This is a genomic window from Aeromonas sp. S12(2024), assembly GCF_041402305.1.
Taxonomy (GTDB): domain Bacteria; phylum Pseudomonadota; class Gammaproteobacteria; order Enterobacterales; family Aeromonadaceae; genus Aeromonas; species Aeromonas veronii.
The window spans coordinates 1-56,189 of sequence record NZ_JBGLRB010000007.1 but is presented as its reverse complement, the minus strand read 5'-3'; the positions used below and the strand labels follow the sequence as shown (position 1 = coordinate 56,189).

General features: G+C 61.2%; 51 protein-coding genes, 1 tRNA gene, 2 rRNA genes and 1 pseudogene (1 of these 55 running past the window's edge). 30 read left to right on the top strand and 25 right to left on the bottom strand.

Features of this window, described 5'->3' with window-relative positions:
• The 3 genes from ACB035_RS08855 to ACB035_RS08845 all read left to right on the top strand — a co-directional run.
• Positions 1-1,182, top strand: the 3' portion of a protein-coding gene (locus ACB035_RS08855) for a cation:proton antiporter (RefSeq protein ID WP_371167101.1). It extends 606 nt beyond the left edge of the window; only the last 1,182 of its 1,788 coding nucleotides appear in the window; its start codon lies beyond the left edge, outside the window; it ends in the stop codon at positions 1,180-1,182.
• Positions 1,179-1,751 carry a DNA-J related domain-containing protein gene (locus ACB035_RS08850; RefSeq protein WP_236272702.1) on the top strand — a complete coding sequence of 191 codons (573 nt, stop codon included), beginning with the start codon at positions 1,179-1,181 and terminating at the stop codon, positions 1,749-1,751. The genes ACB035_RS08855 and ACB035_RS08850 overlap by 4 nt, the downstream gene beginning before the upstream one ends.
• A gap of 78 nt (positions 1,752-1,829) precedes the next feature.
• Positions 1,830-2,078: a hypothetical protein gene (locus ACB035_RS08845; RefSeq protein ID WP_069526933.1), complete on the top strand. Its 249-nt coding sequence runs from the start codon at positions 1,830-1,832 to the stop codon at positions 2,076-2,078.
• Positions 2,079-2,139: 61 nt separating this feature from the next.
• On the opposite strand, the gene ACB035_RS08840 is transcribed toward ACB035_RS08845, so the two are convergent.
• Together ACB035_RS08840 and zntB are read right to left on the bottom strand one after the other, a co-directional pair.
• Complete coding sequence (locus tag ACB035_RS08840) at positions 2,140-2,652, bottom strand: mechanosensitive ion channel domain-containing protein (RefSeq protein ID WP_005354921.1); 513 nt, start codon at positions 2,650-2,652, stop codon at positions 2,140-2,142.
• Between the two features lie 13 nt (positions 2,653-2,665).
• Positions 2,666-3,631 (bottom strand): annotated as a pseudogene (gene zntB, locus ACB035_RS08835) (zinc transporter ZntB).
• Positions 3,632-3,770: 139 nt separating this feature from the next.
• On the opposite strand from zntB, the gene ACB035_RS08830 reads away from it, so the two are divergent.
• Together ACB035_RS08830 and ACB035_RS08825 are read left to right on the top strand one after the other, a co-directional pair.
• Positions 3,771-4,220 carry a YaiI/YqxD family protein gene (locus tag ACB035_RS08830; protein WP_005335916.1) on the top strand — a complete coding sequence of 150 codons (450 nt, stop codon included), beginning with the start codon at positions 3,771-3,773 and terminating at the stop codon, positions 4,218-4,220.
• 125 nt (positions 4,221-4,345) lie between these two features.
• Positions 4,346-4,846 carry a metal-dependent hydrolase gene (locus ACB035_RS08825; RefSeq protein WP_128815290.1) on the top strand — a complete coding sequence of 167 codons (501 nt, stop codon included), beginning with the start codon at positions 4,346-4,348 and terminating at the stop codon, positions 4,844-4,846.
• A gap of 64 nt (positions 4,847-4,910) precedes the next feature.
• On the opposite strand, the gene ACB035_RS08820 is transcribed toward ACB035_RS08825, so the two are convergent.
• Positions 4,911-6,116, bottom strand: coding sequence for a NupC/NupG family nucleoside CNT transporter (locus ACB035_RS08820; protein WP_005363118.1), 1,206 nt, complete (start codon positions 6,114-6,116; stop codon positions 4,911-4,913).
• Between the two features lie 543 nt (positions 6,117-6,659).
• On the opposite strand from ACB035_RS08820, the gene dbpA reads away from it, so the two are divergent.
• Positions 6,660-8,039 (top strand): ATP-dependent RNA helicase DbpA, encoded by a 1,380-nt coding sequence (gene dbpA / locus ACB035_RS08815; protein ID WP_005335919.1) that lies wholly within the window; start codon positions 6,660-6,662, stop codon positions 8,037-8,039.
• An 89-nt stretch (positions 8,040-8,128) separates the two neighbouring features.
• The gene (locus ACB035_RS08810) at positions 8,129-8,419 is read left to right on the top strand and encodes a YkgJ family cysteine cluster protein (RefSeq protein ID WP_021231680.1); all 291 of its coding nucleotides are present in this window, start codon (positions 8,129-8,131) and stop codon (positions 8,417-8,419) included.
• Positions 8,420-8,446: 27 nt separating this feature from the next.
• Here ACB035_RS08810 and ACB035_RS08805 read toward each other — a convergent pair whose 3' ends face one another.
• Positions 8,447-8,854 (bottom strand): hypothetical protein, encoded by a 408-nt coding sequence (locus ACB035_RS08805; RefSeq protein ID WP_088868409.1) that lies wholly within the window; start codon positions 8,852-8,854, stop codon positions 8,447-8,449.
• A gap of 268 nt (positions 8,855-9,122) precedes the next feature.
• Here ACB035_RS08805 and ACB035_RS08800 point away from each other — a divergent pair, with 268 nt between their 5' ends.
• Positions 9,123-10,517 carry a PepSY-associated TM helix domain-containing protein gene (locus ACB035_RS08800; RefSeq protein WP_371167100.1) on the top strand — a complete coding sequence of 465 codons (1,395 nt, stop codon included), beginning with the start codon at positions 9,123-9,125 and terminating at the stop codon, positions 10,515-10,517.
• A gap of 75 nt (positions 10,518-10,592) precedes the next feature.
• Here ACB035_RS08800 and ACB035_RS08795 read toward each other — a convergent pair whose 3' ends face one another.
• Entirely contained in the window at positions 10,593-11,498 is a 906-nt protein-coding gene (locus tag ACB035_RS08795) for a 1,4-dihydroxy-2-naphthoate polyprenyltransferase (protein ID WP_371167099.1), read from the bottom strand.
• A 208-nt stretch (positions 11,499-11,706) separates the two neighbouring features.
• Between ACB035_RS08795 and ACB035_RS08790 the strand changes: the two genes are divergently transcribed.
• From ACB035_RS08790 to ACB035_RS08750, 9 genes are all read left to right on the top strand, one after another.
• Positions 11,707-13,029, top strand: coding sequence for an isochorismate synthase MenF (locus ACB035_RS08790; protein WP_371167098.1), 1,323 nt, complete (start codon positions 11,707-11,709; stop codon positions 13,027-13,029).
• Positions 13,030-13,061: 32 nt separating this feature from the next.
• Entirely contained in the window at positions 13,062-14,819 is a 1,758-nt protein-coding gene (gene menD / locus ACB035_RS08785; RefSeq protein WP_265062042.1) for a 2-succinyl-5-enolpyruvyl-6-hydroxy-3-cyclohexene-1-carboxylic-acid synthase, read from the top strand.
• The gene (gene menH, locus ACB035_RS08780) at positions 14,779-15,576 is read left to right on the top strand and encodes a 2-succinyl-6-hydroxy-2,4-cyclohexadiene-1-carboxylate synthase (RefSeq protein ID WP_371167097.1); all 798 of its coding nucleotides are present in this window, start codon (positions 14,779-14,781) and stop codon (positions 15,574-15,576) included. The genes menD and menH overlap by 41 nt, the downstream gene beginning before the upstream one ends.
• Complete coding sequence (locus tag ACB035_RS08775; protein ID WP_265062041.1) at positions 15,569-15,694, top strand: hypothetical protein; 126 nt, start codon at positions 15,569-15,571, stop codon at positions 15,692-15,694. The genes menH and ACB035_RS08775 overlap by 8 nt, the downstream gene beginning before the upstream one ends.
• A complete protein-coding gene (gene menB, locus ACB035_RS08770) occupies positions 15,687-16,547 on the top strand; it encodes a 1,4-dihydroxy-2-naphthoyl-CoA synthase (RefSeq protein WP_042081860.1) in 861 nt (286 codons plus the stop codon). The genes ACB035_RS08775 and menB overlap by 8 nt, the downstream gene beginning before the upstream one ends.
• Entirely contained in the window at positions 16,547-17,476 is a 930-nt protein-coding gene (gene menC / locus ACB035_RS08765) for an o-succinylbenzoate synthase (protein WP_371167096.1), read from the top strand. Before menB ends, menC begins: the two co-directional genes overlap by 1 nt.
• Positions 17,469-18,896, top strand: coding sequence for an o-succinylbenzoate--CoA ligase (gene menE, locus ACB035_RS08760; protein ID WP_371167095.1), 1,428 nt, complete (start codon positions 17,469-17,471; stop codon positions 18,894-18,896). Before menC ends, menE begins: the two co-directional genes overlap by 8 nt.
• Positions 18,897-19,114: 218 nt before the next feature.
• Positions 19,115-21,874, top strand: a complete 2,760-nt coding sequence (locus ACB035_RS08755) for a collagenase (RefSeq protein WP_371167094.1) — start codon at positions 19,115-19,117, stop codon at positions 21,872-21,874.
• 187 nt (positions 21,875-22,061) lie between these two features.
• The gene (locus ACB035_RS08750; protein ID WP_371167093.1) at positions 22,062-23,003 is read left to right on the top strand and encodes an ElyC/SanA/YdcF family protein; all 942 of its coding nucleotides are present in this window, start codon (positions 22,062-22,064) and stop codon (positions 23,001-23,003) included.
• Positions 23,004-23,087: 84 nt separating this feature from the next.
• Here the strand turns inward: ACB035_RS08750 and ACB035_RS08745 are convergent, their stop codons facing one another.
• The 3 genes from ACB035_RS08745 to ACB035_RS08735 form a co-directional block, all read right to left on the bottom strand.
• Positions 23,088-23,702: a superoxide dismutase gene (locus ACB035_RS08745; protein WP_371167092.1), complete on the bottom strand. Its 615-nt coding sequence runs from the start codon at positions 23,700-23,702 to the stop codon at positions 23,088-23,090.
• 17 nt (positions 23,703-23,719) lie between these two features.
• On the bottom strand, positions 23,720-24,199 hold the full coding sequence (locus ACB035_RS08740) for a hypothetical protein (RefSeq protein WP_182963184.1): 480 nt from the start codon (positions 24,197-24,199) through the stop codon (positions 23,720-23,722).
• Between the two features lie 175 nt (positions 24,200-24,374).
• The gene (locus ACB035_RS08735) at positions 24,375-25,391 is read right to left on the bottom strand and encodes a chemotaxis protein (RefSeq protein WP_005335957.1); all 1,017 of its coding nucleotides are present in this window, start codon (positions 25,389-25,391) and stop codon (positions 24,375-24,377) included.
• 201 nt (positions 25,392-25,592) lie between these two features.
• Here ACB035_RS08735 and ACB035_RS08730 point away from each other — a divergent pair, with 201 nt between their 5' ends.
• Complete coding sequence (locus ACB035_RS08730; RefSeq protein ID WP_371167091.1) at positions 25,593-26,312, top strand: SDR family NAD(P)-dependent oxidoreductase; 720 nt, start codon at positions 25,593-25,595, stop codon at positions 26,310-26,312.
• On the opposite strand, the gene ACB035_RS08725 is transcribed toward ACB035_RS08730, so the two are convergent.
• Both ACB035_RS08725 and ACB035_RS08720 read right to left on the bottom strand, forming a co-directional pair.
• On the bottom strand, positions 26,299-28,365 hold the full coding sequence (locus ACB035_RS08725; RefSeq protein WP_371167090.1) for a tRNA(Met) cytidine acetyltransferase TmcA: 2,067 nt from the start codon (positions 28,363-28,365) through the stop codon (positions 26,299-26,301). The genes ACB035_RS08730 and ACB035_RS08725 overlap by 14 nt on opposite strands.
• Positions 28,362-28,673 (bottom strand): HlyU family transcriptional regulator, encoded by a 312-nt coding sequence (locus ACB035_RS08720; RefSeq protein WP_371167089.1) that lies wholly within the window; start codon positions 28,671-28,673, stop codon positions 28,362-28,364. The genes ACB035_RS08725 and ACB035_RS08720 overlap by 4 nt, the downstream gene beginning before the upstream one ends.
• A gap of 136 nt (positions 28,674-28,809) precedes the next feature.
• On the opposite strand from ACB035_RS08720, the gene ACB035_RS08715 reads away from it, so the two are divergent.
• From ACB035_RS08715 to ACB035_RS08705, 3 genes are all read left to right on the top strand, one after another.
• Entirely contained in the window at positions 28,810-29,016 is a 207-nt protein-coding gene (locus tag ACB035_RS08715; protein ID WP_005335965.1) for a bacterioferritin-associated ferredoxin, read from the top strand.
• Positions 29,017-29,160: 144 nt separating this feature from the next.
• Entirely contained in the window at positions 29,161-29,637 is a 477-nt protein-coding gene (gene bfr / locus ACB035_RS08710; protein ID WP_005354959.1) for a bacterioferritin, read from the top strand.
• A 171-nt stretch (positions 29,638-29,808) separates the two neighbouring features.
• The gene (locus ACB035_RS08705; RefSeq protein WP_005363178.1) at positions 29,809-30,267 is read left to right on the top strand and encodes a methylglyoxal synthase; all 459 of its coding nucleotides are present in this window, start codon (positions 29,809-29,811) and stop codon (positions 30,265-30,267) included.
• An 89-nt stretch (positions 30,268-30,356) separates the two neighbouring features.
• Here the strand turns inward: ACB035_RS08705 and ACB035_RS08700 are convergent, their stop codons facing one another.
• Positions 30,357-31,508: an iron-containing alcohol dehydrogenase gene (locus ACB035_RS08700; protein WP_371167088.1), complete on the bottom strand. Its 1,152-nt coding sequence runs from the start codon at positions 31,506-31,508 to the stop codon at positions 30,357-30,359.
• Positions 31,509-31,651: 143 nt separating this feature from the next.
• A complete protein-coding gene (locus ACB035_RS08695; protein WP_371167087.1) occupies positions 31,652-32,107 on the bottom strand; it encodes a hypothetical protein in 456 nt (151 codons plus the stop codon).
• A gap of 474 nt (positions 32,108-32,581) precedes the next feature.
• On the opposite strand from ACB035_RS08695, the gene ACB035_RS08690 reads away from it, so the two are divergent.
• Positions 32,582-34,054 (top strand): C69 family dipeptidase, encoded by a 1,473-nt coding sequence (locus ACB035_RS08690; RefSeq protein ID WP_371167086.1) that lies wholly within the window; start codon positions 32,582-32,584, stop codon positions 34,052-34,054.
• A gap of 61 nt (positions 34,055-34,115) precedes the next feature.
• Here ACB035_RS08690 and ACB035_RS08685 read toward each other — a convergent pair whose 3' ends face one another.
• The 3 genes from ACB035_RS08685 to ACB035_RS08675 are packed head-to-tail and all read right to left on the bottom strand — an operon-like array spanning position 34,116 to position 35,717.
• Positions 34,116-34,862, bottom strand: coding sequence for an SDR family oxidoreductase (locus ACB035_RS08685; protein ID WP_064335364.1), 747 nt, complete (start codon positions 34,860-34,862; stop codon positions 34,116-34,118).
• A 56-nt stretch (positions 34,863-34,918) separates the two neighbouring features.
• Positions 34,919-35,164 (bottom strand): DUF3624 family protein, encoded by a 246-nt coding sequence (locus ACB035_RS08680; protein WP_042053656.1) that lies wholly within the window; start codon positions 35,162-35,164, stop codon positions 34,919-34,921.
• Positions 35,165-35,195: 31 nt separating this feature from the next.
• Positions 35,196-35,717, bottom strand: a complete 522-nt coding sequence (locus ACB035_RS08675; RefSeq protein ID WP_005363198.1) for a GNAT family N-acetyltransferase — start codon at positions 35,715-35,717, stop codon at positions 35,196-35,198.
• 186 nt (positions 35,718-35,903) lie between these two features.
• On the opposite strand from ACB035_RS08675, the gene ACB035_RS08670 reads away from it, so the two are divergent.
• On the top strand, positions 35,904-37,343 hold the full coding sequence (locus tag ACB035_RS08670; protein WP_005335988.1) for a RimK family alpha-L-glutamate ligase: 1,440 nt from the start codon (positions 35,904-35,906) through the stop codon (positions 37,341-37,343).
• A gap of 83 nt (positions 37,344-37,426) precedes the next feature.
• Here the strand turns inward: ACB035_RS08670 and ACB035_RS08665 are convergent, their stop codons facing one another.
• A complete protein-coding gene (locus tag ACB035_RS08665) occupies positions 37,427-39,055 on the bottom strand; it encodes an alpha-amylase family glycosyl hydrolase (protein WP_371167085.1) in 1,629 nt (542 codons plus the stop codon).
• A gap of 109 nt (positions 39,056-39,164) precedes the next feature.
• Positions 39,165-41,132, bottom strand: a complete 1,968-nt coding sequence (locus ACB035_RS08660; protein ID WP_371167084.1) for a TonB-dependent copper receptor — start codon at positions 41,130-41,132, stop codon at positions 39,165-39,167.
• On the opposite strand from ACB035_RS08660, the gene ACB035_RS08655 reads away from it, so the two are divergent.
• Complete coding sequence (locus ACB035_RS08655; protein ID WP_139123754.1) at positions 41,121-41,381, top strand: hypothetical protein; 261 nt, start codon at positions 41,121-41,123, stop codon at positions 41,379-41,381. The two genes, ACB035_RS08660 and ACB035_RS08655, sit on opposite strands and share 12 nt — an antisense overlap.
• Here ACB035_RS08655 and ACB035_RS08650 read toward each other — a convergent pair.
• Complete coding sequence (locus tag ACB035_RS08650) at positions 41,378-41,635, bottom strand: DUF2442 domain-containing protein (RefSeq protein ID WP_005335997.1); 258 nt, start codon at positions 41,633-41,635, stop codon at positions 41,378-41,380. The two genes, ACB035_RS08655 and ACB035_RS08650, sit on opposite strands and share 4 nt — an antisense overlap.
• A 259-nt stretch (positions 41,636-41,894) precedes the next feature.
• Between ACB035_RS08650 and ACB035_RS08645 the strand changes: the two genes are divergently transcribed.
• On the top strand, positions 41,895-43,859 hold the full coding sequence (locus tag ACB035_RS08645; RefSeq protein WP_371167083.1) for an LTA synthase family protein: 1,965 nt from the start codon (positions 41,895-41,897) through the stop codon (positions 43,857-43,859).
• Positions 43,860-43,950: 91 nt separating this feature from the next.
• Here the strand turns inward: ACB035_RS08645 and ACB035_RS08640 are convergent, their stop codons facing one another.
• Positions 43,951-44,421, bottom strand: a complete 471-nt coding sequence (locus ACB035_RS08640) for an Lrp/AsnC family transcriptional regulator (RefSeq protein ID WP_005336001.1) — start codon at positions 44,419-44,421, stop codon at positions 43,951-43,953.
• A gap of 143 nt (positions 44,422-44,564) precedes the next feature.
• Here ACB035_RS08640 and ACB035_RS08635 point away from each other — a divergent pair, with 143 nt between their 5' ends.
• On the top strand, positions 44,565-45,083 hold the full coding sequence (locus ACB035_RS08635) for a cyclin-dependent kinase inhibitor 3 family protein (protein WP_323906650.1): 519 nt from the start codon (positions 44,565-44,567) through the stop codon (positions 45,081-45,083).
• Here the strand turns inward: ACB035_RS08635 and metA are convergent, their stop codons facing one another.
• On the bottom strand, positions 45,084-46,031 hold the full coding sequence (metA, locus tag ACB035_RS08630) for a homoserine O-succinyltransferase (protein WP_005336005.1): 948 nt from the start codon (positions 46,029-46,031) through the stop codon (positions 45,084-45,086).
• 144 nt (positions 46,032-46,175) lie between these two features.
• Between metA and ACB035_RS08625 the strand changes: the two genes are divergently transcribed.
• The 4 genes from ACB035_RS08625 (at position 46,176) to yidA (ending at position 51,460) form a co-directional block, all read left to right on the top strand.
• Positions 46,176-47,414: a DUF3391 domain-containing protein gene (locus tag ACB035_RS08625; RefSeq protein ID WP_042081904.1), complete on the top strand. Its 1,239-nt coding sequence runs from the start codon at positions 46,176-46,178 to the stop codon at positions 47,412-47,414.
• A 53-nt stretch (positions 47,415-47,467) separates the two neighbouring features.
• Positions 47,468-48,616 carry a CinA family nicotinamide mononucleotide deamidase-related protein gene (locus ACB035_RS08620; protein WP_371167082.1) on the top strand — a complete coding sequence of 383 codons (1,149 nt, stop codon included), beginning with the start codon at positions 47,468-47,470 and terminating at the stop codon, positions 48,614-48,616.
• Positions 48,617-48,868: 252 nt separating this feature from the next.
• Positions 48,869-50,536: a FapA family protein gene (locus ACB035_RS08615; protein WP_371167081.1), complete on the top strand. Its 1,668-nt coding sequence runs from the start codon at positions 48,869-48,871 to the stop codon at positions 50,534-50,536.
• Positions 50,537-50,650: 114 nt separating this feature from the next.
• Positions 50,651-51,460, top strand: coding sequence for a sugar-phosphatase (gene yidA / locus ACB035_RS08610; protein WP_371167080.1), 810 nt, complete (start codon positions 50,651-50,653; stop codon positions 51,458-51,460).
• Positions 51,461-51,569: 109 nt separating this feature from the next.
• On the opposite strand, the gene ACB035_RS08605 is transcribed toward yidA, so the two are convergent.
• From ACB035_RS08605 to ACB035_RS08585, 5 genes are all read right to left on the bottom strand, one after another.
• On the bottom strand, positions 51,570-54,653 hold the full coding sequence (locus tag ACB035_RS08605) for a transglycosylase domain-containing protein (protein ID WP_371167079.1): 3,084 nt from the start codon (positions 54,651-54,653) through the stop codon (positions 51,570-51,572).
• A gap of 208 nt (positions 54,654-54,861) precedes the next feature.
• A complete protein-coding gene (tmaR, locus tag ACB035_RS08600) occupies positions 54,862-55,179 on the bottom strand; it encodes a PTS system regulator TmaR (protein ID WP_005336024.1) in 318 nt (105 codons plus the stop codon).
• Between the two features lie 421 nt (positions 55,180-55,600).
• Positions 55,601-55,677 (bottom strand) — tRNA-Asp (locus ACB035_RS08595).
• Positions 55,678-55,774: 97 nt separating this feature from the next.
• A 5S ribosomal RNA gene (gene rrf / locus ACB035_RS08590) occupies positions 55,775-55,889 on the bottom strand.
• Between the two features lie 124 nt (positions 55,890-56,013).
• Positions 56,014-56,189: ribosomal RNA gene (locus ACB035_RS08585) — 23S ribosomal RNA — on the bottom strand; the annotation flags it as partial.

The window sequence follows — 56,189 nt, the reverse complement described above, 5'->3', positions numbered from 1 at the left end:
CTCACCACCCTGCTCATTCGCAAGGACTGGCTGCCGGTCAGCCTGCACAAGTTCGGCGTGCTGGCGCTGGTGCTGGTCACCTTCAGCCTCTCCAACTGGCTCAGCCACGAATCGGGCCTGCTGGCGGTGACCGTGTTCGGCATCTGGCTCGCCAATCAGGAAGGACTGGATCTGGAGGAGGTGCTGGCGTTCAAGGAGGATCTCGCGGTCATCCTTATCTCCAGCCTGTTTATCCTGCTGGCGGCACGCCTCGATCTGGCCCAGCTCTGGCAGCTCGGCCCCATGGTGCTGGCACTGCTGTGCGTGGTTCAGTTCGTGGCGCGCCCGCTCTGTATTCTGGTCTCGACCTGGGGCTCGGATCTCTCCTGGCGGGCTCGCGCTCTGCTGAGCTGGATCGCCCCGCGCGGCATAGTCGCGGCGGCGGTCAGTGCCTCGTTCGCCATCAGCCTGCATCAGGCCGAGATCCCCGATGCCGACAAGCTGGTACCGCTGGTATTTGCAGTGATCATCTCCACCGTGGTGTTGCAGAGCCTCACCTCGGCACCGCTGGCCAGCCTACTCAAGATGCGCCAGAGCGCCCCCAACACCTGGCTCATCATAGGGGCCAACTCGGTGGCGCGGGCCATAGGCCGGGCGCTGGCGGATCAGGGGGTGTCAGTGCAGCTCTGCGATCCCGCCTGGGAGTTCTGCAAACAGGCGCGGATGAGCAACCTGCCCTGCTATTTCGGCAACCCCCAGTCGGAACATGCCGAGCTGCACCTGCCGCTTACCAGCATCAGTACCGTGCTGGCACTCTCCCCCAACCGCCACAACAACGCCCTCGGGGTGCTGTACTTCGCCCACCTCTACGGCGAGGAGCAGGTCTACTCCCTGCGCTCCAGCGAGCAGCACGGCAAGGCCAACCGGGAGAGCGCCACCTTTCGCGCTCGCCAGAACCTGTTCGGCCCCGACATCAACTATGCCAAGCTGAGCGGCCTGCTGAGCCGGGATGGCCAGATCAAGGCGACCCGCCTGAGCGAGGCGTTCGACTGGGCCCAGTATCAGACCGCCAATCCCGGCGCCATCCCGCTCTTCATCATGGATGGCAAGGGCAAGCCCCAGATCGTCACCGGCCCCGTCACCCCGCAGGCGGGTGAGCTGCTGATCGCCCTGCAACCGCCCAGAGAGCAGGGTGCCGAATGAGCGAAGCCAGCCACAATCCGCTGGTCGCCCCTCTGCTGGTGCTGCTGCAACAGGCGGCGGGCAGTTACAAGGTGCATGAGCTGATGGCCGCTCTGCGCCAGCAGGGAGCAATCCCCCGACTGGCTGACGATGAGCAGCTGCAGCTGTTTCGGGTCAACTTCCTGATCATGAACGCCCTCTACCAGTTGCAGGCCGAGCTTTATGAAGAGGGTTGGTGGCTGGTGATCAGCACCCTGGATATCCGGCTCGAACCGCTGGCCGGGAACCAGGAGGCCAACCACGGCTTTGCCCTTGGCGAAAATCTGCGTAGCTACTATCTCGACTGGCAGGTGTTCTGGCAGACCGACCGTGCCGAAGTGGAGGCCCTGCTCAACCGCTTCTGGCGCGCTTATGACGGTGAGGGACACAAAGCTGAGGCGCTGGCCCTGTTCGAGTTGAATGAAGGGGCGAGTCAGGAGGCGATCCGCCGCCGCTGGCGGGAGCTGGCACTGCAGCACCATCCGGATCGGGGCGGCAACGCCGAGACCTTTATCCGCATCCGCTGGGCATGGGAGGTTCTGCGGGGATGATCCCGTTGCCGCACCACTGTTGCCGCACATAAAGGGCAGGCATAGACTGAAGCTGGATATTCCCCACAGGAGAGCATCATGACAGTCAGTGAACTTCGTAAGCTCTATCAGCAACAGATCCTGCACGAGGCCGAAATCCTCCACGACGTGGCCATTCCCGGCTGGCTCATCGAATTCAGAGGCAAGGATGGCGCCCTCTACGAGCTGACCGACACCCTCGGCTGCCCGGTCAGTTTCGGCACCGTCGAGCAGGCCCGCGAACATCTGCATCAGGTGGCCGACTGCCCGGTTCAGGTGGAGCACCTCTACCGCTTCTTCGAACGCTAGCGCCAACCACCGCAGAGTAAAAAGGCTCCCGAGGGAGCCTTTTTGTTATTCCGGTTGCTTTCTATTCCGGTTGCAGCGGTTCCGCCACCTTGCCCTCCAGCTTTCTGACCGGCTTTTGCAGGATCAGGTTGGCCGGATAGGTGACCAGATCGCCGTTGTCATCACGCACCCGCACGTAGAAGAGGCCAATCTCGGTGATGACGCCGGTGACCGAATCATCCTTGTCGAGGATACGGATCCGGTCGCCAATCTTGTAGGGAAAGGCGAAGAAGATGGTGATGCTGGCGGTGATGTTGGAGAGGATCGACCACTGGGCCACCATGGCGACCCCCAATACCGCAAAGAAGGAGGACGCGAGCACCACCAGTCGGGAGAAGTCGAGCCCCCATACCCCGGCCAGCACCAGCAAGGTGGCGCAACCGAGCAGGAAGTGGAACACATGGGCCACGTAGAGCACCCGGTTCTCGCTCACCTGCCTGCTCTGACCGAGCGCCAGCAGGCTCTTGTGAATCAGCCGCCGGATCAGGGTATGACCCAGCAACAGCAGCAGGGTCAGGCCAATTGATTGCCACATGGGTTATGCCTCCTTACCACCAGCGCCGATGCTTGAGCCAGATAGCCAGCCCGCTTGCCAGCGCCACCAAGGATCCGCAGAAGACCCAGAAGGCGGTCGGATTCTCGGCCCCGGGGATACCGCCGAGGTTGATGCCAAACAGGCCGGTCAGGAAGCTGGCAGGCAAAAAGAGCAGTGCCATCACCGACATCTGGTAGGCGCGGCGGTTGGTCGCCTCCGCCATCAGATTGTTGATCTCGTCTGCCAGCACAGCGGTGCGCGCCACCCCGGCATCGAGGTCATCGAGTCAGCGCCGCAGCCGATCGGCGATATCGAGCAGGCGACGGCGGTCATCCTCATCCAGCCAGCTGATCTTCTCGTTGGCAAGGCGCGCCACCAGATCCCGCTGCGGCGAGAGGTAGCGGCGGATCATGATGAGCTGCTTGCGGATCAGCGCCAGTCGGCCATTGGCGGGCATGTCGCGCATCAGCACCATCTCCTCCAGATCGAGGATCTTGTCGTGCAGCTCCTCGACAAACTCCCCCGCCCGATCGGTCAGGGCATCACAGATCTCCACCAGCCAGTCGGCCGGGGTATCGGCGCCGCCCCCCAGCTTGAGCTGGTTGAAAACATCCTGTTCTGAGAGCAGCGGACGACGACGGCTGCTGATGATGAGATCCGGGGTGATGAAGATGCGCAGCGCCACCATCTCTTCGGGCCTGTGATCCTTGTTGTGGTTGATGCCGCGCAGGATCAGCAGCACCGTCTCCCCCATCCGCACCAGCTTGGGACGATTGCTCTGGCCGAGCAGCGACTCCCTGGCCGCCTCGCTGAGCAAGGGGGTCTGCAACAGCCAGCGCGCCGAATCGGGATTGCCGTAATCCAGATGCAGCCAGCCGGGATGCGCCGCCGGAACTTCGCTTCCCGCCGTCAGCGGCGCCATGCCACCCTTGCCATCCAGGGTCAGGGCATAAATTACTTCACCGGGCACCCGATCCATCTCGTCTCCTTCTCGTTTCATGTGCAGGCCCCAGCTTACACCAAAGGTTGGGCCGACTCAGCCCCGCGCCGGGAAGGGAGGCCTGTGTTAACATGGCCGCTCTCGTTTTTTATCCGCTTTCACTACAGGAAACCATGCCATGCCCATCTGGGTTGATGCCGATGCCTGCCCCATTCCGGTCAAGGAGATCCTCTACCGCGCCGCCCACCGCGCCCAGGTCGTCACCACCCTGGTGGCCAATCAGGGATTGCGGGTGCCCCCCTCGCCCTTCATCAAAACCCAGCAGGTGGAGAAGGGATTCGATGTGGCAGATCATGTCATCGCCCAGCAGGTTCAGCCCGGCGATCTGGTGATCACCGGCGACATCCCTCTCGCCTCCTGGGTGATCGATGCCGGTGGCGAAGCGCTCAATCCCCGCGGCGAGATCTACACCCGCGAAACCATCAAGGCGCGGCTCGGCATGCGCAACTTTATGGAAGAGCTGCGCTCGGCCGGCGTGCAGACCGGCGGCCCGGCCCCCTTCAATGCCGCCGACAAGCAGCGCTTCGCCAACGCCCTCGACAAGTGGCTGGTCAAAGGCAAGCTGTAAAGAGACCCTAAAGGCGCCCAATTTGGGCGCTTTTTCGCCGTAACATCCTGATTTTTAAAATAAGAGCTGACCACAACCGTCAGGCTGGTAAGATGCGCCGCCATCTTGTCCACGCCGTAATCATCATGACCGCCCAAGGGCACCTGCTCTTCTCCGTTACCTGCACCCTGATCGCCCACAAACTGCAGCTCACTCCGGCGCTGGCCGATGCCAGCCTGTGGCAGACCATCCCTGCCGCGCTGGCCAGCGCCCTGTTGCCCGACCTCGACCACCCCAAATCGGTGCTGGGGCAGCGCCTGCCGTGGATCTCGAAACCTCTGTCGCGGCTGTTCGGCCATCGCGGTTTCACCCACAGTCTGCTGGCGGTCGCCGCCGCTATCTGGGGGCTGAACCAGAGCCTGCCGCCGGGCACCCTGCCCATGGGGGTCAAGGATGCGCTTATCGTCGGCTACCTCAGCCATCTGCTGGGGGACTGGCTCACCCCGGCGGGCATTCCGCTCTTCTGGCCCATCAAACGCCGTTACCGCCTGCCGGGCTGGCCGCTGCGCAGCGGCGGTGCCATCGAAACCGGCTTTTGCACTCTCACCCTGCTGGTCGCCGGCTGGTGGTGCGGCTGGCGCCTGTAAGCCAGAAACAAAAAAGCCCCTGACGAGGTCAGGGGCTCAAACCGTGGCGGGTACCGCCAGAGGATCAGATCATGATGCCAGCGATAACAGCAGAGAGCAGGCTGACCAGGGTAGAACCGTAGACCAGCTTCAGACCGAAGCGGGAAACCATGTTGCCCTTCTCTTCGTTCAGCGCTTTTACCGCACCGGCGATGATGCCGATGGAGCTGAAGTTGGCGAAAGAGACCATAAAGATGGAGAGGATGCCGACGGTACGCGGAGAGAGCTCGGCAGCCACCTTGCCCAGATCCATCATCGCCACGAACTCGTTGGTCACCAGCTTGGTCGCCATGATGGAGCCGGCTTGCAGCGCTTCACCACTCGGGATACCCAGGATCCAGGCGATCGGGTAGAAAAGGTAGCCCATGACGAACTGGAAGTTCACGCCAAATGCCATCTCGAACAGGTAGTTGATGAGGGCGATCAGGGCGATGAAGCCCACCAGCATGGCACCCACGATCACGGCAACGGTGAAACCGGCCATGATGTACTCACCCAGCATCTCGAAGAAGTTCTCTTTCTTCGGCGTGTGGTGCTCGTCACCTTCGGCAATGGCCTTGATGTCGGTCACGGAGTTATCCGGCTCGTAGGGGTTGATCAGAGAGAGCACGACGAAGGTACTGAACATGTTGAGCACCAGCGCAGCAACCACGTAGCGCGGCTCGATCAGCTGCATGTAGGCCCCGACGATGGACATGGAGACGGTAGACATGGCCGTCGCAGCCAGGGTGTACATCTGCTTCTCGTTCAGGTGCGGCAGGATGTTCTTGAGGGCGATGAAGTTCTCGGACTGACCAACGATCATCGAGCTGATGGCGTTGAAAGACTCCAGCTTGCCCATGCCATTGATCTTGGCCAGCACGGTACCGATACCGCGGATCACCAGCGGCAGCAGACGGATGTACTGCAGAATACCGATCAGTACGGAGATGAAGACGATGGGCATCAGCACCATCAGGAAGAAGGAGAAGGCCCCTTCGTTGACCAGACCACCGAACACGAAGTCGGTACCCTGTTTGGCAAACTCCATCAACTTGGTGAAGCCAGCCGCGAAGCCACCCACCACCGCCAGACCCACTTCGGAGTTCAGCATGAACCAGGCCAGCGCCAGTTCGACCACCAGCAGTTGACCGATATAACGCAGTTTGATCTGTTTCCAGTTGTGGCGGTTAGCCAGCAGAGAGAGAGCGAGGACCATCACCAGTCCGAGCACAAAGTGAACGTATTCCATACCTGTAGCACCTGAGTAAATTGTAATTTTTGACCGGCGCCATCATAGACATTTGCACATTTAAAAATCAGATAGCCATCACAATCCCGCGCAATATTATGGAGGCAGGATAATACAAACGTTTTTAAATTAATTGCGCAATGAACTGATATTAATCGCGCAACATGGGAAATATAAATCCCTTTAAAAACATCATTTTGGGCAAGATCCACACCATTTTTATGTTCTTTGAAAATATTTAATCATCATTTTCGCAACATTCCTTGTGGCGCAGTAACTGCTCGCAGAATATTTTCCAGTCATTATATTAAAACACTGAAAATAGAAAACGTTTATCCGCGATAAATAATTAGATGAGTGTTTGAAAAATAGTCTTTATTGCTATGTCGGTGATCGTCCGCGATCTGTTTGGCAACAAATGAACCTTTAATGGCCCCTCGTGACCAGCCGTTCAAAAATCCGCCACATCCGGTGCCACATTCTGGTATGATGCGCGGCCTTAGCGCTCGCGCATCCCCGTTTTCTCCGAAATAGAGTCCTTTTGTGAACAACAGCGAATTTAGCAGCCTCAATCTCTCCCCCGCCCTGCAAGAGAACCTCACCAGCCTGGGTTACCTGCAGATGACCCCGATCCAGGCCCAGAGCCTGCCCCTGGTGCTCGATGGCAAAGACCTGATCGCCAAGGCAAAAACCGGCAGCGGCAAGACCGCCGCCTTCGGCCTCGGCCTGCTGGCCAAGCTCAACGTCAACCGCCTCGAAGTGCAGGCGCTGGTGCTCTGCCCGACCCGCGAACTGGCGGATCAGGTGGCTCAGGAGATCCGTCGTCTGGCGCGCGCCCTGCCCAACGTCAAGCTGGTCACCCTGTGCGGCGGCACCCCGACCGCACCGCAGTCCGCCACCCTGAGCTTTGGTGCCCACATCGCCGTCGGCACCCCGGGTCGCATTCTCAAGCATCTGGAGCAGGGCACGCTGGAGCTATCCGGCCTCAAGACGCTGGTGCTGGATGAAGCGGATCGCATGCTGGACATGGGCTTTGGCGAAGATATCAACCGGGTCATCAGCTATGCCCCCCAGCAGCGCCAGACCCTGCTCTTCTCCGCCACCTATCCGGAAGGGATCGCCCAGATGAGCCGCGGCGTGCAGCGCAATCCGGTCGAGGTGAGCGTGGAGTCCCTGCACGAGGGGAGCGCCATCGAACAGAAGCTCTATGAAGTGCCTGCCGGTCAGCGCCTCGACGCCCTCACCTGGCTGCTGAGTCACTACCAGCCAAGCTCCTGCGTGGTGTTCTGCAACACCAAGCGCGCCTGTAACGACGTGGCCGACCATCTGGCCGCCAAGGGCTTCTCGGCGCTGGCGCTGAATGGCGATCTGGAACAGCGCGAGCGGGATCAGGTGCTGGTGCGCTTTGCCAACGGCAGCGCCACCATTCTAGTGGCCACCGATGTGGCGGCCCGTGGCCTCGACATCAAGGAGCTGGGCGCCGTCATCAACTACGAGCTGACCTATGATCCGGAAGTGCACGTGCACCGCATCGGCCGTACCGGTCGTGCCGGCCAGCAGGGTCTGGCCCTGAGTCTCTATCAGCCGAACGAGGCCCAGCGCGTCAACTTTATCGAAGAGTACCAGCAGGCTCCGATGCCGCTGGGTGATCTCGACAGCATCGGCCGCGACATCAAGCCGATCGCCCCGCAGATGGTGACCCTCTCCATCGATGCAGGCCGCAAGACCAAGGTGCGGGCCGGTGACATTCTCGGCGCCCTGACCGGTGAAGGCGGCATTGCCGGTGCCGATGTCGGCAAGATCCAGATCTCCGAGCAGTACTCCTACGTCGCGGTGAAGCGCAGCGTGGCGAGCGCCGCCCTCAAGCGGTTGCAGGAAGGCAAGATCAAGGGTCGCAGCTACCGCGCCCGCAAACTGGGCTAAGGTTCTTTGCAAGCCGTTAGCCAGACCACAGGCGCCTGACAGGCGCCTGTTTCATATCTCCGATGCCGCCATGCGGCAAGACAGGCACCATGACCCAAGCAATCCAAACCGAAGTGAGCTGCCAGAACTGCGAAGCCTGCTGCTGCCGCCTCGAAGTGATGCTCTTTACCGATACCGGCGTGCCGGACCGTTATGTACTGGAACGGGAAGGCGAGATACCGGTCATGCGCCGGCTGGACGATGGCTGGTGCGCCGCCCTCGACCGCAACACCATGATGTGCCGTATCTACGAGGTGCGACCGCTGATCTGCCGCGAATTCGAAATGGGTGAACCCGACTGCGTTGACGAACGGGACAAGTGGTTTATCAAGCTGGAGTAAAACCCACCCAAGCGGTGAGCGGGGTGGTCAAGCGCTCGCAGGTTCACAGGGAGTGATGTTGAGCTGCTCCCCCAGCCACTGGATGGCCGCTGCCTCCTGCTCGAAGTAACGTACCGCCCGAAAGGGTAATCCCTTGAAGATGTTATCCGCCAGATAGCGCTTGAAGCCCCCCACGAAGACCACCGCCAGAAACTGACAGCCACTCTCGGCACACCAGCCAAACTGGCGACGAAAACGGGCCAGCACCTCGGGCCCGGCCGCTTCAAACTCGGTCGCGACCTCGACAATCCCCCAGGGGCCATCCATCAATCCGGCTAGTTCGTGACGAAAGTGCGCCTCATAGGCCATGGCACCAGCCAGATTGAAGGGGCCACTCGGGCGGCAGATCAGCATCTGGCCCCTGCGCTCCATGTCAAATTGCCCATGTGGCTGCATGACTGCTCCCATTCCGTTACCACCACCATCGCCTGCAAATTGTTACCACAAGGTAATAATTTATAAGGAAAAGTCCAGCAGCAAACAGGCTTTTCCCAAAGCGTGCTCATCCTATCCAGCAAACCGTCGGCACCTCATGTTACCCACATCCCGCACGGAATCGATATCAAGATGTGCGATTGCAGTTAACGAAACGTTACTGCTATTATCCGCGCCGCCACAAACATTCCACCTGCCGAAAGGTTTGGCACCTCAACAAGGATGTGCAATGAAAAACAGGGACTCGAGTCATTACCAACGGATCTGGCGCTGGCACTTCTACGCCGGTCTCTTTGTCGCCCCTTTCCTGATCCTGCTGTCGCTGACCGGGATCGTCTATCTGTTCAAACCCCAGCTCGACAACCTGATGTACCCCGAGCTGATGAAGGTCGCCCCCGCCAGCCAGACCCTGAGTGCCGACCAGCTGCTGGCCAAGGCGATGATGACCATGCCCGATGCCAGCCTGCGTAAATATCTGCCGCCTGCCGCTCCCGACCAGAGCGCCCAGTTCATCGTCAATCAGGGGGATCGCGAGCTGACCCTGTTTATGGACCCCACCAGCGGCGCCCTGCTCGGCACCATGGATAACAAGTGGAATCTACAGGCGGTCGCTCGCGCCCTGCACGCCGACCTGCTGCTCGGCACCACGGGGGATCGGCTGATCGAACTGGCCGCAGGCTGGGGGCTGGTACTGCTGCTGAGCGGTCTCTATCTCTGGTGGCCGCGCAAGGGGCACGGGGTGGGCGGTATTCTCTGGCCCAGAGTCAATCAGCGTGGCCGCCTCTGGTGGCGCGATCTGCACGCCGTGGTCGGCTTCTGGGGCGCAGGTTTCCTGTTGCTGCTGCTCTTGAGCGGCATGACCTGGACCGGATTCTGGGGTGACCAGTTTGCCGCAGTCTGGAACCGCTTCCCGGCCGCCATGTGGAACGAGGTGCCCAAATCGGCGCCACTGGCCCGCACCCTCAATCAGGCTCACGAGCAGACCATCCCCTGGGCGGTGGAGAATACCCCCATGCCCAGTTCGCAGCCGATCGATGAAGCGCACGATCATGGTGCCATGAACCACGGCGAGCACGAGGGAGTGGTGATGGCCAGCCAGCGCATTGCGCTGCAACAGGTGGTCGAGATCGCCCATGAGCGGAGAGTCCAACCGGGTTACAGCATCACCCCGCCGGTCGGCGCCACCGGCGTCTACACCATCGCCCTGTTTGCCGACGATCCGCGCAACGACGCCACCCTGCATATCGATCAATACAGCGGCAAGGTGCTGGCCGATGTGCGCTGGCAGGATTACGGCCCGGTTGCCAAAACGGTGGAGAGCGGCGTTATGCTGCACATGGGCAAGCTCTACGGCTGGCCCCACCAGCTTGCCATGCTGCTCATCTGCCTGATGGTGCTGGCAAGCGCCGTGAGCGGTCTGTGGATCTGGTGGTGCCGCCGCCCGCAGGGGCGTCTCGCCGCGCCGCCACTGCCCGCCAAACTCCCGCCGATGCGAGGTGCCATCACCCTGCTCATCCTGCTGGGGATCGCCTTCCCGCTGGTGGGCACCTCCATGGTCGCCATCTGGCTGCTGGATAACCTGCTCTTCTCCCGCCGCACGCTCAAAGTGGCGCGCGCCAGCTAAACCGGCCAAAACCCAAAAGGGCTCCCATCTCGGGAGCCCTTTTTATTGTTCGCCTTGGCGAGCTGCGACCAGCTGTCAGGAGAGCGCCAACCCGATGGAGAGCAGCAGGCTGAACAGAAAGGCGCTGATGGCGGTCTTCTTGAGAGCGCCGGTCAGCACCTCGCCATCGTAGCTTTCGCGAAGGGTCTTGGCCGCATCGCTAAGAGGCTTCATGGCGGGCAGGAAGATCCACGGCCAGAAACTGGCGGGCTGGATCAGGATAAAGGCGATGGTTGCCAGCAACGCCGCCCCCAACAGTACCCAGTGATAAGCGATGGCGCGGTTGCGGCCAAGGCGCACTGCCAGGGTGATCTTGCCGCTGGCGGCGTCGGTCTCGATATCACGCACATTGTTGATATTGAGCACGGCGGTGGCCAGCAGGCCACAAGCGGTGGCGGGCAGCAGCAGATCCCACTCCAACGTCTTGGTGAAGAGGTAGTAGGAGCCGAGCACCCCGAGCAGGCCGAAGAAGAGGAACACAGAGATATCGCCAAACCCGCGATAGCCGTAAGGGGTCTTGCCCACGGTGTAGGTCACCGCCGCAACGATGGCCGCGCCACCCAGCACCACAAATGCCAAAATCTGCAGCCACTGGCCGCCGAAGGCGCAGCCGAGCAGCAGCAGGCCACTGGCCACCGCCGCCAGCGCGGTCAACGCCATCGCCACGCACATCTGCTTTTTGGTAATAAGGCCGGAGACCACCGCCCGCTGCGGGCCGATCCGCTCGCCGTTGTCGGCGCCGGAGACCGCATCGCCGTAATCGTTGGCCAGATTGGAGAGGATCTGCAGCAAGATGGCGGTCAGCAGGGAGAGCGCCATGATGGTGCCATCGAAGGCGCCACGACTGGCAGCCAGCCCCGAGCCCAGCAGGATGGAAGAGCAGGCGAGCGGCAATGTTCGCAAACGCGCCGCCAGCAACCAAACAGAGAAGGTATTTGTCATTTTGTGATGGCCAAACAATCGGATATTGATCGTGTTAAGGGTTATCGAACCGGATTTGGGTATACTTGGCCCCGGAGAGTGAAGCTCCCGCGGGCGATTTACATGGACGAATGGGCAGATAATATATAGGAAATCATCGCCCTTTGGCATAAACCTACGGCATCCAGCTACCGGATCGCTCGTTACTACCCGGCTCAGACAAGAATCCATGTTGGCTCAGACCCATATCAAGCAACAACTGGACGCCCTGCGTCACAGCAACGTCAGCGGCTTCGTACGGTTGCGAGTGGCGATCGAAATCCGCTCCTTTCTGGGCTGGCTCGCGGCGCAAACCCTCTATCCCCGCATCTACTGGCAGGCCCGTGGAGAGGCTCGTCCCGAGTATGTCGCGCTGGGCGCCATCCATGAACTGACCGAACCGCACGCCATCAAGCAGGTGTGCACTAACACAGCCAACCAGCATCATGACGACAGCCCTCGCTACTATGGCGGACTGGCGTTCGATCCGGCCCAGTCCGGCTGGCAAGGGTTTGGCCCCTGCCGTTTCGTGCTGCCCCGCATCGAGCTGGTGCGCCGTGGCGAGTGCGTCAGTCTCTGCCTCAACCTCTGGCTGGATGAAAACAACCTCGAGGCCGAACTGCGGGCGGCCGAAGCCGCCCTCGATGCCCTGCGCCCGGAAGCCCCGCTGCCCACCCTGCAAAAGCAGCCCTGGCAGCGACAGGATTGTCCCGGTCCCGCCCAGTGGCAGACGCTGGTGGAGCGCGTCACCGCCTCCGATTTTCAGGCACACACTCCCAAGGTGGTACTGTCGCGGGAGAGCGTGCTGACCAGTCCGAACCATGATGCGGATATCAATCCCTGGGCCATGCTCGACCAGTGGGCCCGCCACGCCCAGGACTGCTTCCACTTCGGTTTTCAATTCTCCCCCGAGCAGGCATTTATCGCCTGTTCTCCCGAGCGGCTCTACCGCCGGGAAGATCGCCACCTCTTTACCGAGGCGCTGGCGGGCACCATTCGCCGCTCCGGCGATGAAGAGGTCGATGCCCAACTGGCCACCGAGCTGCTGGCCGACAGCAAGAACCGGCTGGAGAACCGGCTGGTACACGCCGACATCCTCAGCCGTCTGGCGCCACTGACCCACGATGCCACCCTGACCGAGCCGCGCATTCTCAAACTGCGGCTGCTGCAGCATCTCAAGTGCGATATCGAAGCCGAGCTCAAGCCCGGGGTCTGCGACTGGCAGCTGCTCGACGCCCTCCACCCGACTCCCGCTGTGGGCGGTGCCCCGCGCGAGGCAGCGCTCGCCTTTATCCGCGAGTTCGAACCCTACGATCGGGGCTGGTACGCCGGTGCCTGCGGCATGCTGAGCCGGGAGACCTCTGAGTTCTCGGTCGCCATTCGCAGCGCCCGCATTCAGCCGGGCTGCGTCACCCTGTTTGCCGGTGCCGGCATTGTCGCCGGTTCCGAGCCTGTCGCCGAGTGGGCCGAACTCGACAACAAGATCGCCAATGTGCTCTCCCTGCTGGGATAGTCATTCACCCTTTTCACGCTACGAGAGCCCCTATGCCCACCCGTAAAGAGCCTGCCAGCGAAGAGTTTGCCTGCCCCCCGTTTTCGAGCCAGCACGCCACCTTCAACCACGTCTGGTCCTCCCTCTTGCTGGAGGAGCTCTTTCGCCTCGGGGTACGCGACATCGCGCTGGCCCCCGGCTCCCGCTCTGCGCCGCTGACAATGGCAGCCGCAGCGCATCAGGGCTTTCGTCGTCACCTGCACTTTGACGAGCGCGGCCTCGGCTTTATGGCGCTGGGGCTGGCCAAGGGGAGCAACCGGCCGGTGGCGGTGATCATGACCTCGGGCACCGCGGTAGCCAACCTCTGGCCCGCCGTGGCAGAGGCCCAGCTCACCGGCGTGCCACTGATTATTCTCTCCGCCGATCGCCCTCACGAGCTTATCGACAACGGCGCCAATCAGGCGATCGACCAGCAGGGGATCTTCGGCCGCTACCCCATCTATCAGCAGAACCTGCCGAGCCCCACCCCGACCATTCCGGCGGCGTTTGTGCTGAGTTCGGTGGATCAGGCGCTGGCCAAACAGGCGCTCACTCCCGGAGTGGTGCACTTCAACTGCATGTACCCCGAGCCCCTCTATCCGGGCGAGCACTATCAGGATTTCTCCGACTATCTGGCCCCCCTCGGCGACTGGCTCGGCTCGCACAAGCCATGGAGCCCGTGGCAACAGAGCGCGGCAAGCTGCCCCCCTCAGGCGGAGTGGGAAACCTTTCGGCAACAGCGCGGCATCGTTGTAGCTGGCCGAATTACCGACCCGAATCAGGCACAGGCCGCCGCCGCACTGGCGGAGCAACTCGGCTGGCCGCTGCTGGCGGATCTGCAGAGCCAGATCCGCTTCGATTGCCGCAACCTCATCCACATGGATATGGCGCTCAACGACCCTGAATTCGTCGCCGAGCTGGGCCGCGCCGAGGTGCTGCTGCAATTTGGTGCGCGGCTTGTCTCCAAGCGGCTCGGCCAGTTCATCAAGCACCATTCATGGCAGGATTACTGGCTGGTGGATCCGCAACCAGCGCGGCTCGATCCCGACTACCGGCTGCGCAACCGGCTGCTCTGCAGTGCCAGCGCCTTTGCTGCGGCCCATCCGGTCACCACACAAGCCCCTTGGCACACATTGGCCGAGCTGCAACACAACGCCAGCCAGCAGATCGCCGCTGCCTGCGAGCACTTCTCCGAGCTTGGGGTCTGCCATCGCCTCAATTCCCTTATCGAAGGCCAACTGTTTGTCGGCAACAGCATGCCAGCCCGACTGATGGATATGCTCGGCGAAACGGGCAAGGGGCCGAGCCGGGTGATGACCAACCGTGGCGCCTCCGGCATCGATGGCCTGATCGCCACAGCCTACGGGTTTGCCCAATCAATCGAGCAGGACAGTGATGAGCCCACCACCTTGCTGCTTGGGGATCTCAGCGCCCTGCACGATCTCAATAGCCTCGCCCTGCTCAGCAAGGCGAGTCGACCGCTGGTAGTGATCCTGCTCAACAACGATGGCGGCAGCATCTTTCGTATGTTGCCGGTGCCCACCGAAGGGGAGCTGCTGGAGAGCTACTACCGGCTGCCCCACGGCCTCAGCTTTGAACATGCTGCCGCCATGTTTGGCCTCGCCTATCGGGCGCCGACCACCCTGCCCGAGTTCGAACGCGATTACCGCGCCGCCCTCCAACATGGCGTTACCTTGATCGAGATCCGGGTACCGAGCGAGCAGGTGGCCGATGATCTCAAGGCGCTGGGGGCCGCCATCCGTGGTAAATAAAGATACCAATGTGCCGCTGGTGCTGCTGCACGGCCTGCTGGGGGATTGCGGCGACTGGCAACCGGTGATCGACCGGCTGCCCGCCATCCGATGCATCGCCCTCGACCTGCCGGGCCACGGCCAGCATAGCGCTCTCAACGTCAGCGACTTTGAGCAGAGCCACCAGTGGCTGGTGGCCGAGCTGGCCAGCCGCAACATTGAACGCTATCTGCTGGCGGGTTACTCGCTGGGTGGGCGACTGGCCCTCTACCACGCCAGCCGCGAGCCCTCCGGGCTGCGGGGGCTGCTGCTGGAGAACTGCCACCCGGGGCTACCAGACAATGAGCGGGCCGCCCGCATCCAGCACGATGAACAGTGGGCGCAGCGCTTTGAGCGTGAGCCCCTGGCTGACGTGCTGGCTGACTGGTACCGGCAAGGGGTGTTTGCCGATCTTGACGATGCGGCCCGGGCCAGACAGATCGCCCGCCGCCTTGGCAACAACGGTCAGGGCATCGCCACCATGCTACGCGCCACTTCGCTCGGCAAGCAGCCGGATCTCGCCCCCTGGCTCATGGCGAGCCAGCTGCCGGTTACTTATGTGAGTGGCAAGCGGGATCACAAATTCCATCAGCTGGCTTGCCAGCTGGCGAACCAGGATCGCAGAATCAACCACTTGGTGCTGGATGGCGGCCATAATCTGCACGCCCATCAGCCTGATAACTTTGCCCGACTCCTCGCGGAGTGGGTCAACCAACAAGAAGAGACGAGTCATGATTGAAGCAATGACGGAAGCTGAACTGTATGCACCTGTTCAACATGCCGGGATTGCTCAACTCAGTGGTCAACTCGGTGCTCAACTGCACTCTCCCAGATCAGAAGGAAAAAACCATGATTGAAGCAATGACGGAAGCTGAACTGTATGCACCTGTTGAATGGCAAGATTGCTCCGCCGGTTACGAGGACATCCTCTATCACAAGTCCAACGATGGCATTGCCAAGATCACCATCAACCGTCCCCAGGTGCGCAACGCCTTCCGCCCCCGCACCGTCAAAGAGATGCTGCAGGCGCTGGCCGATGCCCGTTATGACGATCAGATCGGCACCATCATCCTGACCGGTTTTGGCGAGAAAGCCTTCTGCGCCGGCGGCGACCAGAAGATCCGTGGCGACTACGGTGGCTATCGCGATGACGAGGGGACTCACCACCTCAACGTGCTCGACTTCCAGCGCGACATCCGCACCTGCCCGAAACCTGTGGTTGCCATGGTGGCCGGTTACGCAGTCGGTGGCGGCCACGTGCTGCACATGATGTGTGACCTGACCATCGCCGCCGACAACGCCCAGTTTGGCCAGACCGGCCCGAAAGTGGGCTCCTTCGACGGCGGTTGGGGCGCCTCTTACATGGCTCGTATCGTCGGCCAGAAGAAAGCCCGCGAAATCTGGTTCCTCTGCCGCATGTACGATGCCCAGCAAGCCCTCGACATGGGTCTGGTCAACACCGTCGTGCCGCTAGCGGATCTGGAGCGCGAAACCGTGCGCTGGTGCCGCGAGATGCTGCAAAACAGCCCGATGGCGCTGCGCTGCCTGAAGGCTGCCCTCAATGCCGACTGTGACGGCCAGGCAGGGTTGCAGGAGCTGGCTGGCAATGCCACCATGCTGTTCTACATGACCGAAGAGGGTCAGGAAGGCCGCAACGCCTTCAACGAAAAGCGTCGCCCCGACTTCTCCAAATACAAGCGGAACCCCTGATGACACTCGCCCTGTATCGCTATCAACTGCCTTTTACCCAGCCACTGACCTTTCACGGCAAGGTGGAGGTGGCGCGAGAGGGGCTGTTGGTGCGCATCAACGACGGCTGGGGGGAAATTGCCCCCCTGCCCGGCTTCTCGAAAGAGAGCCTGCAACAGGCAGAGGCAGAAGCCCTTGCCACGCTGGCAGCACTGGCCGCCGGCGACACCCCGAACCCCGTGCTGCCGTCGGTGCAATTTGGCCTCGACTGCGCGCGCCGGACATGGCCCGAGCAGCGCAACCCGCTGCCGGAGCCCTATCCCCTCATTCAAGGCTCCCCCCAGGAGCTGCTGCGCAACTGGAAAGAGTGGCTGCACCGCACGCCCGGCAAGGCCAAGCTGAAGGTGGCACGCTACCCGATGCGTGACGAGCTGGCGCTGATCCGCCTGCTGTGCGACCGCCTCCCCTCCCTCAAGCTGGTGCTGGATGCCAACCAGGGCTGGACTCGCGAGGAGGCGTGGACCTTCTGCGGCCACCTCGACCCGAATCGCGTCGAGTATCTGGAAGACCCTTGCGCCGACTTTGCCGACATCGCCTTTGTCGCCAACCGCACCGGCATGCCGGTGGCGCTGGACGAACTGCTGGCACAAGGCAAGCCGTGGGAACCGATCCCGCAACTGCGCGCGCTGGTGCTCAAGCCTACCCTGCTCGGTTCACTCGCCAACTGCGAAGCGCTGATCGCCCGCGCCCGCGAACTGCGGCTCAAGGTGATCATCTCCTCCTGCTTCGAATCGGATCTGGGCCTGAACCAGCTCTTTCATCTGGCGAGCGAATGGGCGCCGGAACAGGCGCCGGGTCTGGATACCCGCCGCTGGATGGCGGGCAACCTGCTGGGGGAAGATGGCAAACCGGACCTGAGCCGACTGGAGCAACTGTATTACCGTGATTGAACCCACACGTTCACCCGAACAGACACCTTGCCCGGTACGCCACCGGGCAATCACAGCCCCGAACCGCATTGCCATCCACGCCGCCTCGCCCCTCAGTTACCGCCAGCTCGATGCCCGCCTCAACAGCCTGTGCCAACAGCTGAAACAAGCCGGAGTGCGCCGTGGTGAACATCTGGCTGCGGTGGTGCGCGGTGCGCTGGAAGATGTGCTGCTGGCGTGGGCCTGCGTACGCAGCGGCGTGGTGTTCTGCCCGCTCAACCCCGCCTTTCCTCTCGAAAAGCAGCGCGAGCTGGCGGTGCAACTCGATGCCGATGCCTTCTGGTCGGCAGGGGAGATCCCGGCAGGCAACTGGCAGCCCTTGCCGCTCGACTTCACGCGCGAACTGCCGGCAAGCGAGGAAGCGTGGCCGCTGGAATCGACCCAGCTCAACAACATGATCCTCACCTCGGGCTCCAGCGGCACGCCGAAAGCGGTGGTGCACCGGCTCTGCAACCACCTAGCCTCGGCACGCGGCTCTGCAACTCTCATTCCCCTCGATGAGGCCTGCGGCTGGCTACTCTCCCTGCCGCTGTTTCATGTCGGCGGCTACGCCATCCTGTTTCGGGTCTTTCTGGCGGGTGCCACGTTGGTGCTAGACGATCGCAGTCAGCCGCTCAAGGCGCGGCTTGAACAGCAGCCCATTACCCATCTCTCGCTGGTGCCGACCCAGCTCTGGCGCCTGCTGGCAGAGGGTTTTGATCCCGCCCGTACCCGCCTGCGCGAATTACTGCTCGGTGGCGCCGCCATCCCGCAGCCGCTGGTGAGCCGCCTCTGCGCCATGGGGCTCGAACCCAAGGTGAGTTATGGTCTCTCCGAGATGGGCAGTCAGGTCTGCACCGCTATCCCCGGCGATGCTGGCGTAGTTGGCAAACCGCTACCGGGACGGGAGGTGTGCATCCGGGAGCAGGAGATCTGCGTGCGCGGCACCACCCTGTTCGCCGGTTACTACCGGGCTGGCGCGCTGGAACTGCCCCTCGATAACGAGGGCTGGTTTCATACCCGTGACAAGGGGAGGTTCACTGCGGCAGGGGAGCTGCTGGTAGAGGGGCGGCTCGACAACCTCTTTATCTCGGGTGGCGAAAACATCCAGCCCGAAACCATAGAGCAGCGACTGGTGGATCATCCCGCCGTCGCCCAGGCGCTGGTGGTGCCGGTGCCGAGCGACGAGTGGGGGCAACGCCCCGCCGCCTTTATCGACTGGCACGGCGAGCCGGTGCCCTACCCCGAGCTGGCAGCCTGGATCCGCAGCACCCTGCCCGGCTTTATGGTCCCCGACCACTGGCTCCCCTGGCCCGATCTTGGCGGCAATCTCAAACCCTCCCGCCAACTGCTGGGCAAGGTAGCCCGACAACAAACCACTCGGGCACGACAAGCTGAATGAGATCGGACTCACAATTTACCGATCTTCTTTGAAAACAAAAAAGAAACATGTGAGTCCTTACTGCGGCGCCAACCCACGATAATTCGATCAGACTCAAAAAGTCACCATCTTATTGATTTATCTGATTTTTAATTGGCAATTGATATCCCTTTGGAACTGTTTAAATTGCCTTGCGATTACTCGCAAGACAATACACAAACAAGAACAAAGGGATAAAAATGAACCGTTCAGGTACCGGGTGGATGCTGCTGGCAGGCCCCCTGCTTTTGGCTACATCCTCGGCGCAAGCCAACTACTCCCCCAATGACTGGCGACAATATCAGCTGACTGGCGAATCGAGCCGGCAACTGGCCGCTCGCATCACCGAGATCACCTACGAGCTCAAGGCGCGCAGCAGCAATGCACCTTACCAGCAGCTTAGGGTCTACCGTCGCTTCGACTGGCAGAGCAGCGATCTCGCCGCACTGGCCGAGCAACAGTGTGGCGAGCCGCAGCTCAAGGTAGATGCGGGCTGGCAGATCCGCTTCGTGCGCTGTGAGGATCGGATTCCGGCGGGCAAGCTCATCCCCGCCAGCAGTTATGACTTTGGTTATGGCCTCAAGCAGGGTCGCTGGGAGCAACTGGCGGGCACGCCGACCGCCCAACGGCAGGATCGTCTGCCGCTGCCGCAAGCCATCATCCTGGGTCAGAGCGAAAGGGAGCTGGATCGCTGCGAACTCAACGCGCAGGGCCGCTGCACCGAGTCGGAGTGGCACTATCAGCCGCAGGATTGGCAGCAGTTGCAGGTACTTGAAGAGACCCCGAGTGAGCGGGATGGCCGGTTGGAGCAGATCTTCTTCCGCCTGCAGCCGGTGGCAGGCAGTCAGGCTGCCGCTCAGGTCAGTGAGATCCACGTCTGGCGCCGCTATCAATGGCAGCTGGATCAGCTCACGCCTCAGCAGGAGTGTGATGAGCCGCAGGAGCGCAAGGAGGGGAGCAACACCATCCGCTATCGCATCTGCCGTCAGGTGATCCCCGCTGGCAGCGAGGTTCAGGTAACGTTGCAAGATAGCGGCTACCAATACCCGGTCGCCGGCGGCGAGTGGCAACCCCTGCCAGAGAGCAAAGAGTGGCAGGAGAGCCGGGTGCTCAATCGCCCCATCGTGCTGGCCAGCAAGGAGGAGCAGCTGGAGTGCCGCCGCGCCAACGGTCGTCTCTGCTCGGAGCCAGAGCAACCCGATGTGGATCTGCTCGACAGCGATGCCGCCAAACTGGTGGCCGACGTGAGCGGCCAGAACAGCCCTGCCTGGCAGGCGGATTACGGCCACGATGACGCCAAGCTGATGGCGGTGGTGCGCGGCATGCGTGCTCTGCTGGCGGCCAACCAGCCGACCCATCCGGCAATGGACAAGCTGCTCTACTATGTGCGCGCCCACAACTACCACGGCGGCGTTGGCAAAGAGAGTGATCAGGCTGCCCGGGCACTAGCCGGGGTAATGATTGATCTGCTCAACCACCCATTGCTGCTGGGAGCTGAACCGCAGGATCAGGCTGGCACAGTGCTGGAAGCCTGGAGCGTGGCAGCGCAGGGACAACTTGGGCAAGCCGCCTTCCGCCAGAGTGCCGCCCCCATGCTGGCCCAGCTCAACCAGGCGCTCGGCTATGCGGTGCAACATGCGGCACAGATCAATGGCCACAAACCCTGGGCCGATGGCCTGTTCGAGCTGCTCAATCTGGTCGATCAGAGCGCCTCTTACGGTCAGCAGGCTGACTTCAGCGCAGCTGTGCTGCAGCAGGAAGCGGCATTGCGCCAGAGCCTGCTGCAACTGGGCCTGAGCGAGCTGGCCCTCTGGAAACAGCGCGATGGCTCACGGGATCTGTTTATCTTCAACAACATCCTCGATGCCCACAGCCGCCTCTACCAGATGATGCGCTACCTCCATCACACCAGCCCGGATAAGGCGATCGCCTATCGCCAACAGCTGGATCGCGATGTCATCGCCATCATGCGCCAGCAGGGACTGATCCCGGGCGGCCAGCATCCGACTACCATGCTGGAAGAGGTCTCCCTGACCCTCTCCAGCTACTACCTCACCTACACGGATCGCACCAGCGAAGCCTGTGTCAGCGGCGAGTTCGCCGGGCTTTGTACCCCGATCCGCATGGAAGATATTCTGCCGTTCGAGCACACCTGCTCACCCACCCTGCGTCTGCGCGCCCAGGATCTGACCTTGGCTCAGGCCGAAGGGATCTGCCGCGAGCTGGGTGATGAAGAGCAGCGCTTCCACCAGCAGATGGAGACAGGCTGGCAACCGGTGGCCGATGATCACAACGAGGCGCTGGAGCTGGTGATCTTCAACTCCTCCGCCGACTGGGGCCGCTACGGCAGCGCGCTGTTTGGCGTCTCCACCGACAATGGCGGCATCTATATCGAGGGGGATCCGGCTCGGCCCGGCAATCAGGCCCGCTTCTTCGCCTATGAGGCGGAGTGGAAACGCCCCGCCTTCCAGGTGTGGAACCTGCGCCACGAGTACATTCACTATCTCGACGGCCGCTTCAACCAGTACGGCAGCTTCGGCCACTATCCACTCAACCGCACTACCTGGTGGGCCGAGGGGGTTGCAGAGTACATCGCCCACGGTCAGTGCTTTGCCCGGGGTCTGGATAACGTGGCAAACCGCCCCGCCAACCAGCGCCCGACACTGGCGGCGATCCTCCACCTTGACTACGACCAGGGTGGCGAGATGGTCTACTCCTGGTCCTATACTGTGCACCGCTTCCTCAACGATACCGGTCGCGGCGCCAGCTGGCTGGCGCTGGCACAGGCGCTGCGCAATCCGGATCGACAGCAGGCGATGAGCGACTTCGAAGGGGAGCTGGACCGGCTGATCGCCAACGACAGCGACGCCTATCAGGCGTGGCTCGCCCGGGATCTGCTGCCCTGGTGGCAAGCAAACAAGGAGTCAGACGCCTGCAAGGGCAATGACTCCGCCCACTGATAAACCTTCACCGACCAGAGGGGCTGCCACCGCAGCCCCTCGCTTTATCCTCCCGCTCTCCCGGCCTCTGCTGCGACAACCTCTGCCCGAATGAGGTGCCCGCCCGTTATCAAACCTGACGCCGGCGGCCGAGTTGTAATAGAATGCCGATAGCCACTTCCAACTTCAGACCCTGACCGCACCGCGCATGAAGAAGTTTGCCAAGATCCTCCTCGCCTGCCTTGTTTTGCTGCTGGCCCTGATTGCCATGCTGCTGGGCTACAGCGAGTGGATCGTCTCGGATGCCCGTCACTACACCTACGATCGGGTGGACAAGGTGCCCTACAACCGGGTTGCGGTGGTGCTGGGTACCTCCAAATATCTCTCCGGTGGCGGCCCCAACCACTACTTCAAATACCGCATCAAGGCGGCGGCCGAGCTCTACAACAATGCCAAGGTGGACTTCATCATCGTCTCCGGTGACAACGCTACCGTGCAGTACAACGAGCCACGCCAGATGCGCCGCGCCCTGATCAAGGCGGGCATCCCCGCCTCCGCCATCTATATGGATTTCGCCGGATTCCGCACCCTCGACTCAGTGGTTCGCGCCAAGGAGGTGTTCGGCCAGGAGCGCTTTACCGTGGTATCCCAGGGCTTTCATAACGAGCGGGCCATTTTTATCGCTCGCCATTTCGGTATCGATGCGGTCGGCTTCAATGCCGAGGATCCCAGCGCCTATCAGGGGATCCGCACCCGGGTGCGGGAAGTCTTTGCCCGCCTGATGGGGCTGCTCGACCTCTATGTACTGGACAAGGGGCCCAAGTTCCTCGGGGCACCGGTCCCCATCGGTCTGCCTGTGCCTTGCCAATCACTGAGTACCATCGGCAGCCTGCAACCCTGCCTAAAGCAGCCCAAATCGGCGGTGGATGAGGCCAAGCCAGCGGCAGTTTCTGCCGCGGTTGCCACCGAATCGGCTACTCCATCAGCCTCGGCCACGACTGAACAAGTCACTCCAGCTTTATCCGCAGCGGCAACGACTGAGCCGGTCACTCCCGCCAAATCCGCTGCAGAAACCGCCGCCGAGATGCCCAGCGCTGCCTTGCCCACAATGCCGATGGCCCCTTCAGCCGCCAGCACAGCCGCACCATAAACAGATGACCCGCCAACTGGCGGGTCCTGTTATTGCAGCGCGGGTTGTGACGGCGATCCTGCACACCCATACCCAGCGACCAAGTCAGCCTATCGCCGCCTGATAGCGGCGGGCCACTTCGGCCCAATCCACCACCTGATAGAAGGCTGCGATATAGTCAGGACGCTTGTTCTGGTACTTGAGATAGTAGGCGTGCTCCCACACATCCAGCCCCAGGATCGGGGTATGGCCATGCATCAGGGGACTATCCTGGTTGGCACTGCTCTCCACCTGCAATCTGCCTGCCTTGTCCACCACCAGCCAGGCCCAGCCGCTGCCAAAGCGACTCAGGGCAGCCTGAGTGAAAGCCTGCTTGAAGGCATCGAATCCCCCCAATTCCCGCTTGATAGCCAGAGCCAGCTCACCACCCGGCTCACCGCCCCCCTGTGGGCTCATCACCAGCCAGAACAGGGAGTGGTTGGCATGGCCGCCACCATGGTTGCGGACCGCCCCCTGCAGGGCGGTTGGCAGGGTGTCGAAGCGGCGCAGCAGATCCTCAACCGGCATTGCGGCCAGCTCTGGCGCCCCTTCCAGCGCGGCGTTGAGGTTGTTGATATAGGTCTGGTGATGACGGCTATGGTGGATCTCCATGGTCAGGGCATCGATATGGGGTTCCAGTGCGTCGTAGGCATAGTTCAGGGCTGGCAGGGTATGGCTCATGATGACCTCTGTTCGGATTAATGGAGCCGGGATGAGGGCTCGCTCTGACACAGGCAGTGACCGAGCGAACGCATGATCCCGGTGTGGCTGCCGTGGCGCTGTACGAACGTCAGCAACTCGGCACGGGTTGTGCGGGTATGGCGCAAAGCCGCCTCTCGCAGGCGAGAGGAGCAAGCGGGGGAGTGACAGGTCGCCAGCAGGCAGTCGTGCACATAGCAGAGCAGGTCGGCGGCGCGATCGGGCAAAGTCATAGCCACCAGCAGATCTGCCAGATTGTGGTGAGCCACAACCAGCGCAGCCACCGCCTCATCGGCGTCATGCCACTGCACCAATTGCTGACGAGCCAGCCAGAGCGCCTGCTGATAATGGGCCAACGCCTGATGATACTCGCCGCAGTCAAACAGCCGGTTACCCTCTCGGGTCTGCTGTTTCCAGTGACTCATGCTGCTGCCACCTTCGGTCGACTCGACCCACCCCTTCACCCAGGTTGCTGTCATATGCTTCACACCAACAAATGATAATAATTATCATTACATGAATCGTATCCGGGAGACAAGGGGCGTCGGGATCGCAGCAAACAGCCAAAACAGCGCGGCCACTCCTTGGCAAGGAGTGGCCGCTTGAGGCAACCGGTCAGTGAATTCGACCGGCCAATGGCAAGTTAATGGCAGGTCAGATGTTGTTGGCGGGCGAAGGCGGGGCAATCCCCAGCAGCATATGGTCCATCATCCCCACCATGCGCCCTATCTCGGGCTTGGTGATGGTATCGTTGGCCCCCAGTTGCAGCGCTTTCTGGCGGTTGTCATCGCTCATCAGGGAGGAGAACATCACGATGGGCATCTCCTTGTAGGAGGGGGTATCCCGCAGTCGCTTGAGCAGGTGCATGCCATCCATGCGCGGCATCTCCACATCGGTGATCACCGCATTGACGAAGCCGGTCACCGGCATTCTCTCCTCCTGGGCCAGACGATCGAAATCCGTCATCATCTCCAGCCCCTCTCCCCCGTCCTTGGCCGTGATCACGTTGTAGCCAGCGGTGCGCAGGGTGGTTTCGATCATCTTGCGGATAAAGGCCGAGTCATCCACCACCAGGATGGTTTTGCCCTGACGCAGCGCCATCATGCGATCGTCGATGAGCACCTTGCGGTCCTGAGTGACGTCGTATTTCTCCATGCTGAGCTCGGGGTTGATATCGGCGATGATCTTCTCGAAATCGAGGATCATGATGAGGTTGCCATCGCGTCTGACCACGGCCACCACGCAGTCGTTCTCCCCCGCTTCCAGAAACTGGCTGGGGGACTCCACATCCTCCCAAGAGACCCGGTGAATCCGGCTGACGCTATCGATCAGAAAACCGTTGGCCATCTTGTTGAAGTCGGTGACGATCACCACCTTGTGGCTGGGGTCAGGGTTGGTTTTGATGCCGAGCCAGCCCGCCAGATCCACCAGCGGGATCAGCCGATCTCGCAGGGAGAATACCCCCACCATATGACGCTGGGCATTGGGGTAATCTGTGGTCTCCGGCACCCGGATCACCTCGCGTACCTTGGCGACGTTGATCCCGTAATAAGCGGTTTTTTCACGACCGTCCGGTAACTGCTTCTTGAGGTGAAACTCGATGATCTCAAGCTCGTTGGTGCCACTTTCGGTCAGGATAGATTTACGCTCTTCCCCATCTTTGGACATCATGGTGACTCTCATTCTGGTTGCGCGGGCAGCAGACCGCTGCGGTTTTCCCTCAGTATAGGAATGGAATTCACCCAACGGCTCGGATCTCGGCAAGATTGCAGCGTTAACCGCTTGATCCCGCAGACTGGCGGGAGCGTATCTGCCAATCAGGACAACATTGGCGGATGGTAAAATCCATCATGCACTCACAAGGAGCCTGAGATGATTGAAGGTATCGTCGTGATTGGCGCTTCTGGCGGTATCGGTGCGGCTCTGGTGACACACTGGTTGGCGGCGGGTGTCGGGCCAGTGATTGCCATCAGCCGTCAGCCCGCACCTGCTGGCCTCTCATCGCCGGGTCTGCACTGGCTATGTTGTGATTACAGCGATGAGCAGATGACAGAAGTGGTGGCGCGCATCGCGGAGTTGGCACCGAGACCGCACAGGGTGGTGATCTGCAACGGCATCCTGCATCAGGGGGAGATCCAGCCAGAGAAGCGGCTCGAAGCAATCAATCTCGATGCCATGACCCGCTTCTACCAGACCAATGCCTTGCTGCCGCTGCGCTGGATCAGCCAGTTGTTACCGCTGTTTGGCCGCGAGCCTTGCACTCTGGCCGTTCTCAGCGCTCGGGTCGGCAGCATTGGCGACAACCGGGCTGGCGGCTGGTATGGCTATCGCGCATCCAAGGCCGCCCTCAACATGCTGCTCAAGTGTGCCGCCATCGAGCTGGCCCGGCGGGCCCCAGGCGTCAAATTGCTGGCTTTCCACCCCGGCACAGTGGATACCCCACTCTCCCGCCCGTTTCACGCCAATGTACCGCCAGGAAATGTGCAGAGTCCCGAGCTGGTAGCCGACCATCTGATTAACCTGATGGACCGGCTGCAACCGGATGGCGAGCTGAGCTTTCTCGACTGGCAGGGCAAACCTATCGAGTGGTAGAGGAACTCAAGAGACGCGCCAGCAGCGCCCGCAACCTCTTGATCACGGCGGGCTTGCCCGCCAGTTGCAATCTCGCGGCCAGCGCCCCCCAGTCGGCATATTGCCAGATGGTGGCGATCAGCAGATAACGCTCATCCGGGGTGAGCTCGGCCAACCGGACCAGATTGCCCGCCAGCCACAACTGCAGGCTCGACTGGCTCAGTTCGAACGGCTTGTGATGCAGGGCAAAGCATTCAATCTCGTCGCGCTCGAGCTCGCCAAGCTCCGGCGCGGTGACGGTGCTGCCTTGCAGACATTGCCATACCAGCTCGGGCTCCAATCCTTTCAGCTCGCCTGCCAGCAAGGTTGGCAACTGGCGTACGAAACGCTGCTGCCACCCGGCCAGCTCGGGCTCATGTTCGGGTTTCAGCGCCTTTAGCAGCAGGGCTGCGTGGCAGCCGCTGGCGGCATCCCGCTGCAGGCCGATGCGCAGCACCTCCAGCCCGGCCTTGCGCCAGAAAGGGAGCAGGTCGGCGCTAGCCGAAAAGGCAGAACCGAGGTAATCGATCCCCGCCTGACGATAATGTTCTTCAAGCCTGCCAAGCAGCAGCGAACCCAGTCCGTGGCGGTGCAGCTCGGGATGGATGGCGATACGCATCACCCGGGCGTAGCTGCGCCCCCCCGCCGTTTTGAAACCGGCGTGGGCCAGCAACGACTGGGGCAGCAGATGGCCGCGCGGACGGCGGCGACCGGCCCAGATCGCCTCGGCCAGCTCGGGTTCTATTCCCCCTTCCCGCACCACCAAGGCCACTCCCAGCAGGCTCGCATCCTGCTCCAGCAGATGGATGTCGAGATCCGGACTCTCAAGCAGGGATCTGAGATCGCTCGGCGTAGTCTGGTAGTGAGCCAGCACCAGCAAGCCGAACAGCTGGTTGAGCAGCGCCTCGTCGCTCGCCAGCGCCTCCTGACTGACCAGACGCCAGCTCGGGTTGGTCGGCGACATAGGCGCCGCCACTTCGGCATTGAGGCCGAGCAGGCGGAAAATCAGCGGCTCCAGCGGATCGCGCTCACTCCAGCGAATGGGCTCAGAGAGGTGGATCTCCTGCCACTCCGGGGTCTGGCTATCGAGCACCCGCTTGAAGCGCAGGTGAAAACCGCGCCCCGTCCCCTCGTAACCGTGCTCGGTGGTGGCAAAGACGATGCGGCGATGGCGGGCCAGCATAGCCTCGAGCAGCGGGGTCGGAATGGCGGCCGCTTCATCCACCAGCAGCAGATCGGGATTCATCGCCTCGTGCACCAGCCGATCCGGCGAACAGTAGCTCAGCCCGCCCAGCTGTTCCGGCGTAGTATCTAGCCCGCGAGCGGCGTGGGCAAACAGGGTCGCTACCGTCGCCTGCGAGGGAGCTGTCACCACTATGTTCAGCCCGGGCTGCTGGCGCAGCAGCTCGGCGGCAGCCAGCCCCAGCAGCGCACTCTTGCCACGACCGCGGTCGGCGCTCAGCACCAGCGGACGGCGGCGATGACCGTGCAACACCTTGTGGATGGCGGGCAACGCCCGTGCCTGATCGCAGCTCAGCCTGCGTTCGGGCCCAAGCGGTTGCCACGGCTGCGAGCAAACCGGCGGAGCCAGCGAGAGGGCAGGATCCCCCGCCAGCAACCGCACCAGCCGGGCGATAAAGCCGTGACCGGCCCGACCGGCCTCCTCCGGCTGGGCCACCAGCCGGATCCGATCAGGATCCGGCCATGAAGGCCACTCTACTCTGGGCGGGGTCAGCAGCAACAGCAAGCCACCGGCGCATAAAGTACCTGCCAGCGCCCCGAAGGCGTCGGGGTGAAAGCCGCTGAAGGCGTTGAACACCAGCGTGTCGCACTCCTGACCGAGCCGCTGCAGCGCCTTGGCGGCGGGTTGCGGGGCATAACTCTCGGGCCCGGCCCCCAGCCAGAAGACGGTCTCGCCGAGCAGGGATTGGGCGCGGGCAATGCACTCGGCCTCCTCCCCCTCCAGCCATATCAGGCGCCGTTCACCGGCGCGGGCCAGCGCCTCGCGCAGCAGGGTGACCTCTTGCTGTGTCATGAAGCTTGGCTGTCAGCCGGTTTGCGGGGATCGAACATGCGATCTCCCATCTGATCGATAAAGGTGTGAGCCTTTTGCACCATGAAACGCTCGGCATCGGCCGGATTGACAAACAGATCGGAGCGGATGAAACGGTGGGTTTGCAGCACGCCGTCCAGCTCCTTGGTGATGCGCCCTGCCAGTCGGTACTGGCCACCTTCGGCCATGGGTTCCGGATAGATGAGATAGCCGGCATATTCGGTGGGAGTGACTTCCGGCGCCTTGGTCGGCTCGCCCCCGAACAGGGCGCTGAACAGTTTCTTGAGCATGGTGATCTCCTCTGGTTGCCAGCATTGTCCCCAAGGGGTTGCACAGTGGCAAGCAGGGGATCTTATTACCAATGGTTATTTGCACTACGAACCATTCTCATTTAGATTTCATCTCATTCCACAAGAGGTGACCATCATGTACGTCTGTTTGTGCCGCGGCATCACAGATACCCAGATCCGCAAAGCGGTGCAGTCAGGTAAAAGCGAATTCCGCCAGCTCAAGCAGTCGCTCGAGGTGGGCGCCCAGTGTGGCAAATGCGTACGCATGACCATGGAGATCATCGCCGCCGAGCTCGACAAGATGGAGCAGGAGCAACCGGTGCTCTACTACGAAGTGGCCTGATCCGGACACCTCTTTTCTGATGCGACCCGCCAACAGGGTCACCCCTTTTCTCAGGCGAGCTGGATCGCCAGACCTCTTGTTGTCACTTTTCTGGACTAAGCTCTAACGATCGAAGCCTCAGGCACGAACCAAGGAGCACTGTCGATGAAAGGAGATCCCAAGATCATTGCCCACCTCAACAAGGTGCTGGCCAATGAGCTGATTGCCATCAACCAATACTTCCTGCACGCCCGCATCTACGATGACTGGGGCCTCAAGGCGCTCGGGCACAAGGAGTATCACGAGTCTATCGATGAGATGAAACACGCCGACGAGCTGGTTAAGCGCGTGCTGTTTCTCGAAGGGCTGCCCAATTTGCAGGATCTGGGTAAGCTGCGTATCGGTGAAACGGTGGAAGAGATGCTGCGCTGCGACCTCTCGCTGGAGATGGATGCCATCCCCGACCTCAAGGTAGCCATCGCCTATGCCGAGTCGGTGCAAGACTACATCAGCCGCGACCTGTTCCAGGAGATCCTGGAGGATGAAGAGGAGCACGTGGACTGGCTTGAGACCCAGCTAGACCTTATCGATCGCATCGGGCTGGAGAACTACCAGCAGTCGCAACTGCACCACGGCTCCTGAGCCAGCAGGCCAGCAAGCAAAGAGACCCGCCAGCGCGGGTCTCTTCATTTGAGCAGCCATGACCCGAAAACTTTTCGACAGGATCACAGTTAATACGCCCGACACAGCATCTGTCATGGCTTTCGATTAGGATACGGCTCTCTTCCAATAACAATGCTACGGACGATTTCCATGGAACAGATTGCACGCGAGATGGCGCCCCACAAACGGGTAGCACTGGTGGCTCACGACAACATGAAGACCCCTCTGCTGAACTGGGTGATGCGCCGCAAGGAGGAGCTCAAGCTGCACCACCTCTATGCAACCGGCACCACCGGCACCATGCTCGGCAAGAAGGCACAACTGCCCATCACCTGTCTCTTCTCCGGCCCCATGGGGGGCGACCAGCAGCTCGGCGCCCTGATCGCCGAAGGGAAGATCGATGTGCTGATCTTCTTCTGGGATCCCCTCAATGCGGTGCCGCACGATCCGGACGTGAAGGCGTTGCTGCGGCTGGCTGCGGTGTGGAACATCCCGGTCGCCACCAACGAGGCGACCGCCGATTTCATCATGGACAGCCCCCATATGCGGCAGGCGTTCAGCGTACAGATCCCGGATTACGCCGGTTATCTGAAGGCGCGCACCGAGTGATCGGCTAACCCGTCATGCAAGAGGGCCGCAACAAGCGGCCCTCTTTAATTGGGAAAATGAATCAGCCAGGGACACAAACCGGCGCCGGCTTATAGCGCGCGGGCGAGAATGCGTGCCACCCGATCCGGGTCGATATCCTGCTGCTCACCGAGCGCGGTGCGCCCCACCCGCTTGAGGTTGGAGCAGACCGCCGGAATACAGCTTTCGCTGAGGCCATAGTCGGCAAGCCGGGTCCCCAGTCCCATCTTCTGGAAGAATTGCTCGGTGCGGATGATCGCCTCCTCGATGCGCAGGGCCTTGTCCTCGCGGGTCGAATGCCACACCCGCTTGGCAAACTGGGCCAGCTTGTCCTGCTTCTGGCTCGCCCGCTCACGGAGCAGTGAGGGGAGCACCACCGCCAAGCTCTGGCCGTGATCCAGCCCATAGAGCGCCGTCAGCTGATGGCCGATGGCGTGAGAGGCCCAATCCTGCGGCACTCCGCAACCGATAAGGCCGTTGAGCGCCAAACTGGCCGCCCACATCAGATTGGCCCGCACCTGATAGTTGGTCGGCTCCGCCAGCGCCTTGGGGCCATTCTCCACCAGCACCTGCAGCAGGCCTTCTGCCAGCCGATCCTGTACCTCGCCGCCGATCGGGAAAGTAAGGTACTGCTCGGCGATATGGACGAAGGCGTCCACTACCCCGTTGCCGGTCTGGCGCGGCGGCAGGCTGTAGGTGGTGGTCGGGTCGAGCACCGCAAATTGCGGCTGCACCAGCGAGCTTCTGAAGGAGACCTTCACATCCCCGCGGCTCACCACCGAGGTGGGATTGCTCTCGGAGCCGGTCGCCGGCAGGGTCAGCACACAGCCCATCGGCAGCGCCTTGTGCACACTCGCCTGTTTACCGCAGATATCCCAGGGATCATCCCCCTCGTAGCAGGCTGCCGCCGCAACAAACTTGGTGCCATCGACTACCGAGCCACCACCGACCGCCAGCAGGAAGTCGATGCGCTCGCGCTTCACCTGCGCCACCGCCTCCATCAACAGCTCGAATCTGGGGTTGGCGCCGATGCCGGAAAACTCCTGCCACGTCACCCCTTCCAGCGCACGGGTCAACTGCTCATACACCCCGTTCTGCTTGATGCTGCCACCGCCGTAGAGCACCAGCAGCCGGCTGCCGGGCGGGATCAGTTCGGGCAGGCTGGCGATCTGCCCCTCGCCGAAACAGATACGGGTCGGATTGGCATATTGGAAGTTGTACACGGCGGACTCCTCGACTGGCTCAATGCGCGGACATTGTGCGCCTGTGGGGAGGTGAGGTCAAAAGAGGTGGCAGAAGCTTGCCCATCGGCGGTCGACACTGGCCCATCGGTGCCGACCGGGTAGATCTCAGAACAGCGGCAGGATCAGGCGGTTTTGGCCTCATCTGTGGATGAGCTCTTCTTGCCGGTCAGGCGATCCATCGCCTCCTTGAGCATCGCCTCTCGCTGCTCGTTGAGCGGCTTGCTCTGCTCCGCCCGCTCTTCCGGCGTCAGCTTCTTGTTATCGGCGATGGTCTTGAGCTTCTCTTCGATCTCGTTGAACTTCTTGCGATCGAAACCAAGCGCCTTGTCCACCAGCTGCTGCACCACGCCCCCCTTGTCGGAGCTCATATCCAGCGCCGGTGGCAACTTGTTGTTCTTGGCCAGATGTTCGTAGGTCAGCACCTGCTGGGCCTGACCGGTCATGCGCTGGGTGGAGAGGCTGACCATCTCCTCCCAGCCACCACCCTGACCGCCGCCACTGGCACTGTTGAGGGTAGCGAGGGCACGGTTGTTGGATGCGCTCTGGGCAAGCTGCTGGCTGTAGGGTTTGATATCCATGGGGGCTCCAATTCGGTGCGCATCTGCGGCAATGGGCACAGGCTGATCCGGTCACATGGGGCGTCATGCCCCACCATTATCAATTAAACCAGCAAGTTACAGGCCAACTTGTCAGATGGTGCAAGATCCCGCGCTATGGCGGATCTCACCACGCCCCCCACGCAAGGCTGGCGTCAGAATCATGACTCATCTGCTGCCGGCTCTCGCTGTTTTGGCACATTTCGCCGTCCACGCGCCACGACGCCAGAGAAAAGTCAGGAACCGCAGCTCGATCACAAAATAAACAACCACTCAGGAATACAATTTTGGCGCACATCGCAACCAGCCAGCCGTGTCATGGATGATCTGTTCGAAAAACCAATAACAGGCAGACCAATCTGCCGAGCTCGCTCCGCTGCCAGTTCGGAGTTGCGGCCTCCCCACACCTCATCCCCTCGTCTGACTCTCACTCACCTCAACCTTTCGGGCATAACGATGAAAAAACACACCTTGAGTCTTCTCTACGCCACCCTGCTCACCCTGCTTGGCACCAGTGCCGACGCCTGTACCGGCCTTATCGTCGGCAAGGGGGCCAGTGCCGATGGCAGCGTGATGATCGCCAGAAACGAGGATTTTGGCGTCAACAACTGGAACAAGTACCTCGCCTTCCGGCCCGCGCAGCAGAACGAGGGCAAGGTCTGGAAACTGGGTAACGGGCTGGAAGTGCCGATGCCCAAAGCATTTTTCGCCTACTCCGCCATCCACGACTGGGATGCCACCACCAGCGATCCGGCAGGCAAATATTATGAGGAGCGCGGCATCAACGAGTTCAACGTCGCCATCTCGGCCACCACCAGTGCCGAGGTCAACGACAAGGCCCAGAAAGCCGATCCGCTGATCGAGAAGGGAGTGATTGAAGCCATCATCCCGACCCTGATCCTGCCACAGGCCAAAACGGCCAAAGAGGGGGTCGAGCTGCTCGGCCGCTATGTGGAGCAATATGGCGCCGGTGAGGGCAACAGCCTCTATCTGGCAGATGTGAACGAAGCCTGGCTGATGGAAATTGGCTCCGGCCACCACTGGATCGCGGTGCGGGTGCCGGACGACAGCTACGCCATGGTGGCCAACGGCCTGCGGATCCACGGCGTCAATCTCGACAGCGCCGATGTGCTGCACTCGCCCAAGCTGCTGGAGTTCGTGCGTGAACACAAACTGCTGGATAACGCCGACCCGAAAGAGTTCAACTTCGCCAAGGCGTTCGGGGTCATCGCTGACCCATATAATGTGGATCGGGAGTGGCTCGGCCAAAAAATGCTGACCGCCTCCCACAAACAGGCGACCCGGCAGGCGCAATATCCGCTCTTTATGAAGCCGGATGCCCCCATCGCCGTGCCGGACGTGGCTAGGCTGCTGAGCGCCACCTATGACGGTACGCCGCTGGCGGGCAAGGCGGAGCGGCCTATCCGCGTCGATCGCCAGCTGGAATCCCACGTCATCCAGCTGCGCAAGGAGATGCCCAAAGAGCTGCAGGGATTGATCTGGCAGAGCTACGGCGTGCTGGCCGAATCTGTGATGGTGCCGCTCTACAACACCCTGGAAAACTATCCCCTGCCCTATCGCACCGGCAGCGACAGCTACTCCGATGATTCCGCCTACTGGCAGTTCCGCAGCCTGACTGCGCTGGCCAGCGCCGATCCGGACAAATACCTGCCGCTGCTGCGCGGCGTCTGGAGCAAGGAGAGCAACAAGCTCTACAAGGAGGTCGCCCTGCTCGACAAGAGCCTGAAACAGGCCTACGCCAGCGACAAGGCTACCGCCATCGGGCTGGCCGCCGACTACTCCTATGGCCAGTTGGAGCAGACCTATCAGATGGCCAAAGATCTGCGCTACAAGCTGATGACGGATCTCACCAAGCGCACCGAGAAGAAGTATTCGCCGGAGGAGTTCAAGAAGATCATGAGCCTCTAATTGGCTCGCCAATGCAAAGAGGCTCCCTTGGGAGCCTCTCTTATTTCATCCGCAGCAGCCATCAGCGACGGCTGATATTGAGCGGGCCGAAGGTCTGCGCCACCGGCATGATCTCGATGCTGTTGATGTTGACGTGGGCCGGTTGCTGGCTCACCCAGAGCACGGTATTGGCGATATCTTCCGGCTGGATCGCCTCCACCCCCTGATAGACGGAGGCCGCCTTGGCATCGTCACCGTGGAAGCGCACGTTGGAGAACTCGGTGCCGCCGCACAGGCCCGGCTCCACGTTGGTGACGCGGATGGCGGTGCCCGCCAGATCGGCGCGCAGGTTGAGGCTGAACTGCTTCACGAACGCCTTGGTGGCGCCGTAGACGTTGCCGCCCGGGTAAGGGTAAGTGCCCGCGATCGAACCGATGTTGATGACATGGCCGCGATTGCGCGCCACCATGCCCGGCAGCAGCAATCGGGTGAGCAGAGTCAGACCGCTGATGTTGGTGGCGATCATCTGCTCCCAATCTTCCAGATCCGCCTTGTGGGCCGGCTCCAGCCCCAGCGCCAGACCGGCGTTGTTGACCAGCAGATCCACCTCGCTCCAGGCGGCTGGCAGGCCAGCGATGGCGGCGCGGGTGGCCGCCTTGTCCTGCACGTCGAACGCCAGCGGCAGAAACTGCTCGCCCAGCTCGTCGGCCAGCGCAGCCAGCCGCTCGGCACGGCGACCGGTACCGATCACCTTGTAGCCTGCCTGCACCAGCTGGCGGCTGATGGCTTCACCAAAACCGGACGAGGCGCCCGTTACCATTGCAATCATCTGAACCTCCATATCTACACCGATATTGTTATTTATCTATTTGAATCTATTAAGATTCATTCATCGCTCAATTCACGTCCGGTCGCCTTGCGCCAGACAAATACCACCAGATGGAGCAGCAACAAGCCCGAGCCACCCAGCGCAAACAGCAGGCCGGTGAGGGCGTTGACCGAGGTGTCGGCACCGCACCACCACCAGACCAGCCAGCCACTCAGGCCGATGATGAAGGTCTGGATGGCGCAGACCGGACAGCGCCCCAGCTTTGCTCTGATAGCGGTGGCAAGACAGTTGTCGCAGCTCATCCTGCTCCTCGATTCTGCTCGTTCAACATGATCAGTTGGCCTGCGCAGAGGGCTTGCGCGCCTGAGTGCGAGCCACTCTGCGCCGCTCACGCTCCTCGTCGCTCACCAGCGGCAGCACCAGCCGGTGGGCGTGCTGGTCGCGGCCATAGTAGTCCGCCAGCCGCTGCTGGGGACGAAATCCCAATCCCTGATAGAGCGCCAGCGCCTCTTCGTTGGCGTCCCCCACTTCTAGGCGAATCGCCCCCCAACCAGCGGCCTTGCCCTCGCGGATCACCTGCTCCAGCAGGCGGCGGGCCCAGCCCAGACGGCGCACTGTCCAGCGGATGGCCAGCGCCTGAATGACCAGCCGATCCCAGCCTCTGTGCTCCAGCAGGCAGAGATAGCCCATCAGCTGATGTTTCTCATCCAGCAGCAACAGGGTGCGCCCCTTGGCGTGGGCCAGCAGATAGTGCCAGCGGCTGCGGCCAAAGGCGACTTCGGGGGGAAAACAGTAGCGTTCAAGATTAACGATGGCGCCCAGATCATCGGTTCGGGCCGCACGTACGGTCAACACGGGGAGTCCTTGTTCGGTTATTTATCCTCAGCACCAAAAATGCGACTTGTATCACAAGTTACCAAGGCGTCATATTAGGCACTGTAACCTCTTGTTTCCCCTCGCGCCATTGTCGTGCTTGTCGGTGCATCGAAGCCCACTGGGGATCCTGCCTGTTCAGGCAGTCTGATCTGTGGAGCCGAAAATATGAGTACCTATGTCATCGTCGAAGAGCTGGGCGACTGGCCTTGCCATGCCGATTATCTGCTGACCGCCCGCACCTATCTGCAACATGGCGTGCCGACCACCGGCGGCCGACCCCGCATCATCAACCTCTGCCGCAATCTGGAGCACCTGAGCGCAGGCTACTACTGCTCGCTGCTGGCCCAGGCCCGCGGCCACCACTGCCTGCCGGGTCTGCAGGCCATCAGCCGACTGCAACCCCAGCAGCCACCGGCCAAGCTGTGGCGCAAGGCACAAGGGTGGCTGGCCCAGCAGAGCGAGGACAGGATCCGGGTGCGCGCCATCTTCGGCCAGTGTGAACAGAGCGAGCTGGCGGGACTGGCCCGCTACTACTATGGCCTGAGCCAGCTGCCGCTGCAGGAGCTGACCCTTAAGCGCGGCCGCCACGGCTGGTCGGTACGCCAGCAGCAGAGCCTGTCGCCGCTGGAGCTGAGCCCAAGCGAGAAAGAGTTGATGCTGCACCACGCTCAGGCACTTGTGGGGACCGGTGATGAGGAGCAGGCGGCGCCGCTCTACCAGCTCGCCATTCTGGTGGATCCCGATGATGGCCGTGCCAGCAGTGACGGGCTGGCGCTGGAGCGCTTTATCCGGGCTGCCGCCGCCCAGGGCATCCGGGCCGAGATCCTGCCACCGTCGGCCATAGAGCGGCTGCCGGAGTTCGACACCCTCTGGCTGCGTGCCGAAACCGCGGTCGGCCACTACACCTTCGAATTTGCCCATCGCGCCGAACAGCTGAAGATGCCGGTGATCGACAGCTCCCGCGCTATCCTCGCCTGCAGCAACAAGCTCTACCTCTACGAGCTGATGGTGCGCAGCGGCGTGCCCATGCCGCCCACCATGGTGGTCACCCGCCGCGGCCGCCACCATGTGGACGAACTGGTGCAACGGCTCGGCCTGCCGCTGATGGTGAAGGTGCCCGACGGCGCGCAGGGGCGCGATCTCGCCATGGCCAGCGACGAGCAGCAGCTGGCCCGCCTGCTGGACGAGGGGCTGGGTAGATCCGCCCTGCTGCTGGTGCAGAGCCGGATCCCCGCCGAGTTCGACTGGCGCATCGGCTTTCTCGATGGCTCGCCGCTGTTCGCCTGCCGCCGCTACCGGCCCGAACCCGGCAACCGCATTCGCCGCCGCAAGCACCCCCTCGACATGAGCCGCATCGAGGCGCTTCCGCTTAACGAGGTGCCGGAGCGGGTACTGCAGACCGCTCGCCGCGCCGTCCATCAGCTCGGCAATGGCCTCTATGGGCTCGATTTGCGCCAGCAAGGGCGTGACTGCGTGCTGCTGGAGATCGTCGACAACCCCTGGATACGTGGCGATATCGAAGACAAGGAGGCGCAGGATCTCTACGAGCGACTGGCCCGTGCCTTCCGCCAGCGGCTGGAAAACCGGGGCCAGAGCACCGCATAACCCGCCATGACTTTGTCGCCCACAATGACAGAGAGGACCCCGCGATGGGGCCCTCTCTCATATCAAAGCGTGCTGTGGCTGACTTATTGCAGACGCAGGAAACGCCCGCTCAAGGGCGGTATCTCCACCGTCACGCTGCTGCCGCCGATGGCCAGACTCTCGCCGCTTTGCAGATCCACCAGCGCGCTGCCGCTGCGCAGTTTGCCCGCCGGCAGGTTGTAGCTGAGCGCCGTGGTGGAGAGGTTGAGCAGGTAGACTATCTGCTCGCCAGCCGTCTGTTTGATGTCGCCATAGAGGCTGCCATCGGCCACCAGTTTGACTCGCTCCCCCTGATAGAGGGCGGGGTACGCGGCACGCATCGCCAGCAACTGGGCCAGCCACTCTTTCAGCTCGGCCTGTTCGCTACCCGGCACAAAGCCGGTGACAGCGGGCACCTTGCCATCGCTGCGGGCCACATGATCGTCGCACAAGCCCTGCGCCGCACAGTCGCCGCTGACCTTGGCAGCAAAGCCCGGCACCTCGTCGCCAAACTCCTCGCCATAGTAGAAGGTGATGGGGCCGGAGCGGGCCGCCATAAAGCTGAAGGCCGCCTTGTGGCGCTGCCAGTACTCGGTCGACTTGAAGTTGCCGCGCTCCAGCAGATCACCGAAACGCACCAGATCGTGGTTGCCCAGCATCAGGTTCGGCATGGCGTGATTCGGGTAGTTCTCCACCTTGTTCCAGCTGGCATCGAGCACGCTGGCCCCCTGGCCGCCCTTGCCGGACTCCTCCACCGCCAGCGCCTGCACGATGCCGTAGCGCAACGGGAAGTCAAAGGCCGAGGAGAGCGCCGGATTGTCGCTGCTGCCATAAGCCTGAGCGCGAATATCGTCAGCCCCCTTCCACACCTCGCCCACCATGTAGCCAAGGGTGCCCCACTGCTGACCGGCGGCCTTGCGCGCTGCGCTGGCCTGCTCCACCTCGCTGCGAATGGCGCGCCAATCATCCAGCCCAAGCTGATAGGCCTGATCGAGGCGCCAGCCGTCGATGCCGTACTGCTCGACCCAATAGCGGGCCACCTCCTTGAAGTAGGCGAGGCTCTCCGGCTTGCTGTAATCCACCAGCTGGCCGGGATAACCCGCACCGCCGCTGGTGAGGGCTGGCAGACGCCCCTCTGGCGAGGGCTTGCTCACCCCCACCTTGTTGACGTGGCCAAACACCCCGTCGAGGAAAACGTAGAGGCCGCGCTGATGCGCTGCATCCACCAGCTGTTTGAGCTTGGCATTGCTGCCAAAGTTGGGATCCACGGTAAAAAAGTCGCAGGCGAAGTAGCCGGTGGCATCGAGCTTGTTATCGCCGCCTTGCCCCGCGCAGGAGTCGAACACCGGGGTGAGCCAGATGGCGTTGACGTTGAGACTCTTGATGTGGTCGAGACTGTCGATGATCCCCTGCAGATCGCCGTTGTGCTGGGAGGGGCCATAGCCGACGCCGTAGTTGGCGCTGCCGTCACCATCGGCAAACGACTCCACCATTACCTGATAGATGCGCAGGTTGCAGGCAAGTTTATCGTCGCCATAGCAGGCACGACTGGCCGTGGCGACCGGAGGGTGGGTGACCGGCGGATTGACGACGGGGGGAGCGCTCTCCCCACCTGAACTACCGCTGCCGCCGCAAGCCGCAAGTAACAGGGCGGCCCCGAGCAGGCCGCCATAGCGTAACGTTCCCTGTTTCATTGTTATGTTCCCGCTGTGAGAGCAGGCGTCTGATACGCCTGTTTTTCACCATGATAGCGATGCTCACACAGCGGTGTCTGTGACTGAAAACGTTATCTGACTCAACTGGTTAGAGCACCCCTGCCGAGGCAAAACGGTAGTTGAGCGAGAGCCAGTAGGAACGGCCCGGCTCGGGGATGCGGCCGCTCTGCTCATAGCCCAACCCCGCCTGACTGGCGTGCACTGACTTGGAGAGGTGCTCGTAGTAGAAGGTGTCGAACAGGTTGTCCACCCCGGCCGAAAGCTGCCACCCTTTGGCAAACTGCCAGGCGCCGCTCAGGTTCATGGTGAAGAAGCCCGGAGTCTCCCCCTGATCCTGACCCGCCACGGTGCCGGAACCGATGTCCACCCGCTCCTGCGCCGCCACCGCGCGCCCCAGCAAGGTAAAGCTCAGCGCCTCGTCCGGCTGCCAGCCCAACGCCAGCTTGCCATCAAGCGGCGGCATCTGGGCCAGCGGCTTGTTGTCGCTCTGATTTTCGCCGTAGACCACCGCCAGACCACCATCGAGACGCCACTGCTCGGCAAACTGCCAGCGCCCCTCCAGCTCGCCACCCCGGGTCTGGGCATCGATATTGCGCACCTTGTTCGACTTGCTGTTGTAGAGCAGGTAGTCCTTGATATCGGCGCTAAAGAGGGAGAGGGTCAGGTCCAGTTCGCGGCTGCGCAGAGCCAACCCCGCATCCCACTGGCGGCTACGCTCCGGGTTGAGAGTGAACGGGGTACTGTCCTTGCTGCGCTCCCAGTAGTCCGGCGCCCGCTCTGCCTGTCCCCACGCCAGATAACTGGACCAGCGGGGCGACCACTGGTACTCATAGCGACCAAAACCGCTGTTAAGACTCAGGGTATCGCTGTAGAGGGTCTGTTCACCGGCGCCATAGCGGGTGGTCTCTACCCTATCCTGACGGTAACCGCCCTTGTAGCTGTGAGCCCCCTGCTGACGACCCAGTTCGGCGAAGCCGCCCTGCTGCTCGAAACGCAGGGTGCGCTGGCGATCCTTGGTGGCATAGTCGACCCCACTCCGACTGCGGTGCTGATCCCGGTTGCTGTCTAGCCCGGCGGTCAGCAGCCAGTCGGCAGGCAGGGCGATATCGTTGGCCCAGCGCCCGCCGGTGTTGCGGCGATCCGGGTTGGAGAGCATCTTCATGCCGCTGTTTTGCCGCAGGCTGAAGTTGTCCATGATGTGGTCGATGTAGTTGTCCCACAGGGTCAGCTCGCTGCGCTGCCAGTGAGTGGTGATCTGCTCCTGCTTGAGCTTCAGCCCGAAGGATTCGCGATCAAACATGGGGCCATCCATGGTGCGGTCCGCATAGGCGGCGCGGGCGTTGCTGCGCTCGGCGGTGAGTTCCAGCCAGGTGTGCTCCCCCGGCGTCCAGCCCAGCTGGGCGGTGCCGTTCTCGCGGCGATAGAAAGATCGCACCTTGTTACCGTGACCATCGCGGTAATCGTCGCTGTCGGAGTGGGTGAACTGACCGCGCAGATAGCCATCAGTCGAACCCGCCGTCATATCCACCATCTGGTCATCGCGGCCGAAGCTGCCAAAGAGGGCCGAGGCATCGGCCTTGAGGCCCGGTGCGGTGAACTCGGGTCTGTCCCGCTCGAACAGCACGGTTCCCGCCAGAGTGGCACCCTGCTCGAGGGATTGCGGCCCCTTCAGCACCCGGATCCGGTCAAAGGATTGGGGGAACACATAGGCGGTGGGCGGGTCCATCCGGCCGCCACAACCACCGGCCAGCATGCCGCCATCCATCTGCACGTTGAGGCGGGACATCCCCATCCCCCGCAGTACAGGGTCGCCACCGAGCCCCCCTTTGCGCACCATGCTCATGCCGGTGACATTCTTCAGATAACCGGCGCCGTCGGCAGCGGGCATGGGGGAACCGGGCTTCTTGGGATCCAGCGTCACTTCAAGTGTGCTGGCGGGGCGGGTTGCCACCACCACCATGGGATCCAGCTGTTGAACCGATTCCTGACCGGCAGCGCCGTGACAGGCGAGCCCGCCCACCAGCAGGGCAAGGGGTGTGCGCATATGACAAGCCATACATTTTCCTTATGTATTTGTTTGTTTTGTTATTTTCATTCAACCAATCAAACCTTTCAGCAAGGGAAAGGTTTACCATCAGGCCGCAAAAAAGGCCTGCGGCGCGAAAGCGGCAAGCCTCTGTCAGATGAAGCGAAGGCAAGTTGGCAAAATGTTGCGCAGGTTTTACCCAAGTTGGCTCAGAAAGGCAAACGGGCAAACATTCCAGCAACAGGAATCTGGCGTTGGCTCACAAAAAATGGGGATTAGCTGAAGGCTTCCCGCTCATCGATGGGAGAGATGAGGTGATAGACCTCATGAGCGGATAGCGTGCAGCCAACAGGCCACTCCAGCTGGTGGTGACGGTTGATGAAGACCCGGGCGCAGTGACGCTCGCTCTCCAGCTTTGCAAACAGCGGCTGGGTTCGCCAGGGGGTCAGATCCAGCACACCCGTGGTGCCATCCGATAACACCAGAAACAGGCGCCATCCCCGCACATACTCGACATCGATAAAGACCGGCATCCCTTCGGCTCCGATTGAGATAATTCGCGGCAATTATAAACACCAGCTCCCCATCCATACACGCTGTGGCTCACATTTTACCCAGCAGATTATGCTGTGCTCATTAGTGGCGCGACATCACATTTTTAGATGATAAATGTGTTAATGCCGACTTTTAACAAACTTGAATGCAACCTTAACCAATTCGATCTGTCATAACCTCACAACAACTAAAAAAACGTCTGTGGACAGACGTTTAGAGTCTCATTCAGGAACAAACATGACAAATTTAAAACAGCGACTCGGCCCGTTCTGGCCCTTCGCCGTCTTCTGCGCGCTCGCGCTTTTCTCTCTCTCTTTCAGCCGAATCGCCCTCGGTATATGGCAACTGGAACGAGTGGATGCCGTGGCCGGTTGGCAGGAGATGCTGCTGCAAGGGATCCGGGTCGACTTTGCGACCCTCTGCTGGGTCTGGGGTGTCCCCGCCATGCTCACTCTGCTGCTGACAGGCCCCCATGCCATCGGCCGGGGCTGGCTGCAACTGATGCGCATCTGGCTGACCGTCGGACTCTGGCTGATGCTGTTCCTCGAGATCTCCACCCCCTCGTTTGTCACCGAATATGGCGTGCGTCCCAACCGTCTCTATGTGGAGTACCTCATCTATCCGAAAGAGGTGTTCGCCATGCTGTGGGCGGGGCGCAAAGCCGAGCTGCTGCTGGCGTTACTCTTCAGTGGCGCCGTGCTGACCGGCGGTTGGTGGCTGAGCAGCCGTCTGGTACGTGGTCTCAGCTTCCCCCGCTGGTATCTGCGTCCGGCCTTCGCCCTGCTCATTCTGGCCATAGGTTTTCTCGGTGCCCGCTCCAGTCTCGGCCACCGCGCCCTGAACCCGGCCATGGTCGCCTTTGCCGAGGATCCGCTGGTCAACTCGCTCACCGTCAACTCCGCCTACTCCCTCTTCTTTGCCATCAAACAGATGGGCGCCGAGGAGGATGCCGGCCAGTTTTACGGCGAGATGACCCCTCAGAAGGTGCTCGAGGTCATGCGCAAGGAGAGTGGCCGTCCGGCCAGTGATTTCAACTCAGATCTGCTGCCCAGCCAGACCTTCAATCAGGCGAGCTTCCAGGGTAAACCGAAGAATCTGGTGATCCTGCTGCAGGAGAGCCTGGGCGCCCAGTTTGTCGGCTCCCTCGGCGGCCTGCCGCTTACCCCCAACATCGACGCCCTGTCGCAGCAGGGCTGGGCCTTCGAGCAGCTCTACGCCACCGGCACCCGCTCGGTGCGCGGCATCGAGGCGGTACTGACCGGCTTCACGCCGACCCCGGCACAGGCGGTGGTCAAACTCGGCAAGAGCCAGACCAACTTCTTCACCATCGCGGATCTGCTCAAACAGCGGGGTTACGACACCAGCTTTATTTATGGCGGCGAGAGTCACTTCGACAACATGCGCAGCTTCTTCCTCGGCAACGGCTTCACCACCATCGTCGAACAGAAGGATTTCGACAATCCGGTGTTCAAAGGCTCCTGGGGCGCCTCCGATGAGGATCTGATGGTCAAGGCCGACGAGACCTTCAAGGCGCTGCACAAAGAGGGCAAGCCCTTCTTCAGTCTGGTGTTCAGCTCCAGCAACCACGATCCGTTCGAATTCCCGGACAACCGCATCGAACTGTTCGAGCTGCCCAAGCAGACCCGCAACAACGCGGCCAAGTATGCGGATTACGCCATCGGCGAATTCTTCAAGAGGGCGAAACAGTCCGAATACTGGCAGGACACCCTGTTCCTGGTCATCGCCGACCACGACAGCCGGGTCGGTGGCGCCAGTCTGGTGCCCATTCCCCGCTTCCATATTCCGGGGGTTATCGTGGGCGATGGCATAGTGCCGAGAAAGGATTCGCGCATCGTCAGCCAGATCGACATGGCGCCGACCCTGCTCTCCCTGATGGGGATCAGTGCCGACTACCCCATGCTCGGCAAGGATCTCACCCGCATGCCTGCCGACTGGCCGGGTCGGGCCATCATGCAGTACGACAAGAACTTCGCCCTGATGCGCGGCAAGGATGTGGTGATCCTGCAACCGGAACGAGCGGCAGAGGGCTATGTCTACGACAATGCCAGCGAGAAGCTGACTCTGGCGGCGCAGCCGGACGCCTTGAAGGAGGATGCCCTCGGTCTGGCCCTGTGGGGCGGCATGGCCTATCAGAAGAGTCTCTATCAGACGGCCAAGGATGAACGCACCGCCGCCAATTGAGCCGTTCGCGCTGCTTCAACCCATAGCAGAATAGAAAAAACCGCCAGCTGGCGGTTTTTTCCATCTATCCATACTGTCAGCCCACTGGCCATTATGGCTGGGGAAAGCAGGGAAGGGAGCGGCTGAACTTGTGCTCGAACACCAGCGAAGTTTCGAGGTGCACCACCTCCTCGCGGGAGGTGAAGTGATCAAAGACGAAGTTGCGCAGGTGCTCGGTATCGGAGACACACAGGTGCACCAGAAAATCATCCTTGCCGCCCATGTGGAACAGACTGATCACTTCGGGCAGCGCCAGAATGGCATCGCGGAAGGCATCGATGATCTGACGGCTGTGGCGGGCCAGCTGCAGGGAGACCATGGCCTGAATGTGGCCACCGAGAGCCTGATAATCCACTTCGCAGTGTGCCCCCTTGAGCACGCCATCCTGCTGCAGCTTGCGCACCCGCTCCAGACAGGTGGAGGGGGCAACGCCCACCAGCGCGGCCAGATCCTTGTTGGTCATGCCCGCATCCCGAAACAGATGGGCCAGGATATCCAAATCCAGTTGATCCAGGTTTCTCATCTTAACTCCTTGAACCGCTCAATTTTTTAGACTCTGCCCGTAAACCGGGGCAAACACAACGGCCATTGACATCCCCCCTGCCCCGCCTATCCTTGGCGCCATTCACCGGCCGCAGCCCTGCGGCCACCACGCGAGGATCCGCCATGCACCCGTATCACCCCTTCTGGAGCCTTGAGGTTCCCCGTGTCGACGGTCAGCTGCTGCTGACCCCCTGCCCCGGCACCCAGCAGGTGCCGCTGACCCTGGCGCTCGATCAACTGCGGTTGGCCGGTGCCCACGGGGTGGTGACCCTGATGACAAGCACCGAGTTAATCCGACTCGAACTGGCGCAACTCGGCCAGCAGGTCGAGCACGAAGGGATGCGCTGGTTCCATCTGCCCATCGAGGATGATCTGGCCCCCGATGCCGACTTCGAGGCGGCCTGGCAACAGGCGCTGCCGCAGCTGCGCGAGCTGCTGGGGGATGGCAAACATCTGGTCATCCACTGCAAAGGGGGAAGCGGTCGTACCGGTCTGGTCGCCGCCGCGCTGCTGATGACCCTCGGCCAGCCACAGCAAGAGGCGATGGCCGCCATCAAGGCCCACAGACCCAAGGCGTTTACCCTGGCCTGCCACCGCCAGTGGCTCGACCAGCTGGCCGAGCGGCTGGCGCAGGGCGACTGACTACTTGCCTCCCTGGTCGTAGGTAAAGACCTTGCCGATATCTTCCACCCGATAGCTGGTGAGCTGATAGACGTAGTAGTTGAGCCAGTTGGCAAACAGCAGGTGACCGTGGCTGCGCCAGCTGGCGCGCGGGGTCTTGCCCGGATCATTATTCGGGTAGTAGTTGACCGGAATGGTCGGGTCGAGCCCTGCCGCCAGATCCCGCTGATATTCCCCGTCCAGCGTCAGGGCATCGTACTCCGGGTGGCCGGTGACAAACACCTGACGACAATCCTTGGTGGCCGCCAGATAGACTCCCGCCTCTTCTGACTCGGCAAAAATCTGCAAGTCGGTCTGGGCACGGATCAGATCGCCATCAAACGCCGCGTAACGGGAGTGGGGAGCGACAAACTCGTCATCGAAACCGCGCAGCAGCGGCTCGTGCTCATCGAGGCGATGGTGGCGATAAACCCCGGAGAGCTTCTCGCCGTGGGTCTGTTTCTCCATACCATAGAGCGCCTTGAGCGCCGCCTGCACCGCCCAGCAGAGGAACAGGGTGGAGGTGACATGCTGATGGGACCACTCGATGATCTCGACGATGCGCGGCCAGTAGACCACCTCCTCGAACTCCACCAGCCCGAGCGGCGCCCCAGTGATGATCATGCCGTCGTAGTTGTTGCCACGCACCTGCTCGAAGTCGTGATAGAAGTTCTCCAGATGGGCCTGCGGCGTGTTCTTTGACTCCCTGTCATCGATGCGCAGCAGATCCACATCCACCTGCAGCGGCGAGTTGGAGAGCATCCGCATCAGCTGGATCTCGGTCTCAATCTTCTTTGGCATCAGGTTGAGGATGAGCACCCGCAGCGGGCGGATGTTCTGGGTGACGGCCCGGGATTCCGTCATCACGAAGATGTTCTCCTGCCCCAGCACTTCGGCGGCGGGTAACTGATCCGGGATCTTGATCGGCATGCTTACTCCCTGTACTGCATCAGTAAATATGTCTGGACATCCAGAAGCCTATAATAAAGCTCCTGCCCTGTCATCAGATACCTTTTGTATTCACCCCCGCCTTTGACTAGCATACGGCTCAGTGTGTCTCCTGCTTCCAAGATAATGACCGGTATCAAGATTTCCGTAGATCGACTGCAAGTCGGCAACTATGTATCCCTGCCACTGGGGTGGCGCGAACACCCGTTCCTGTTTTCCAGCTTCAAGATCAAAAGTGAAGAAGAGATCGAGCTGATCCGCCGTCTCGGCCTGAAACTGGTCACCATCATTCCTGACAAGAGCGACGTTCCGCCCAAACCTCTCAATCAGGTACAGCCTCAGCAACAAGAGAGCGCAGACGCCGCCCAGCGCCAGGCCCAGATGCAGCAGGAGAAGGATCGCCGCATCGAGCAGTTGCAACTCTATCGCCGCAACCTGCAGCAGTGCGAGAAGCAGTTCCAGCAGTCGCTGGCGCAGGTGCGCAGCGTAATGAGCAAGATCCAGTCCCGCCCCCTCAATGCCATCGGCGAGGCGCAGGAACTGGTCAACGCCATGACCGAACAGCTGCTCTCGGTTGACGAGATGGTGCTCCATCTGGTCTCCGACAGCGAGGATGGCAACAACCTCTACTTCCACTCCCTCAATGTGAGCGTGCTCAGCATGCTGCTGGCCAAGGAGTGCTGCATGACGGCCGACGAGATCCGCCGGGTCGGCATGGGGGCGCTGTTCCACGATATCGGCAAGTTGAAGATCCCGAGCCAGATCCTGCGCAAGACCGAGCCGCTGACCAAGCCGGAGCAGAACCTGATGGCCCAGCACCCGCGCTACGGGCTGGATCTGCTCAATCTGGCCAAGGATTTCCCGGCCGAGGCGAAGGGGATCGTGCTCCATCACCATGAATATCTGGATGGCAGCGGGCCGGAAGGGCTCAAGGGTGGCCAGCTCGATCCGCTGACCCAGATGGTGTCGCTGATCAACGAGTACGATAACCTCTGCCACATGCAGGCCAAGGTGCCCTACTCGGCCCTGAGCGGCCTCTACAAGCAGCGCAAGGCGCAGTTCAATCCGGAGTACCTCAGCATGCTGATCCGGTTGATGGGGATCTACCCCCCCGGCAGCGTGGTGCAACTGTCCAACGGTCAGGTGGGGCTGGTGATGTCGGTCAACGCTTCCCGCCTGCTCTACCCCTCGGTACTGGTCTACGATCCGCGCATTCCCCGTCAGGAAGCCGCCATCATCGACCTGCAGCAAGCCGAACTGTCGATCGCCAAGGTGATCCACCCCAAACGACTGCCGCCCGCCGTGTTCGAGTACCTCAATCCGCGTACCCGGATCAGCTACTACTTCGAGCACAACAAAGCCTGATTGTGTTGGCCCGAGGCCAACCGTTGCCACCCGTTTAATCCAAGGAGCCAGCCATGCGTATCGAGATCATCAGTACCGGAGACGAAATAGTGACGGGTCTGGTGGTGGATACCAACGCGGCCTGGCTCAGCGCTCTGCTGCTGGAGCAGGGCTGGCAGGTGCGCCGTCGCCTGACGGTAGGGGACAACCTCGCTGACCTGAAAACGGTACTGCAAGAGAGTGCCAGCCGCGCCGAGGTGGTGCTGGTGTGTGGCGGACTCGGGCCCACTGCCGACGACCTGACCGCTCAGGCAGCCGCTGAAGCCTTTGCCCAGCCGCTCACCCTCTTCCCCGACTGGCTCGCTACCATCGAAGCGCGCTACGCCAGCCGTGGCCGCCCCATGGCACAAAGCAATGCCAAACAGGCCTGGTTGCCACAGGGGAGCGAGATCCTCGACAACCCGGTCGGCACCGCCTGCGGCTTTGTGGTGCGAAGTGGCCAGAGTCAGCTCTTCTTCACCCCGGGCGTGCCGTTCGAGTTCAAACAGATGGTGCGCGAGCAAATTCTGCCGCGCCTCAAACAGCTGGCCGGGGCACAAGTCGATACCGAGCTGCGTCGCTTTTACACCTTCGGCATCTCGGAGTCGGCGCTCAGCGATATGCTGGATGCCAAACCCTGGCCAACTGGTATTGAGCTGGGTTACCGCTCCTCCATGCCCCTTATCGAGCTGAAACTGATCGGCCACGGCGCCAGTGCCGCAGATATGGAGAGTGCCGAGCGCCGACTGCTGGATACGATCCGCCCCTGGCTGGTTGGCAGCGGAGATACGGAACCGGCGCAGCAGATCCTGGCGCTGCTGCAAGGCAAACCGCTGGCTCTGCTGGAGGGAGAGAGTGGCGGCGCCCTGCTGGCGCTTTGTCACGGCCATACCCGGCTGGAGGCCAACTTCAGTACGCTACTGGCCGATGAGCTGGCACAACTGCCGACAGTCGATGCGGGCCTGCAACTAACCATAGGGCGAAAAGGGCCGGAGGGGGTACCACTGCTGCTCAGCGCCGATGGCATGCACATCGGTCAGACGGTCAAGGTCAGCCACCCCGACCCGGAGAGCCGCCGCAAGATCCTCGCCTTTGCCGCCCTCGACATGCTGCGCCGCCATATGCTGGGTGAGCCGGTGCTCGGCGATTACCTCACCCTGACCAGAACAGCCCAGCGCAGCTGATAACAACCTCCGCCCTGCCAGCGACCTTATGTCGCTGGCGCTGCGATCCGTCTTTTCACTCCGTTTCCAAACAGCGCCCACATTTATCTGGCCGCCATCACCGATTTGACTTCAATTCATTGACCATTCAGAGGAAATATCTGAATACTGCCCACTCTCAGGGATGGCGACTCGCTTTATTAATCATTGAGAGATTAAATGACAGTAGAGGAGCGAGCCGATCGTTCCGTTCTCATCCAGCAAGGAGATGCGGTGTTAAGCAAAGAGTGGTTGCTGCTATCAAGCGATATGGAACTGGTCTGCCTGCGGATTGCCGCCGGTCTCACCAAACCTGTCACGGAACAGGATGTGCAGGCTCTGCTGCTCGCTTCCAACTGTCGCCGCTATCAGCCGCTGCCCGAGGGGATCAAACAGGCTATCAGCCTGCTTAATACCCTGCTCACCAACCCTGCCGCCCCCGTCCCCGCCAACCCCATCCCTGTCGGCAAGCGTCAGGATGCCCGACTCGCCGTAATAGTGGAGAAGGATCGCATGAGCGCCATCGCCCAGATCACTGCCGACTGGGGTGGCAAGTATGTGACGCTGGAACAGCTGCAAGAGGCGATCGCCATCAGCGAAATCAAACAGGGGGTGAGTGAGCAACTGCTCACCGCAGCCATCCAGTCAGCCAAGGAAGCCGCCCCCGGCAGTCAGCTCAAGCTGGTGATTGCCAACGGCCAGCCTGCCGTCAATGGTCAGGACACTCGCTATGAGCGGCTGGTGGAGACCCCGGCCGAACGGATCCTCAAACCGCAGGAGTTAGGGCATGGCAAGGTCGACCTGCGGGATCTCGGCTCCATCGTCACCGTCAAGGCCGGCGCTCCGCTGATGCGCCGTCATCCGGCCACCGTCGGGGTACCCGGTTTTACCGTGACCGGTCAGGACCTGCCCGCCAAAGATGGCAAAGACAGTCCGATGAGCGCTGGCGAGGGCACCTTTATCTCCCCCGACGATCCCGACCTGCTGATTGCCGGTCGGGCTGGCCTGCCCTGTCAGGAGAAAGCGGGCATGAAGGTGGACGAGGTGCTCAGCGTCAAACAGGTGGATGCCCGCCACGGCCACATTGATTTTGAAGGGGGCTTAATCGTCAGCGGCGACGTCAACCCGGGCATGAAGATCAGGGTCAGCGGTGATATCGTCATCGGCGGCTTTATCGAAGGGGGCTGGATCGAAGCTGGGGGCAGCATCACGGTACGCCACGGCATCATTGGCCGCCGCAACGAGCAGGGGGAGTACCTTTGCCAACTCAATGCGCAAGGGGAGATCCACGCCAGCTACGCCCAGTATGCCCAGCTGGAAGCGGGGGGGGATATCCAGATCCAGAGCCAGCTCAGCCACTGCTACTCCCGCAGCGGACAAGATATCAAGGTGGGCGATAGCAACATGCGCAAAGGCACTCTGCTGGGGGGCACCAGCATTGCCAATCGCCTGATCATGGCTCCCAGCCTGGGGGCCGAGGCCGCCAACCATACCCGGCTGCAGATCCTTGGCGGCTACTTCACCCACAAGGAGCAGGAACACCAGCTCAAGCTGCGCCAGCAGGCGTGTCAGGCCCAGCTGGAGAAAATCAAGGAGCTGGTCATGAAGTTGCTGCAACTGCCCGGTGACAAGCGCAATCCGGATACCCTGCGCAAGCTCAAACCGATCCGGGACCATCAGCTGGCCGAACTGGCTCAGCTCGATGAGCAGCTCACCGCCAACCAGGAGGAGCTGCGAAACTTGATGGCTCAGATGGAGGTCATTGCCACCCAACATCTCTACTCCGGCATCGAGGTCGAGATGGCCAGCTTCAAACGCAAGGTTACCATCACCCGAGGCCCTACCCGTCTGACCATCCATGATGAAACCCTGGAGTTGACCCCTTACGAGGGGCACAAATAGCTCAACCTACACGGACCGCTCTCTGTGCCGACCGTGATCCCGCCGTCGATTTTCGCTACACTCGCCACTTCCTTGGCCCCACCGGGCGGGCCACCCAGACTCAGGTAGTGAGAGATGTACAAGCTGATCGCATTGGATATGGATGGCACCCTGCTCAACCCGCAGGGCCAGATTACTCCCCGCACCCACGCCGCCATCAGCGCCGCGCGCGCCAAAGGGGTAACCGTTGTGCTGGCCTCCGGCCGCCCGCTGGAAGGGATGAGCCGCTATCTGGAAGAGCTCGGCCTCACCACAGAGCATGACTACGTCATCTGCTACAACGGCGCCCTGGTGCAGCAGGTGGCCGATCAGCGCATCATCCGCAGCCAGCTGCTGACCGGCAGTGACGCCAGCGCCGTCGCCAAACTGGCTGACGAGCTGGAGGTGAACGTTCACGGTTTCTCGGTCACCCGTGGCCTGATCAGTCCCCGTGTCAGCACCTACACCGAGCACGAATCCCGCCTGATCGGCATGCCGATCAATCTGATCGACTTCGCCACCCTGCCTGCCGACGAGCAGATCATGAAGGTGATGATGATCGATGAGCCGCCCCAGCTCTCCCGCGCCATCGAGCGACTGCCTGCAGAGCTCTATGAGCGCTATACCGTGGTACAGAGCGCCCCCTTCTTCCTCGAGTTCATGAACAAGCAGAGCAACAAGGGAACCGGCGTTGCCGCGCTGGCCGAGCACCTGGGCCTGACCGCCGATCAGGTGATCTGCGTCGGGGATGCGGGCAACGATCGCCACATGATCGAATACGCAGGCCTCGGTGTGGCGATGGGCAATGCCACCGACGAGATCAAGGAGCTCGCCCAGCACACCACCGCCCGCAACGATGAAGATGGTGTAGCTCAGGTGATCGAACAGTTCGTACTGAACGCCTGATCGAAATCGAGCGCCGCTGCGCCCGATGAGAAAATAAAAACGGGGAGGCTGTCAGCCTCCCCGTTTTTTCTGGTTAGTTATCTGCGTGATGAGCGTTAATTCGCTCGCATCACTGGTTCGCCAGACACTGGGTATGGGAGCCCGGTTGCAGGTAAGGCGTCAGCAGGGGAGCCATCCCCTTGAGCACCTGCACCGGCAACGCCGAGGTGAAACGGAACTTGTCAGACTGGCTACCCGGTACATAGGCGGTCAGGGTACCGAAGTGATCCTCACCCAGATAGAAAACGAAGGTCGCGGTGCGGTTGCGCGCCAGCGAGCTGGTCACGTTACCATAACGGCCCACTGTTTCAATCCGGTTATCCCCAGTCCCGGTCTTGCCCCCCATCTGCAGCACAGTGCCATCCGGCAGGGTAAAGGCACCGGCGATACGTCTTGCCGTACCCCCTTCAACCACCTTGGAAAGCGCACTGCGCAGGGCGGCCGCCACCTCTGCTGGCATCACCCGGGTACCCTCGGTGTGCTGCGGCTCAAACTCGGTCTCGAAGGGCGTCCCCTTGGCGAACGAGAGGTGCTCGATACGCAGGGTTGGCGAGCGGACACCGCCATTCTGGATAATCCCCATCAGCTCGGCCAGTGCAGCCGGGCGATCGCCGGAGCTACCCAAGGCAGTCGCCAGCGAAGGCACCAGATGGTCGAACGGATAACCCAGCTTGGCCCAGCGCTGATGGATATCGAGGAAAGCTTCAACCTCCAGCATGGTGCGGATCCGGCTGTCACGGGCACTGCGATGACGGGTCTTGAACAGCCAGCTGTAGACCTCCTGCCGCTCGTCACGACTGGCCGTCACCGCGTCGGCAAAGGTCGCCTTGTCGAACTCCTTGAGATAGGCCAGCAACCACAGCTCCAGCGGGTGCACCCGGGCGATGTAGCCCTGATCCGGTAGTGAATACTTGCCCGGGCCATAGCTGACGTAGAGCTGATTAATCCGCTTGGCACTCAGCTTTTCTCGCGGCAACCGCTCCGCCAGGAAGGCAGCAAATGCGGCTTCGCTGGCTTCCGGCATCAGGTAGCGGTGAACCGCCGCCAGACGTACCGCACTCGGCTTGAGACCGTCGAGGAAGGTATCGAGTTGCTCCTCGGGAGTCTTGCCGCGATATTTACGCCAGAAGCGCAGCAGATAGGTCTGCCCCTCTTTGTCGGCAAATTTGGCCAGATACTCCTGACGACGGGGATCCTTGTCATCCTTCAGCAACTGGGCACGGTTGCCCTCCTTGTAGAGGCTGTAGCGCACGATATCGCGCATCAACCGCACAAAGGGCAAGTTAATCGACTCACGCAGAGAGTCACGCAACGTCGGAATACGATTGTTATCCTCGCGGCGGAAGTTGTTGAAGGTGTGCATGCCGCCACCGGTAAAGAACCCTTCGTTGGGGCTGGCAGAGTATTTACGATCCAGCGCTGCTTCCAGCATCACAGGCAGGCTCTTGTCCTGAGCCGTCATCAGATAGGAGATGGCCCAGCGACTGAGGTTGTCCTGAGAGACAGCAGCCAATTTACGCAGATTCTCGACCGGCATACCGGCATAGTTGTCGTGCAGCTCGGCCACGATCTCCAGATAGGTAGTCAGTACCCGCAACTTGGCGGTTGAGCCTAACTCCAGCTTGGAGCCTTCATTGATATCAAACGGCTGATCGGTGTTGTCGGTCTGTACCCGCACCTTGAACCCTTCCGGCGACTTCTCGAACAGGGTGAAGCTGTAGCGCACATCGCCGGTCTTCTCTGGCGAGAGCAGGCGCTCACCAAACAGTCCCACCTGAGCGGCAAACGTCGGGTCGGCCAGCTGTTGCAGATACCGGGAGATTTCGTTCTGCAGCGGCATGTTGAGGCTGGTATCGGCGGTCAGATCCATCCGGTCGAGGTCATAGAGCTGCACCCCGAGCTGACGGCTCAGGCGAGTACGGGCAACCTGCAACCCCTTGTTATTGTTCACCCGGGTGATAGCAGGGGACTGCAGGAAGTCACGGAACGTAATCTTGGCCTTGAGCGCCGCCTCCATCAGAGGTGGCGTGATCATTCCCTCCTGCACAAACAGGCGCAGGTAGCTGTCGGTCAGGGTAGCCAATGCCTCTCGCCCCTGAGCCAGATAGTAAGAGGGACGGCGGTGCGCAATCATCAGCGAGACCACCTGACGCAGGGCAAGCCCCTGTTCGGCCAGCGGTGCATTCTGGTTGCGGGCGGGGTCCAGCAGACGGTTCACATCATCGACATTGGCACCAAACCAGACCCAGAGACCATCTCCCAGACCATGTACTTCACCATATCCCGGCGCAGCCGAGAGCGGTACCGAGTTGAGGTAGGCCCAGGCGACCAGCTTACGCGCTTCGAGGGTTTCCGGCCCGAGACGATAGGCCCGCACGCTGGCAGAGGCCATCTGACGGATCTTCTCGGTCGGCGACAGGGTCAGGCCATCCGGCGAGTGGCGATACTTCTCCACCTGGGTCGCCAGGGTACTGCCACCGGCAGATTGATCCTGCATATCGAGCGCCTTGCCCACTTGAGAGAGCGCGGCCTTGGCAAAACGGGGCCAGTCGACCGCCGGATTGGCCAACGGCTCTTCGTTGCTCAGCAAGTCGCGGTTCTCGATAAAGAGCAGCGACTGGATGACGAGCGGCGGAATGGAATCAAAATCCGGATAGTGATGGGTCGGATACTTGAATTGATAGAAGGGCTCGGCGCGGCAATCGTGCAGCGTCAAACCGGCCTGCACCTTCTCGGTATAGGGCACGAAGAAACCACGACTGGCGTAGTCATAGAGCGCGTCGGAGAAATGCACCTGCTTGCTGACTTCATAACCCCGCTGAAGCAAACGCTCCTGCATCATCGGCAGTTGCACATAGCCGAGCCGCTTGTCGAACGGGCCATCCTCAGGGAAGGCGATCTGCTTGCTCTGGCCAGGCTCGACCTGATAGGTGAGCTTGGCAGCATAGCGGGAGATCTCCTGAGATTGCAGCTTCGAGGTTTTCATCTCATAGCCAACCAGAGCTATCACCGCCCCCAGGCACAATAAAAAGAGAAAACAGAACAGCCAACGCCACCAGGGACGGCGCTTGCGCTTTGGGTTCCCGTCCGAGGTCTGGACAGATGAATCTTGAGATGCCACTTGTGTCAAATCCGTCTGTTCTGATGCGCCCATATCAGCCCCACCATGGTTGCGCAATTTATTGTGTTTCACTCAAGCTTAGTCTTTTCAAGTCAATGGCTTGAAACTATTGACCGCTTTGTGGTGATGGTAACAGGGCAATTCTAAAAAGGGGAGCCGATTGTTGCAGGAGTGGCAGAGATCCGAGCTGATAACAAAACACCGGCCAGTGGCCGGTGTCTCTTAAGCGAAAGCGCAACGCTTATTTGTGAGAGCTCATGCCCTTCAGTTTGGTGCTCAGCTCTTTACGCTCTTTGGAGAGCTCGGCGTTCTTGATGATGTGGTCATCCACGCGCTCTTCATAGTCGGCACGCATGTTGGCGATGATCGCCTGCACATCATCAATGCTCATGCCCGGCTTGATGTAGTCGCTCAGGTTGTCGAGCAGCAGCACGCGCTTCTGGTTGTCACGGATCTTCTTCTCGTTATCCGCAATTTCACGCTTGAGTTTGTTCTGGCGACGGGACATACGCACATATTCCAGTACATCGCTGAAGGTGGACTTGTTTACTTGTTCCATATCGATACCACTGACTTAAGGTTGATAAAAACTGGCCAAGTTACACCTGGAACCCGGCAAACTCGGCAAACTCGGCACGGGACAGGCAAACTCAAGATGCCCTTACTCTACCGAGTTATAAGCGAGATACAACCCTAATCGCGCGCCATGAACAGAGTTTGGCCAAAAGTAAACCAGTTAGAATGGCTAGTAATCCATCAGATAAGAGCTTGATATAGATAGAAAATGGAGGAGATGACAGGGTTTTAGTTCTCTTCCTCTAGATAAATGCTAACACTGGCTGTTTAACACGCTAAAAACACCAAAGCCCGGTCGTGAGACTGGGCTTTGGTGTTCGTTCTGGTATGCAAACCTGTGAGTCTTATGGACAAAACCGCCCATAGCAAAAAGGCCTTCCCATCTGGGAAGGCCTTCAAATTAGTGGCGGAGCGGACGGGACTCGAACCCGCGACCCCCGGCGTGACAGGCCGGTATTCTAACCGACTGAACTACCGCTCCGCATTCGGTTAGCTTTCGCTAAATCTTCTGCTGCATTTTCTGAGGTGTCATCCTCGCAGCCAGTGACGTGATTCTTCACATCGCTGTTTAATTGGGTGCCTGGCAGTGTCCTACTCTCGCATGGCGAATGCCACACTACCATCGGCGCTACCGCGTTTCACTTCTGAGTTCGGCATGGGATCAGGTGGTTCCACGGCGCTATGGCCGCCAGGCAAATTCTTCAATCTTGGAAAGCTGACGTGAGTAACGACTTGGCTAGTTTGCTTTGTCATTACCACTGAATTTGAGTAGTTCGTTCATTCGCTACAAGGCCCAGAAACACTTCTTGGGTGTTGTATGGTTAAGCCTCACGGGTAATTAGTACGGGTTAGCTCAATGCATCGCTGCACTTACACACCCCGCCTATCAACGTTGTGGTCTCCAACGGCCCTTTAGGACCCTCAAGGGGTCAGGGATGACTCATCTCAGGGCTCGCTTCCCGCTTAGATGCTTTCAGCGGTTATCGATTCCGA

Bases quoted from the DNA above. Each gene is read 5' to 3' on its own strand.
- ACB035_RS08850 (WP_236272702.1), top strand. From the start codon at position 1,179: ATGAGCGAAGCCAGCCACAATCCGCTGGTCGCCCCTCTGCTGGTGCTG.
- ACB035_RS08845 (WP_069526933.1), top strand. From the start codon at position 1,830: ATGACAGTCAGTGAACTTCGTAAGCTCTATCAGCAACAGATCCTGCAC.
- ACB035_RS08840 (WP_005354921.1), bottom strand. From the start codon at position 2,652: ATGTGGCAATCAATTGGCCTGACCCTGCTGCTGTTGCTGGGTCATACC.
- ACB035_RS08830 (WP_005335916.1), top strand. From the start codon at position 3,771: ATGCCCATCTGGGTTGATGCCGATGCCTGCCCCATTCCGGTCAAGGAG.
- ACB035_RS08825 (WP_128815290.1), top strand. From the start codon at position 4,346: ATGACCGCCCAAGGGCACCTGCTCTTCTCCGTTACCTGCACCCTGATC.
- ACB035_RS08820 (WP_005363118.1), bottom strand. From the start codon at position 6,116: ATGGAATACGTTCACTTTGTGCTCGGACTGGTGATGGTCCTCGCTCTC.
- ACB035_RS08810 (WP_021231680.1), top strand. From the start codon at position 8,129: ATGACCCAAGCAATCCAAACCGAAGTGAGCTGCCAGAACTGCGAAGCC.
- ACB035_RS08805 (WP_088868409.1), bottom strand. From the start codon at position 8,854: ATGCAGCCACATGGGCAATTTGACATGGAGCGCAGGGGCCAGATGCTG.
- ACB035_RS08800 (WP_371167100.1), top strand. From the start codon at position 9,123: ATGAAAAACAGGGACTCGAGTCATTACCAACGGATCTGGCGCTGGCAC.
- ACB035_RS08795 (WP_371167099.1), bottom strand. From the start codon at position 11,498: ATGACAAATACCTTCTCTGTTTGGTTGCTGGCGGCGCGTTTGCGAACA.
- ACB035_RS08790 (WP_371167098.1), top strand. From the start codon at position 11,707: ATGTTGGCTCAGACCCATATCAAGCAACAACTGGACGCCCTGCGTCAC.
- menD (WP_265062042.1), top strand. From the start codon at position 13,062: ATGCCCACCCGTAAAGAGCCTGCCAGCGAAGAGTTTGCCTGCCCCCCG.
- menH (WP_371167097.1), top strand. From the start codon at position 14,779: ATGATCTCAAGGCGCTGGGGGCCGCCATCCGTGGTAAATAAAGATACC.
- ACB035_RS08775 (WP_265062041.1), top strand. From the start codon at position 15,569: ATGATTGAAGCAATGACGGAAGCTGAACTGTATGCACCTGTTCAACAT.
- menB (WP_042081860.1), top strand. From the start codon at position 15,687: ATGATTGAAGCAATGACGGAAGCTGAACTGTATGCACCTGTTGAATGG.
- menC (WP_371167096.1), top strand. From the start codon at position 16,547: ATGACACTCGCCCTGTATCGCTATCAACTGCCTTTTACCCAGCCACTG.
- ACB035_RS08755 (WP_371167094.1), top strand. From the start codon at position 19,115: ATGAACCGTTCAGGTACCGGGTGGATGCTGCTGGCAGGCCCCCTGCTT.
- ACB035_RS08750 (WP_371167093.1), top strand. From the start codon at position 22,062: ATGAAGAAGTTTGCCAAGATCCTCCTCGCCTGCCTTGTTTTGCTGCTG.
- ACB035_RS08745 (WP_371167092.1), bottom strand. From the start codon at position 23,702: ATGAGCCATACCCTGCCAGCCCTGAACTATGCCTACGACGCACTGGAA.
- ACB035_RS08740 (WP_182963184.1), bottom strand. From the start codon at position 24,199: ATGACAGCAACCTGGGTGAAGGGGTGGGTCGAGTCGACCGAAGGTGGC.
- ACB035_RS08735 (WP_005335957.1), bottom strand. From the start codon at position 25,391: ATGATGTCCAAAGATGGGGAAGAGCGTAAATCTATCCTGACCGAAAGT.
- ACB035_RS08730 (WP_371167091.1), top strand. From the start codon at position 25,593: ATGATTGAAGGTATCGTCGTGATTGGCGCTTCTGGCGGTATCGGTGCG.
- ACB035_RS08725 (WP_371167090.1), bottom strand. From the start codon at position 28,365: ATGACACAGCAAGAGGTCACCCTGCTGCGCGAGGCGCTGGCCCGCGCC.
- ACB035_RS08720 (WP_371167089.1), bottom strand. From the start codon at position 28,673: ATGCTCAAGAAACTGTTCAGCGCCCTGTTCGGGGGCGAGCCGACCAAG.
- ACB035_RS08715 (WP_005335965.1), top strand. From the start codon at position 28,810: ATGTACGTCTGTTTGTGCCGCGGCATCACAGATACCCAGATCCGCAAA.
- bfr (WP_005354959.1), top strand. From the start codon at position 29,161: ATGAAAGGAGATCCCAAGATCATTGCCCACCTCAACAAGGTGCTGGCC.
- ACB035_RS08705 (WP_005363178.1), top strand. From the start codon at position 29,809: ATGGAACAGATTGCACGCGAGATGGCGCCCCACAAACGGGTAGCACTG.
- ACB035_RS08695 (WP_371167087.1), bottom strand. From the start codon at position 32,107: ATGGATATCAAACCCTACAGCCAGCAGCTTGCCCAGAGCGCATCCAAC.
- ACB035_RS08690 (WP_371167086.1), top strand. From the start codon at position 32,582: ATGAAAAAACACACCTTGAGTCTTCTCTACGCCACCCTGCTCACCCTG.
- ACB035_RS08685 (WP_064335364.1), bottom strand. From the start codon at position 34,862: ATGATTGCAATGGTAACGGGCGCCTCGTCCGGTTTTGGTGAAGCCATC.
- ACB035_RS08680 (WP_042053656.1), bottom strand. From the start codon at position 35,164: ATGAGCTGCGACAACTGTCTTGCCACCGCTATCAGAGCAAAGCTGGGG.
- ACB035_RS08670 (WP_005335988.1), top strand. From the start codon at position 35,904: ATGAGTACCTATGTCATCGTCGAAGAGCTGGGCGACTGGCCTTGCCAT.
- ACB035_RS08665 (WP_371167085.1), bottom strand. From the start codon at position 39,055: ATGAAACAGGGAACGTTACGCTATGGCGGCCTGCTCGGGGCCGCCCTG.
- ACB035_RS08655 (WP_139123754.1), top strand. From the start codon at position 41,121: ATGACAAGCCATACATTTTCCTTATGTATTTGTTTGTTTTGTTATTTT.
- ACB035_RS08660 (WP_371167084.1), bottom strand. From the start codon at position 41,132: ATGGCTTGTCATATGCGCACACCCCTTGCCCTGCTGGTGGGCGGGCTC.
- ACB035_RS08650 (WP_005335997.1), bottom strand. From the start codon at position 41,635: ATGCCGGTCTTTATCGATGTCGAGTATGTGCGGGGATGGCGCCTGTTT.
- ACB035_RS08645 (WP_371167083.1), top strand. From the start codon at position 41,895: ATGACAAATTTAAAACAGCGACTCGGCCCGTTCTGGCCCTTCGCCGTC.
- ACB035_RS08640 (WP_005336001.1), bottom strand. From the start codon at position 44,421: ATGAGAAACCTGGATCAACTGGATTTGGATATCCTGGCCCATCTGTTT.
- ACB035_RS08635 (WP_323906650.1), top strand. From the start codon at position 44,565: ATGCACCCGTATCACCCCTTCTGGAGCCTTGAGGTTCCCCGTGTCGAC.
- metA (WP_005336005.1), bottom strand. From the start codon at position 46,031: ATGCCGATCAAGATCCCGGATCAGTTACCCGCCGCCGAAGTGCTGGGG.
- ACB035_RS08625 (WP_042081904.1), top strand. From the start codon at position 46,176: ATGACCGGTATCAAGATTTCCGTAGATCGACTGCAAGTCGGCAACTAT.
- ACB035_RS08620 (WP_371167082.1), top strand. From the start codon at position 47,468: ATGCGTATCGAGATCATCAGTACCGGAGACGAAATAGTGACGGGTCTG.
- yidA (WP_371167080.1), top strand. From the start codon at position 50,651: ATGTACAAGCTGATCGCATTGGATATGGATGGCACCCTGCTCAACCCG.
- ACB035_RS08605 (WP_371167079.1), bottom strand. From the start codon at position 54,653: ATGGGCGCATCAGAACAGACGGATTTGACACAAGTGGCATCTCAAGAT.
- tmaR (WP_005336024.1), bottom strand. From the start codon at position 55,179: ATGGAACAAGTAAACAAGTCCACCTTCAGCGATGTACTGGAATATGTG.